Here is a 54,495-nt window from a genome sequence, read left to right as displayed (position 1 = left end):
GGCCCCCCATCGGCCGCACGCTGGTCTACCTCGCGTGGGTCGTGACGATGGCGTTCTTCTTCGCCAACGCCGAGATCCAGATCGAAGGCGGCGCCGGCTGGGCCACCTCGCTGCCCACCTGGCGCATCGAGAACAACGTCTGGCTCGACCTGTTCTGGGGCGGCCGCGCGATGACGGGGTACCACGCCTGGGTGTTCACCTTCATGATGCTCGTGTTCTTCTCGCCGCTGGCCTTCCAGGGACGCTGGACCTTGCGCGACTGGGGGTTGGCGCTCGCGGGGCTGATCGTGTTCTGGGTCTGCGAAGACTTTTTGTGGTTTCTCATCAACCCGGCCTTCGGCTTCGAGAACTTCAACCCCGTGAAGGCCTTCTGGCACAAGCACTGGCTGTGGGGCGCGCCGGTCGACTACTGGGGCGGGCTCGCGGTGGCGCTGCTGATCCTGGTGCGTCGCCACTGGCCTCGTCGCGCACGATGAAGCAAGACACCGCCGACCTGCGCCCCGATCACTGGGCCGATCCGCTCGACGCCCTGCAGGTCGAGAACCTGCACCGCATCACGCCCACGCTGTACCGCAGCGCGCAGCCGCGCCGCGCCAACGTGGCGGCGCTGCAGTCGCTGGGTATCCGCACCGTCGTGAGCCTGCGTTCCTTCAACGACGACCGGAAGGTGTTTGCCGGCAGCGGCATCCGGCTGGTGCGCGTGCCGATCAACACCTGGTCGATCGACGATGCCAAGGTGCTGCGCGCGCTGATCGCGATGCGCGAGGCCGAAAAGCAGGGGCCGGTGCTCATCCACTGCATGCACGGCGCCGACCGCACGGGCGTGGTGGCGGCCGTCTACCGCATGGCCGTGCAGGACTGGGACAAGGACAGCGCGCGCCAGGAGATGCTGCGCGGCGGCTATGGGTACCACACGCTGTGGCGCAACATTCCGCGCTACATCGAGCGGCTCGATCCGCTGCGGATGCGCCACGCGCTGGCCCATGCCCCGGTGATCCCCATGGTGTCTTGAAGGCGCCAGCAGGCGCGCGCACCCGCTCCTATACTGGCCGCCCCGTGGCCGATGGCCATCTCCGAACGACCTTTCACAGGGGCTTTCCCATGGCACTCCAACTGCGCTCCCTCGTCCGTTCCAACGGCGAACTCGAACTCTCCCTGCACGACGACCCGATGCCCGAACCGCAGGCCCACGAGGTGGTGATCCGCGTCGAGGCCTCGCCGATGAACCCGTCGGACCTTGGCCTGCTCTTCGGCGCCGCCGACATGAGCACGGCCGTGGCCTCCGGCACGGCCGATCGCCCCGTCGTCACGGCCACGGTGCCCGAACGCGCGCGCGCCTCGATGGCAGCGCGGCTCGACCAGTCGATGCCGGTGGGCAACGAAGGCGCGGGCGTGGTGGTCAAGGCCGGTTCGTCGCCGGCTGCGCAGGCGCTGCTGGGCAAGACCGTGGCGGCCATCGGCGGCGCGATGTACTCGCAGTACCGCGCGGTGCCCGTGGCGATGTGCCTCGAGCTGCCGGCGGGCACCACGCCGGCCGAGGGCGCGTCGTGCTTCGTGAACCCGCTGACCTCGCTGGGCATGGTCGAGACCATGAAGCGCGAAGGCCACAAGGCGCTGGTGCACACCGCAGCCGCGTCCAACCTGGGCCAGATGCTCAACAAGATCTGCCAGAAGGACGGCATCGACCTCGTCAACATCGTGCGCAAGCCCGAGCAGGAAGCGCTGCTGCGCAGCATCGGCGCGAAGTACGTGTGCAACGCCAGCTCGCCGGACTTCCTCGAACAACTGACCGACGCGCTGGTCGCCACCGGCGCCACGCTGGCCTTCGACGCCACGGGCGGCGGCAAGCTGGCCGGCCAGATCCTCGGCTGCATGGAAGCGGCACTGAACCGCACCGCCAAGGAATACAGCCGCTACGGCTCGACCACGCACAAGCAGGTCTACATCTACGGCGGCCTGGACCGCAGCCCGACCGAGTTCGTGCGCAACTTCGGCATGGCCTGGGGCATGGGCGGCTGGCTGCTGTTCCCGTTCCTGCAGAAGCTGGGCGATGAAGGCACGCAACGGCTGCGTTCGCGCGTCGTGGCTGAGTTGAAGACGACGTTTGCGAGCCACTACACGCGGGAGGTGTCGCTGGTCGAGGCGCTGCAACTGGATGCGATCGGGGTGTATGGGAAGCAGGCGACGGGAGAGAAGTTCCTGCTGAATCCAAACAAGGGGCTGGCGGGCTGACACCTGCCTGGGCGCAAGCCCATCGGCCCGGCCCGCAACCCGGCGTTCGACTCGATTCAGCCGGCGTGGCGCCTCACCTCGGCCGCGAATTGCGGCTGCGGGCCCCCTGCCATGCGTCGGGGTCTTGCGCGAAGCTTTGAACAATCATCGTCGACAGCTCTTTTTGCACCGCGCGCAAATCGACCGTCGATTCTTTCAACAGCGCCTGCAGCATCACGCCACGCAGCGCCCCCAGCACGATGACGGCGGCGGTGGCGGGATCGACGCCCTTTCGCATTTCGCCTGCAGCGATGGCGGCCCGGAAGTGCAACGCCAGAAAGTCGATCACGCTCTGGTTGTAGCGCCCCAGGCTTTCGCCGGTTTCGGAATCGTCGGTGGTGGCCTCGGCCATCAGCACCAGCAAGGCGCGGGTGTTGGTCCATCCGCCATCGGCGCGTCCCAGGTACACGTCCACGAAGGAAAGCAACGATGCCATGCCCTCGTCGGCCGGTGGGCTGCGCTCGAGCTCGTGCATGAAGTTCTGGTTGATGTAGGCAGCCAGCGCACGCAGCAGCGCAGGCTTGCTTCCGAAATGATGCGCCGCCAGGCCCCGGCTGTAGCCGGCCGCCTCGCCCACTTCGGCGAGCGTCATCCCGACCCACCCCTTGCGCGACACGATCTCGCGGGCCGCTTCCAGCAGGCGTGCCTCAGCCGCTGCGCGGCGCTCCATCTGCGTTCGGCGAGGGAGCGTGGTGTTCGGCGATTTGGCGGCAGTCCTCATGGGCCCGAAGTCTAACGACGCGATGCGGCATCCTTCACCACGCCGGCGCTGAGCAACCGGTCGATCCGGTCGCCGGCATAGCCCAACTCCCCGAGGATCTCGTTCGAGTGCTGCCCGAGCAGCGGCGCACCGCTGCGGATCTGCGCCGGCGTGGCGCCGAACAGCGTGGCCGGCCGCGTGGTCTGCAGGGCGCCTTCCGAGGGATGGTCCATCGGCTGGAACATGCCGACCGCTTTCAGGTGCGGGTGCTCGGGCAGGTCGTCGATGCGCCAGATCTGCGTGGCGGGAATGTCGAGCTCTTCGCAGATCGCGACCCACTCGGCGGTGCTGCGCGTCGGTGTCAGGCTGTGGAGCTCGCGATAGAGCTCGCGAACGCTCGCGTTGAGCTTGTGCCGGTCCGACAGGTCGTAGGCACCCGCCAGGTCTTCCCGTCCCACGCGGCGGAACAGCGCGAGCCACTGCTGCGGGCTGTACGGCAGCATGGCGATGTAGCCGTCCGACGTCGGTGCCGGCTTGCGCCCGCCGCTCACCACGCGCCCGTAGCCGGCGGGTGCAGTCGGCGGATCGAAGGCGAGCCCGCCCATGTGCTCCACCATGGTGAACTCGACCATCGTCTCGAGCATGGGCACTTCGACGTACTGGCCGTTTCCGGTGCGCTCGCGATGGAACAGTGCCGCAAGCACCGCATTGACGACCACGATGCCGGTGGTCTTGTCGGCCATCAGCGTGGGCACGTAGTCGGCCGTTCCCGTGGACTGCCACATCAGCCCCGCGACACCGCTGGCGGCCTGAATGATGTCGTCGAACGCCGGCTTGGCATGGTCCGGGCCGTCCTGGCCGAAGCCGGTGGCCGCGCAGTAGACGATGTCGGGGCGTACCGCCCGCAGCGCGTCGTAGCCCAGGCCCAGGCGTTCGATGGCGGGAACGCGCATGTTGTGCACGAAGACATCGGCGTCCGCCGCGAGTTCGAGCAGGATCTGCCGGCCTTCGGCGCTCTTGAGGTCGACCGCCAGGGAGCGCTTGTTGCGATTGATGGCCAGGAAGATCGAACTCATGCCGGCGTGGCGCGACACACCGTTGGCGCGCATCAGATCGCCTTCGATCGGCTCGACCTTGATGACGTCGGCGCCATAGTCGCCCAGGATCTGCGTGGCAACGGGTCCGAGCACGACCGAGGTCAGGTCGAGCACGCGAACGCCCTTGAGCGGTCCGCTCGCCGCTGGTGTCGTGGGGGGCCGTTTTTCCATGAAGGTTCTCTGCTGATGTGGTGAGGGTCATCTTATCAACTTGCTTGTCGATCAACAAGTAACTTCATAGAATCCGGCCTCCACCACAGGAGACACGTTCATGACCCCTTTGTCGAAGATGCTGCGCGCCGCGGCGTTCACGGCCGCGCTGGCATCCGCCGCGGCACCGTTCGCGCAGGCCCAGTCACAACAGGCCGCCGCGACCTATCCGTCCAAGCCGATCCATTTCGTCGTACCGTTTCCGCCCGGCTCCGGCACCGACGTCGGCGCACGCTTCTTCGCGCGAAAGCTGGGCGAGCTGGCAGGACAGCCGGTGATCGTCGAGAACCGCGCGGGCGCCAACGGTTTCATCGCCGTGAAGGCCGTGACCTCCGCGCCTGCCGACGGCTACACCCTGCTGATGGGCAGCAACTCGACGCTGGCCACCAACGTGGCGCTGTTCAAGCAACTGCCGTACGACCCGGTGAAGGACCTGGCCCCGGTCTCGACGCTCATGCGCTCGCCCATCGTGCTCATCGTGCCGGCCAACTCGCCCTACAAGACACTCAAGGACCTGATCGATGCGGCGCGCGCCAAGCCCGGGCAGCGCACCTATGCATCGGGGTCGGCCGCCTACCAGCTCATGGGCGAACTGTTCGCCGACAAGGCCGGCATCCAGCTGCTCAACGTGCCCTACAAGGGCGCGCCCGATGCAGTCAACGCCACGCTCTCCGGGCAGACCGATCTGGGCTTTTCCGACATCACCGCTACCATGGAATTGCTGCGCGGCGGCAAGATCCGCGCACTCGCCATTGCGGCCGACCAGCGCCTTGCCGGCCTGCCCGATGTGCCCACCGCGCAGGAACAGGGCATCGGCGGCTTCAGCGCCGACACGTGGACGGGCGTCGCCGTGGCGGCCAACACGCCGAAGCCGGTGGTCGACAAGCTGTCGGACATGTTCGTGAAGATCCTCGCCATGCCCGAGACGAGAGAGTTCTACGCCAGGCAGAACGTGATCACGATGAAAGGCGGCCAGGACGAACTGCGCGACTTCCAGCGCGAACAGATCGCCGTCTGGAAGCGCATCGCGGCGGCCGCAAGGATTGAACTCCAATGACCGATTCGCCCTCCATTTCCCAAAGCCGCGACGCCCATGTCGTCACGCTGACCCTGCGGCGCGGCCCGCACAACTTTGTCGATGCCGCCACGATGCGCGACCTGGCCGACCGCCTGGCCGCACTCGACGACGATGCGGACTGCCGCGCCATCGTGCTCGCGGCCGAAGGCAAGTCGTTCTGTGCCGGCGCCGACTTCTCGGGCGTTCCCTCGGGCGGCCAGGCCGTCGACCCCGCCGACTTCTACACCCACGCCATGCGGCTTTTCGACGCTCGAAAGCCGTTGGTCGCAGCGGTGCAAGGCTCGGCGGTGGGCGCGGGCGTCGGGCTTGCGCTGGTGGCCGACTTTCGCGTGAGCTGTGCGCAGGCGCGGTTCAGCGTCAACTTCAACCGGCTGGGCTTTCACCCCGGCTTCGGTCTGAGCCACACATTGCCTCGCCTGATCGGCATGCAGCGGGCCTCGATGCTGTTCTACACGGGCCGCCGCATCGACGGCACCGAAGCGCTGGCCATCGGCCTGGTCGACGAACTGGTGACGACGGACGAGGTGCTGGCCCGCGCCCAGGCGCTCGCCCAGGAAATCGCCGTGTCGGCGCCGCTCGCGGTCCAGAGCACGCGCGCCACCTTGCGCGCCGGCTGCGCGCAGGACGTGCGCGCAATCAACCAACGGGAGCTGGCCGAGCAACAGGTGCAATTCCTGAGCGAAGACTTCCGTGAAGGCGTCAAGGCCATGGCCGAACGCCGCACGCCGCGCTTCACCGGTCGCTGAGCGACCACTCGATCAGCTTTGCACAGACAACGACGGAGTACCTGAATGAATTTCGAACTCGACCCCGAACACCAGACGCTCAAGGAGCTCGTCGCCAGCTTCGTGCGCGAAGACCTGCTGCCGCTGGAACCGGCCCTGCTGAAGCGGGAGGCCGCCGGTGAACCCTGGGAGCTGTCGGCCGACGAGCACGCGCGGCTGGACACCGTGTCGAAGGCCCGTGGCCTGTGGGGCCTCGATGCACCCGCCGAAATGGAGGGCCTCGACCTGCCGGTGGTGGCGATGGTCGGGGTGAACGAAGAATTCGGCAAGACCATCACGCCCTACGAGCTGCCCCCCGACTCGCCCAACCTGCGGATGCTGCTGACCGCCGCCAACGACGCGCAGCGCGCCGCCTACCTGGCCCCTTACGCACGCGGAGAGACGGTTTCGGCCATCGCCATTTCGGAGCCTGGCGCAGGCGCCGACCCTTCGGCCATGTCGACGCGTGCCGTGCGCGACGGCGACGACTGGGTTCTCAACGGCCGCAAGATCTGGATCAGCCGCGCCGCACGCGCGGACTGGACCATCGTCATGGCCGTCACGGACAAGACCAAGCCGGGCCGTCCAGGCATCTCGGCGTTCATCGTCGATCGCCAGACCCCGGGCTTTCGCGTCGAGCGTCGCATCCCCATGATCGGCGGCGTCTCGACCTACGAGGTGCTGCTCGAAGACTGTCGCGTGCCGCATGCACGCCTGCTCGGCCAGGAAGGCCAGGGGTTCGCGCCGATGCAGGCGCGCCTGTCGAGCCGGCGCCTGCAAATGGCCGCATGGTGCGTGGGCCGCGCCCAGCGCGCGCTCGACATGATGTGCGAGTACGCGCCGCAGCGCAGCACCTTCGGTGCCGCGCTCGCCGAACGCCAGACGGTGCAATGGTGGATTGCCGACGCGGCCACGCGCATTCACGCCTGCCGACTCATGACCTACGAAGCAGCCGCGCGCATCGATCGTGGCGACGAGGCGCGCAGCCAGGTCTCCATGGTCAAGGTGTTCGCCACGGAGATGGCGGGGAAAGTGATCGACCACGCGATGCAGATGTTCGGCGCCATGGGCATGACCAAGGAAATGCCACTGCATCAGATGGCCAACGAAGCGCGCCTGATGCGGATCTACGAAGGTCCGAGCGAAGTGCACCGCTGGGTGGTTGCACGCGAGCTGCTCGGCCTGAGGCGCTGACGGGAGGCCGGCACTCGCCGGCCATGCCTAGACGACGAGTCGGTACCCCACCGCCGTCTCCGTCAACAGATGCTTCGGCTGCGCCGGATCGGCCTCCAGTTTCTGTCGCAGATGTCCCATGTAGATGCGCAGGTAGTGGCTCTGGTCCGTGTGCGACGGGCCCCACACCTCGCGCAGCAGTTGCCGCTGCGTCAGCACGCGGCCGGCGTTGGCCACCAGCACCGACAGCAGCCGGTACTCGGTCGGCGTGAGGTGCACCTCGGCGCCGGCGCGGCGCACGATGCGTGCGGCGCGGTCCAGTTCGATCTCGCCGAAGCGGAACACGGCCTCGGCGGCCGGTTCGTCGCCGTTGCCGCCCGCGGCGCGTGGGCGGCGCAGGTTGGCGCGCACGCGGGCGAGCAACTCACCCGTGCCGAAGGGCTTGGTGAGGTAGTCGTCGGCGCCGGCGTCGAGTGCGGCGATCTTGTCGGCTTCGTCGGTGCGGGCCGAGAGCACGATGATCGGCACCTGCGACCAGCCGCGCACATCGCGGATCAACGATACGCCGTCGCCGTCGGGCAGGCCCAGGTCGAGCACCAGCAGGTCGGGCTGGCGCGTGCCGGCGGCCGCCAGGCCGTCGCGCAGCGTGCCGGCCTCGTGCACCTGCCAGCCTTCGGCCTCGAGCGCGCCGCGCACGAAGCGGCGGATCTGCGGCTCGTCTTCGATCACGATGGCGGTGGGGGATGGCATGGCGGATTTCAGAGCTGGGCTTCAGCGGGTTCGGGTGGCTCGCGGCGCGGCAAGGTGACGGTGAATTCTGCACCGCCGTCGCGCGCATTCGCCGCGCTGATCTCGCCGCCGTGTGCGCTCACCACGGCGCGGCAGATGGCCAGGCCGAGGCCGACGCCGGGCGTGGCGGATTCCGCTTCGCCGCGGGTGAACTTGTCGAACAGGGTCTGCTCGCGGCCGTGCAGCGCGGCCGGCAGGCCGGGGCCGTGGTCGCGCACGGTGAGCACCAGCGTGCCGGCCTCCGCGCGCGCACCCACCTCGATGGGTGCGGCGCCGTACTTGGCGGCGTTCTCCAGCAGGTTGACGAGCACGCGCTCGATGAGCACGGCGTCGAACTCGACCAGCGGCAGCTCGGGGTCCCACGCGGTCTGCACCACCATGCCGCGCAGCGCGGGGCGCGCGGCGCGGATCGCGGCGCCCACCACCTCTTCGACCGACTGCCAGTCGCGCCGCAGGTTCACGGTGCCGCCGGCCACGCCGCTTTCGAGGCGCGCCATGTCGAGCAGGTTGCTGACCAGCGCATGCAGGGCATGGGCCTGCGCGACGATGGCGCGCGCGGCCTCGCCGTGTTCTTCGGGCGGCAGGGTCTGCAGCGACTCGGCCAATGCGATGAGCGCGGTGAGCGGCGTGCGCACGTCGTGCGAGATGGCGCCGAGCAGCGCGTTGCGCAGGCGCTCCGATTCCATCTCCACCACGGCGCGTTGCGCGACTTCGACGTAGTGCACGCGCTCCAGCGCGATGGCGATCTGGCGTGCCAGCGTGTCCAGCTGCTGCGCCTGCTCGGGAATCAGCAGCCAGCGCGGACGGGCCGGGCACAGCGCGAGCACGCCGCGCACGCGCATGGGCGCGCGCAGCGGCACGTAGTGCCAAGGCTGCGCGGCGAGCGTGGCGGTGGCCAGGCCGGCGGGCTGGCCGTGGCGGAAGGCCCAGTCGGCCACCTGCGCGTCGAAGCCGGGCGGCGGGTCGGCGGGGGGCACGAGCTGGTCGGCCGCGTCGGTGACCAGCACGCGCGCATGGCCGCCGAAATGGGCCTGCACGGCGGCGGCGCCGAGCGCGACGACCTGGGTGCTTTCGAGCGCGGCCGAGAGTTCGCGCGTGAGCTCGAACAGCGAGCGCGCGCGACGCTCGCGGCTGGTCGACACGCCGGCCGCGAAGCGCAGCCCGGCCGTGAGCTGGCCCACCAGCAGGCCCACGCCGAGCATGACGGCAAAGGTCAGCAGGTACTGCACGTCGCTGACCGCGAAGGACAGGCGCGGCGCGACGAAGAAGTAGTCGAAGGCGGCCACGTTGAGCATGGCCGCCAGCGCCGAAGGCCCGCGCCCGAAGCGCATCGCCACGCCCACCACGCCGAGCAGGAACAGCATGACGATGTTGGACAGCTCCAGCACGCCCGTGAGCGGCGTGCACAGCAGCGTGAGCGCGATGCTGGTGGCCGCGGCCCAGGCGTAGCCGGGCCAGCGCGACTGCGCGCGTTCGTCGTCGTCGTCGGCCTGCGTGGCAACCAGCGTCGCCTGCGACAGGCGGCGCGCGCTGTCGGCGCGGCCCACTTCGAGGATGTCGAGCGCCGGTGCCCGCTGCGCCAGCGCGCGGGCCAGCGGCACGGCCGACGCGCCCCACCAGCGCCGCCAGCCGCGCACGGGCTCCGCGCGCCCGATGACCAGCGTCGCGCAGTTCAGGCGCCGCGCCTGCTCGGACAGTTGCTCCGCCACATCCGCACCGGTGAGCACGGCCGTGGCCGCGCCCAGTTCCTCCGCCAGTTTGAGCACGGCGAGGATGCGGTCGCGCTGCGCGGCATCGAGGCGCTGCAGCCGCGGCGTCTCGACGTACGCGGCATGCCAGCGCACGTTGAGCTGGCCGGCGAGCCGCGCGGCGGTGCGCACGGTCTGCGCCGCGCCCTCGTGCGGGCCGACGCAGGCCAGGATCGCACCCGAGGTGTTCCAGGCCTGCAGCGCCGCACCGCCCTGCCCGTTGCCGCCGGGGCCCGACTGTTCGACGCGCCAGCCGCGCACGTCGTCTTCGACATGCTCGGCGGTGCGGCGCAGGGCGATCTCGCGCAGCGCGATCAGGTTGCCCTTGCGGAAGAAATTCTGTGCGGCGCGCTCGGCCTGTTGCGGCAGGTAGACCTTGCCGGCCGCGAGCCGCGCCGTGAGTTCGTCGGGCGTGACGTCGACCAGCACCACCTCGTCGGCCTCGTCGAGCACGGTGTCGGGCACGGTCTCGTGCACGCGCACGCCGGTGATGGCGCCGACGGTGCCGTTGAGGCTTTCCAGGTGCTGCACGTTGAGCGCCGACCACACCTCGATGCCGGCGGCCAGCAGCTCCTGCACGTCCTGCCAGCGCTTGGCGTGGCGCGAGCCGGGCGCGTTGGTGTGGGCGAGTTCGTCGACCAGCAGCACGGCGGGCTTGCGCGCGAGGGCGGCGTCGAGGTCGAACTCGGCGAGCGTGCGGCCGCGGTAGGGCAGCTCGCGCAGCGGCAGCGTGTCGAGCCCCGTGAGCAGCGCGGCGGTCTCGCTGCGGCCGTGCGTTTCGACCACGCCGATGAGCACGTCGCGCCCGGCCTCGCGCTCGCGCCGGGCGGCGCTGAGCATGGCCCAGGTCTTGCCCACGCCCGCGCTGGCACCGAAGTAGATGCGCAGCTTGCCGCGCAGCGCGCGCGCCTCGTCGCTGCGCAGTTGCGCGAGCAGGGCGTCGGGGTCGGGGCGGGTCTCGGGCATGGGGGAGTGCAGATTAGCGCATCGGCCCGTTCTTGCGCCGCCGTTCATGCCGGCGTGCGGTGCGCGACAGCACCCACCAGGCGAAGCCCAGCGGCACGAACAGCGCAGCCATGGCCAGCAGCGCGTGCAACAGGTCAGTGACCATGGCGCAGGCCGCAACGCGCGAGGTGATCGCGCCAGCTCATGAGCCGGCCGATCTCGCCCGACGGCACGCACTCGATGAGGCGGTGCAGCACCTCGGCATAGCGCGCGGTCGGGAAACGGATCATCAGGCGCACGCAGGGCGCATCGCTCTCCTGCGAGCTGCAGGCATGCAGCAGCGGCTCGCAGCGCACCACGCCGGCCTCGGCGCAGGCGGCAATGCTGCGGCGCACGCGCAACGCGTCGGCGCAGCAGACGGTGACGTCGAGCACATGGAACTGCGTCGTGCGCGGCGCGATCGGACTTCGCACGACGGCGACAGGATGTTCACGGTAGGCGGCATAGGCCATGGTTGTTTTCTCCTCAACGCACCGCCGAAGAAGCATCGAGCGCCAGGTTCAGCGCCAGCACGTTGACGCGCGATTCGCCCAGCACGCCCCACAGCGGCTTCTGGGTGTTTTGCACGATCAACGCGTTCACCTGATCGATCGGCACGCCACGTTCGCGCGCCACGCGGGCGGCCTGGTAGTGCGCGGCGGCGGGGCTGATGTCGGGGTCGAGCCCGCTGGCCGAGGCCGTGACGAGGTCCACCGGCACCGGCGCGGTGTTGCCCGGATCGGCCGTGCGCAGCGCTTCGACGCGTGCCTTCACTGCATCGGCCAGCGCGGGGTTCAGCGGGCCCTGGTTGGAGCCGCCCGAAGCACTGGCGTTGTAGGGCTGCGGCGCGGTGGCCGACGGGCGGCCCCAGAAGTGCTTCGGGTCGCTGAAGTTCTGGCCGATGAGCGCGGAGCCGACCGGCTTGCCGTCGCGCATCACCAGGCTGCCCGCCGCCTGCGCGGGGAACAGCGCCTGCGCGGCGCCGGTGACGGCCGCCGGGTAGAGCAGGCCGGTGAATGCGCTCAGCAGTGCGAAGAGCACGAGCGCGGGGCGGACGATGCCGCCGTTGTTGTTGTGGCTTGTCATGATGAAGAACTCCTCAGACCAGATGGACTGCAACCAGCAGCCAGTCGATCAACTTGATGCCGATGAAGGGAACGAGCAAACCGCCCAGGCCGTAGATGGCGAGGTTGCGGCGCAGCAGCGCGGCGGCGCCCACCGGCCGGTAGCGCACGCCCTTGAGCGCCAGCGGAATCAGGAACACGATGACGAGCGCGTTGAAGATCACCGCCGACAAAATGGCCGACGACGGGCTGGCCAGGCGCATCACGTTGAGCGCACCGAGCTGCGGGTAGGTCGACACGAAGATCGCCGGAATGATCGCGAAGTACTTCGCCACGTCGTTCGCGATCGAGAAGGTGGTGAGCGAGCCGCGCGTCATGAGCAGCGCCTTGCCGGTTTCCACCACCTCGAGCAGCTTGGTCGGGTTGGAGTCGAGGTCGACCATGTTGCCGGCCTCCTTCGCGGCCTGCGTGCCGCTGCCCATGGCCACGGCCACGTCGGCCTGCGCGAGCGCGGGGGCGTCGTTGGTGCCGTCGCCGGTCATCGCGACCAGGCGGCCTTCGGCCTGGTACTTGCGGATGAGCGCGAGCTTGTCCTCGGGCGTGGCTTCGGCCAGGAAGTCGTCCACGCCGGCCTCGGCCGCAATGGCGGCGGCCGTGAGCTTGTTGTCGCCCGTGATCATCACGGTCTTGATGCCCATGCGGCGCAGCTCGGCAAAGCGGTCGCGGATGCCGGTCTTGACGATGTCCTTGAGCTCGACCACGCCGAGCACGCGGTTGCCTTCGGCCACGGCCAGCGGCGTGCTGCCGCGGCGTGCCGTTTCTTCGGCGGCGCGCAGCATCTCGGCCGGCATGGTGCCGCCGAACGATTCGACATGGCGGCGCACCGCATCGACCGCGCCCTTGCGCAGCACGATGGCATCGGTGTCCAGGCTGTTGGGCGCGGCCGGCAGGTCGACGCCGCTCATGCGGGTCTGTGCGGTGAAGGGCACATAGCGCAGCACGTCGACGGAGGCGGCCTCCAGGCCGTCGCGGCGTGCGAGCTCGACGATGCTGCGGCCTTCGGGCGTTTCGTCGGCCAGCGAGGCGAGCATGGCGGCGCGTGCGAGGCGGCCCTTGGGCACGCCGGGCGCGGGCAGGAAGGCGCTGGCCTGGCGGTTGCCGTGCGTGATGGTGCCGGTCTTGTCGAGCAGCAGCACGTCGACGTCGCCGGCGGCTTCCACCGCGCGGCCCGAGGTGGCGATCACGTTGGCCTGCATCATGCGGCTCATGCCGGCCACGCCCACGGCCGAGAGCAGGCCGCCGATGGTGGTCGGGATCAGGCACACGAGCAGCGCGACCAGCGCGGTGAGCGACACCACGGTGCCCGCGCCCGCGGCCTCGACGCTGAACACCGAGAACGGCAGCAGCGTGACGGTGACCATGAGGAACACGATGGTGAGCGCCACCAGCAGGATGGTCAGCGCGATCTCGTTCGGCGTCTTGTGGCGCTTGGCCGCCTCGACCATGCCGATCATGCGGTCCAGGAACGACTCGCCGGGATTCACCGAGATGCGCACCACCAGCCAGTCGGACAGCACGCGCGTGCCGCCGGTGACGGCCGAGAAGTCGCCGCCCGACTCGCGCACCACGGGCGCCGATTCGCCGGTGATGGCGCTTTCGTCGACCGAGGCCACGCCTTCGATCACCTCGCCGTCGAGCGGGATCACGTCGCCGGCTTCGACCAGCACGACGTCGCCCTTGCGCAGGTTGGGCGCCTGCTCGGGCAGCCACGGCGCACCGTGGTGCGGCTGCTGCTGGTCCTTCAGCTTCTTGGCCCAGGTGTCCTTGCGCAGGCCGCGCAGCGAGGCCGCCTGCGCCTTGCTGCGGCCTTCGGCCAGCGCCTCGGCGAAGTTGGCGAACAGCACGGTGAACCACAGCCACACGGTCACGGCCAGCACGAAGGCGGGCTGCATGCCGGTGTCGCCCGGAAAGCTCAGCGCATGCACCCACAGCAGCGTCGTGAGGATGCTCCCGATGTAGACGATGAACATCACCGGGTTGCGCCACTGGGTGCGCGGGTTCAGCTTGGCGAAGGCGCCCCACAGCGCGGGCTTCACGAGCGCTGCGTCGAACAGCGAAAGAGAGGTTTTGGTTTTGGCAGTCATGGTGCGCTCCTTCTTATTTCCAGAGCACGAGGTGTTCGACGATCGGCCCGAGGGCCAGTGCCGGCACGTAGTTGAGCAGGCCGACCAGCAGCACGGTGCCGATCAGCAGGAAGACGAACAGCGGGCCGTGCGTGGGCAGCGTGCCGCTGGTGACGGGCAGGCGCTTCTTGGCGGCCAGCGCGCCGGCAATGGCGAGCACCGGCACGATCATCGCGAAGCGCCCGAGCCACATCGCCAGGCCGAGCAGGCCGTTGTAGAACGGTGTGTTGGCCGACAGGCCCGCGAAGGCGCTGCCGTTGTTGTTGGCGGCCGAGGTCAGCGCATACAGCACTTCCGAGAAGCCGTGCGCGCCGGGGTTGGCGATGCCGACCTTGCCCGCACCCGCGCTCACCGCCAGCGCCGTGCCCGCCAGCACCAGCACCGGCGTGACCAGGATGGCGATGGAGATCAGCTTCATCTCGCGCACCTCGATCTTCTTGCCGAGGTACTCGGGCGTGCGCCCGATCATCAGGCCCGCGATGAACACCGCGAGCATGGCGAACACCAGCATGCCGTACAGGCCGCTGCCCACGCCGCCGAAGACGACCTCGCCCAGCTGCATCAGCACCATGGGGACCATGCCGCCGATGGGCGTGAGCGAGTCGTGCATGGCGTTCACCGCGCCGCACGAGGCGGCGGTGGTCACGGCGGCGAAGAGGGCCGAGGCGTCGATGCCGAAGCGCACTTCCTTGCCTTCCATGTTGCCGCCGCTTTGCAGCGCGCTGGCCACCTGGTCCACGCCCAGCGGGCCCAGCAGCGGGTTGCCGGCCTGCTCGGCGGGCGTGACGGCCAGCACGGCCACCACGAACAGCACCGTCATCGCCGCGAGCACGGCCCAACCCTGGCGCAGGTCGCCGACCACGCGGCCGAAGGCGAAGCACAGCGCCGCCGGGATCAGGAAGATCGCCAGCATCTCCAGCAGGTTGCTGAACGCCGTCGGGTTCTCGTAGGGATGCGCCGAGTTGGCGTTGAAGAAGCCGCCGCCGTTGGTGCCGAGCATCTTGATCGCTTCCTGCGAAGCGACCGGGCCCATGGCCAGTGTCTGCGTCTGTGTGGTGGCGTCTTCCATCACGGGGGCGCCCTTGTCGTCCTTCAGCGGCTGGCCGTCGGGGCCGTTCTTCGGTTGCTGGAAGGCCGTGGCCTCGATCGTCTGCACGCTCTTGTAGGCGTCGAAGTTCTGGATCACGCCCTGCCCTGCCAGGCACAGCGCGAGCACGAACGAGATCGGCAGCAGCACCCACAGCGTGACGCGTGTCACGTCGGCCCAGAAGTTGCCGACCAGGCCCTTGCCGTCACCGCGGCGCGCGAAGCCGCGCACCAGCGCGAAAGCGACCGCGATGCCAGTGGCGGCGGACAGGAAGTTCTGCACCGCCAGGCCGAGCATCTGCGTGAGGTAGCTCATGGTCGACTCGCCGCCGTAGCCCTGCCAGTTGGTGTTGGCGACGAAGCTCACCGCGGTGTTGAAGGCCGAGTCGGGCGACACCGCGCCCATGCCGGCCGGGTTGAACGGCAGCCCGCCCTGCAGGCGTTGCAAGGCATAGAGAAAGATCGCGCCGATGGCGTTGAACGCGAGCAGCGCCAGCGCGTAGCGCAGCCAGTGCATCGACTGCTCGGGCTGCGTGCCCGCAAGGCGGTACAACGGCGCTTCGATGCGCTGCATCCAGCGCGGCACGCGCTCGGCGCACAGCGCGGCCAGCAGCTTGCCCAACGGCCAGGCCAGCACGAGCAGCGCGCCGAGAAAAAGGGCCAGCAAGACCCAGGCCGAGGTTTCCATGTCAGAACTCCTCGGCGCAGATCAGCGCGAACACCAGGTACGCGAACAGGACCACGGCGACCAGCGCGCCGAAGCCGTACAGGACTTCGAGGCCGATCACGATGCATCCCCCGGCGTGCGTGTCGTATCAACGCCCGCGTGCGGCTTCTGCGGCCCTTCGAGCCGGTTCAGCCCGACGACCATGGCCGCCACCACGACCCACAGCGCCAGCAAGGCGCCCATCCAGACGATGTCCATTCATCACTCCTGCAAACAAGATGAAAGGAGTCTCGGCAGGCGTGCGTAAAACCGGGGGAAAGAGTGAGTGGGGGGCCGTAAAGAAAGCGTAAAAACGCGGGCAACGCAGAGGATGAGGCCCGCCTGGTGCGTCGCGTCGAATGTCTCGGCGAGCTCCAGCAAGGGGCCGGAGCCATTCAAACAGCCAAGACTGTTGCCGATGGCGCGGCCCTGTCAGTCCACCTGCCGGGGATACCCGATCTCGGCGATGTCATTTCCGAGCGACGCCATGTCGAGGTCGGGATTGAATCGTCGGACGAGCGCATCGCTGAGCGGTTGGTGCCGATAGATCGCCTCGACATCGCCCAGGTCGAGGTCGCGTTCGTAGTAGTCAGCCGCGAATTCGACGTACTGCTCGGGCCGGCCGGCGAGGATGCCAAGCAGCTCGGCGGAGCCATCCGGATCTTCACCCGGCGGAAGCTCGACCGGTCCGCAAGTCCAGCGTTCTTCATGGCTCAGGCGCCAGAGACAGAAGGTGCTGTCGCTGGTCGTGAACGCCGGCTCTTCCAGCAGGTTGGCGTGGAACTCCGCCGGCAGCCGTTCGAAGATTCCGGGCCATGGCGTCCCCGGCCGGAATACCGGAGCCTCGTGCGCAAGCCCGTGGAGCGCGACGCCGGCCTGGCAGAAGATGGCAAACCAATGATCGCCCGAACCATTGCGCATCGATGCCATCGCCGCCTCATCCGACCACGCGGCGTTGAACGCGTAGTACCGGTACTCCCACTCCGGCGAGAGCATGGCGTCGAGCATTGCAAGAGACTGGGTCAGTCGCTTCAACGTCGGAATGTCTGGAAGCGCCTTCAGGTTTCTCGTCGAGAGGGTCATGCGGGGGCGAAGTTGGTTGGGGGATGAACGCGCATGCTATCTGCCGATCGGGTCGGGTGCATGTCTGCCGCCCGAACGCTACAGCGCACAGGTTCAGTTCCGCTACACGCCGGACGGAGGCCCTGTCCATGACATCTACTACCCGGTGGTCATGGACGTGGTGCCCTGATTCGGGCGAGCGACAGGCTCAGTGCGCCATCCACCGCCCGTCGTCACGCCGGCTCAGGAAGTAGCCGGCGCGGGCGGCGCGCGGGTCATCGGCTGATTTCTCGTTGACGATGTCCATCTCGGCGCGCGCGATCAGCCAGGTGCCGCCCTGCTTGCCGTTGGACCATTGGAAGCGGTGGAAGCGCGCGTCGGAGCCGATGTAGAAGGTGTGCTGCAGCGGCGACGCGCCGTAGTTGCGGAACGCGGTGACGGGAATCTGCTGCGTCTCGCGGGCGCTGCCACAGCCTGCCGCCGCGAGAAGCGCCGCGACCGCCAGGGCCGCGACGCTGCCGCGCGAAAGAACCCGCGCGGTGCCCATGGCCCGGGTCAGCGGCCGAAGCCGCGGTTGTACGAACCCACGGCGGAGTTGTAGTAGCTCACGATGTTCTTGTACGTCGACGGGAACTTGCTGTCCTTGAACGTGCGCCATTGGCCGATCATGTTCAGCAGGCTGCCGTGCAGCGACTCGTAGTTGTAGTTGGGCGCCTTGCCTGCGTCCCCCTTGGCCTTGGCTGCGGCCTTGGCTTCTTCCAGCGCCTTGGAGAGTTCTTCCAGCGAAGCCTGCAACTCGCTGGCCGCCGCATCGACCTTGGCGACGGCGTTCTTGTTCTTCAGGCCGTCGATCTGGTCGAGGCCGTTGACGAACTTCTTGGCCACCGCCATCGAGGCCAGCGTGTGGTAGTTGAGCATGTCGCCCTCGGCCTTGAGCTTGGCCATGCGTTCGGTGCGCGACGCCTCCTGCACGCGGTCCAGCTCGCCGCCCAGCGTGTCGATGCTGGCCAGCAGGCCCTTGAAGGCGGCGTTCATGTCGGCGTCGGCCGCGCGGCCCTTGACCCACTTGTCTTCGAGAAAGCTCTTGGACCGGTAGTACGGGTCCATCGGCGTCCAGACGGCGACGAGCTTCTCGCCCGTGACCACCACGCCGTCGACGGCCGCGTCGAGCGCCGCGTCGCCCGAACCGTCGGCGCGTGCCTTCTTCAGGTCGTCCACGATGGACTGCACATCGGAAGGGCTGCCATAGAACGAGTTCCCGCTCGGCGACTTGCCGTTCACGTTCATCTGCACGTAGCTCTTGTACTTGGCACCCACGCTGCGGTTGTCGTCGATGAGCCGGTTGTAGCCCTGGCTGTAGGTGGTGCGGGCCGCGGCCTGCACGCGGGCCGGGTCCTTGGCGGGCTGGGTCTTGCCCGATGCGGACGGCGATGGCGAGGCTGCCGCCGGCGTCGGCTTGTTGTCTTCCTTGCAGGCCGCGAGCACGGCACAGAAGCAAAGGCTCAAGGCAAACAGGCGCGTGCGCGCCGATCGGTTGTTGTGCGCAGTCATGGCGCTCTCCCTCGGTTGTGGTTGTTCGGTGCCGCGCCCGTCGATGAAGGCCATCGTTCGCAGCGGCATCAGGTACGGAAAATGATAGCCAGCGCCACCGCGCCCGATCGTCGCGAACGCGCGAAAAACGCCCCGCGCACCGAACTAAATTGTGAGGATTCGCTTCAAGGCACGCCCTGAAAAATCAGAGCGTGCGTTCGAGCTGCCAGGCTTGGTACTTCAGGCTTACCACCGCACCGATCACGATGCCCGCGATGGCCGGCAGGCTCGCGATGCTCAGTGTCGACAACGCGCTCAGGCCCTGCCCGATGGTGCAGCCCATGGCCGTGACGCCGCCGATGCCCATGAGCACCGCACCCGTCGCGTGGTGCGCGAGGTCGCCGGTGCCGGCGAAGCCTTCCCAGCGGAATTCGCGCGACCACAGCGCATGCAGCGCCGCGCCCGCCACCACGCCGGCCACCGACACGATGCCCAGCGTGAGGCGCTTGTTGGCATCGCTGTAGAACATGAGCCAGTCGAGCGCATAGGCCACTGGCGTGACGAAGCTCAGCGCCTCGGCGCGGCCGGAGTTGGTGGCGAGGAACACGTGCTCGAGCGTGAGCGGATGCTCCTCGACCACCGCCCAGTGGCCGCTGAGCCACCACGCACCGACGACCAGTGCGCCGATCAGCATGCCGCCGACGAGACTGCGCACGTCGCGCGTCTCGCGGCCCCATGCGGCCCACACGAGCAACGCGCCGCCGAGCACCAGGCCGAGCGCGAGGCGCAGCGACGATGCGTTCAGTTGGAAAGACGCGGCCAGCACATCGGGCAGCGACGCATTCATCGCCAGGTCGATGTGCACCGCGTCGACGGTCGCGACGCGCAGCACCGCGGTGATGCCCTTCAGCGTGGCAAAGGCCGACACGCCCATGAGCACCAGCACCACCAGCGCCTTGAGGTTGCCGCCGCCCAGGCGCACCAGCGTCTTGTTGCCGCAGCCCGAGGACAGCACCATGCCCACGCCGAACAGCAGGCCGCCAACCAGCGCGGCGAGCCAGAGGATCTGGTGCGAGGCATACAGGGTGCGGTCGGCATCGACGAGCCCCGCGGACACGAGCGCCGAGAAGCCGATGAGCGCGACGCCGCCGGCCGCGGCCCATTGCTTCACGCGGGTCCAGTCGCCGAGCGCCACCACGTCGCTGATCGCGCCCATGGTGCAAAAGCGCGTGGCGCGCGCGACGGCGCCGAACACCGCCGACAGCACGAAGGCCGCCACGAGCGCGAGCGTGGTGAGAAGGGAAAGCTGCGCGATGGACATGCCCCGATTCTAGGGAGCGCCCTCGCGCGCGCGGAGGCTCAATTCAGGCCAGTCCGGGGTTCGGCGCGATGTTCTTCAGCACGGGTTCGTCGAGCCGGCGCGTGGTCACCACCTTGCGCGACTTCAGCCACGGCTCGATGACTTCCCACACCGGCTTGTTGCCGGCGGTGCGCGCCTCTTCGCTCACGGGCGCCCAGCCCGCGACCTTGTAGCTGCGATTGGCGTCGATGGGCTTGCCGCCCAGGCGCATGTCCTGGATGCGCTGGCCCATGGCGGCGGTCGGGTCGCAGGTGTATTGCAGCCCGCCCACGCGCACCATGTCGCCGCCCTGCTGGTAGTAGGGGTCGGGGTTGAAGAGGTTGTCGCAGACGTCTTCGAGCACGGTCTTGAGCGTCTCGCCGGTCATCTGCGTCACCGTCGCGTACGAGTACGTGGTGGCCGTCATGTCCATCAGCCACTCGCGCGTGATCGCCTGGCCGGGCAGCAGCGAGGTGCCCCAGCGGAAGCCGGGCGAGAAGGCGATGGGTGCGTCCTGCACTTCCATGAGCGCGTCGAGCAGCAGCTGGTCGCCGGTGCCGTTGAAGTTGCCGCGCCGGTACAACGCGCCGTCGGTGTGCGCAAGGGTTTCGGACAGCTTGGCTTCGTAGGGCGCGCGCACGCGGGTGATGAGCGCATCCATCTCCTTGTCGGCCGGAATCAGGTCGGAGAACACGGGCAGCAGGCGGTAGCGGAAGTCGCTCACCTTCTTGCCCTTGACGTCGAAGTCGATCACGCCGAGGAACTTGCCGTTGGAGCCGCCGTTGACCACGATGGTCTTGCCGCCCGCGTTGCTCACGAGCGTGGGCATGGGCGTGCCGTCGTGCGTGTGGCCGCCCAGGATGGCGTCGATGCCGGTGACGCGGCTGGCCATCTTCAGGTCGACGTCCATGCCGTTGTGCGACAGCACCACCACCACCTGCGCGCCCTTGCCGCGCGCCTCGTTCACCACGCGCTGCAGGTTGTCATCCTGGATGCCGAAGGTCCAGTCGGCCACCATGTAGCGCGGGTTGGCGATGGGCGTGTAGGGGAAGGCCTGGCCGATGATGGCGCAGGGCACGCCGTTGATCTCGCGCATCACGTAGGGCTTGAACACCGGGTCGCCGAAGTCGGCGGTCTTGACGTTCTGCGCGACGAACTCGACCTTGCCGGCAAAGTCTTTCTCGATGATCTGCTGCACCCGCGCCATGCCGTAGGTGAACTCCCAATGCCCGGTCATCACGTCGACGCCGAGCAGCTTGCAGGCGTCGACCATGTCCTGCGCATCGGTCCACAGCGAGGTGGCCGAGCCCTGCCAGGTGTCGCCGCCGTCGAGCAGCAGCGCGCCCGGGCGGCTGGCCTTGAGCTGCTTGACCAGCGTGGCCAGGTGCGCGAAGCCGCCGACCTTGCCGTAGCGCTGCGCGGCCTTGTCGAAGTCGAGGTAGGTGAGCGCGTGCGCCATGCGCGTGCCGGGCTTCACGCCCGCAGCTTTCAGCAGGTGCTCGCCCACGAGGTGCGGCACCTTGCCGCGCATGTTCCCCACGCCGATGTTGACGCCCGGTTCACGGAAGTACAGCGGCTTGAGCTGCGCGTGGCAGTCGGTCATGTGCAGCATCGACACGTTGCCGAAGGCCGGCACGGTGTACATGCCGTCGAGGCCGGCGGCCATGCTGCTGCCGTGGCGGCCCAGGCCCAGGCCGGCGACAGCGCCGGCACCGAGCATCTGGACGAACTCGCGCTTGGAAAGGTTCATGAAGGAAGAAGCCGGGCGTTCAGCGGTTGACGGGAGACTGGGGGTCGAGCAGCAAGCCCATCACGTCGCGGATCTGCTTCTCGTTGAGGATGCCGGAATGGCCGACGCGCGGCATGTTCGAGCAGGCGTTGTAGGCGCGCGCGTTCCACAGCTTGCCCCAGGTGTATTCGAGGATGGGCTTGGACGCAGCGCTGGCCGGGTCGCTCACGCCGCGCAGCTTGCCGTAGTGGTACAGGCTCGGGCCGAGCGTGCCGAAGGAGATTTCTTCCTTCGACATCTGGTGGCAGTTGTAGCAATTGCCGCCGTTGGCGGCGTTGGCCGCGTCGGTCCAGGTGAGGCCGCGGCCGTTCTGCGCGATCTTCTCGCCCTCGCGCCAGTCGCCGACGAACTTGCCATCGGAAGGCCAGCGCACGGTCTTCATGTTGGCGGCCTCGATCTCCTTGGTGCGCTGCTCGTCCAGCGGCTTGCCGCTGGCCTCGGCTTCGCTGCACGCGAGGTTGGCCGGGTCTTGCACGAGGCGGTCGACCTTGGCGATGCCCTGGTCGCGGAAGGAGCGCTGCAGCGCGTCGGCGGTGAGCTTGTCGAGCTCGGCGGCGCTGTCGACGGACGCGCAACCGAACACGGTGAGCGCGCAGGCCACGGCGGCCAGGCCGAAGAAATGATCTGATTTCATGGGCGTGGCTCCTTCAGCGCTTGATGGCCGGTGCGGTGGTCTTGCCGCCCTTGCCGTTGACGCCCATGTACACGGCCAGTGCCACGGTCACGTCGCTGGCGTAGCCCGGGTACGGAAAGCGCTGCTGGCGGAAGCAGTCGTTCAGCCGACGTTGCATGCCCCACAGTTCGCCGGACGACACGCGGTACGCCGGCCAGGCGCCGAAGCCTTCGCCGGCGCCGGGGTTCTTCGTGAGGTTGGGCAGGTCTTGCAAACGGATGCGCTTGCCGTCGGCGCCGTGGCAGGTGGCGCAGGCAAAGTCGTGCGGGCCGGCGCGCAGGAAGAACAGGCGCTTGCCCACTTCGTAGGCGCGGCGTTCGCTGGCGTGCGACTGCGGCAGGTTCAGCGGCAGGCCTTTCGATTCGGCCGAGATCCATGCCACCAGCCCCTCGAGGTTCTTCTGCTCGCCCTGGCCGAACGGCGTCTTGGCGATGGCGGCGGCGTCGAAGCCCTGCAAGGTTTCCATGCAGGTGAGCAGGCGCGACTCCATGTCCTGCACGCGGCCGGTGTCGGGAAAGTAGCGCGGCAGTTCGGCGAACGCGCCCTTCACCACGCCCGGGCCCTTGCCGAGGTCGCACTTCTCCATCGACGCGGCCTTGGGTCCGCGCTTCTGTTTCCAGAGGTCTTCGCCCTTGGCCTCGAACAGTTCGGCGGGGTTGCCGTCCTGCAGCAGCGCGCGGTACTCGGCGATGCCTTCGGCCGTGGTCTTCTGCGCCGCGGCGGGCAGTGCGATGCTGCCGGCCAGCACCAGCAGGCTCAGGCATGTGGTTGTCCTCATGGGGCCGCCTTTTTTTCTCGTGGGGAACACAACACGCGAGCGAGCGCCCGCGTGGGCGAAGAAAGCGTCAGCTGACGGTGGCTTCGTCGGTGCGGGTGTCGCCGCGGTTGTCCTTCCAGGTCACGGCGATCTTGTCGCCGGCCTTCGCGCCCTTCAGCGTGAACTGCATGAAGGGGTTCTTCGACACTGCCGGGCCCCAGTCGGCCGTGAGCACGGTCTTGCCGTTGAGCGAGGCCGTGACCTCCTGGATGAACCAGGCGGGGATGGTCTTGCCGGCGGCGTCCTTGCGCTGGCCGGTTTCCATTTCGTGCGCCATGAGGATGCGCACGGTCGTCTTGTCGCCCGCGGCCTGGGCGCGGATGCGCATGGGATCTGCCATGGTGGTCTCCTTCTTCTCGTCGTGTTCTGTGTGTGAAGCCGTCGCTCAGCCGCCGCAGCCGCCGAGCGTGACCTTGACTTCCTTCTTGGCGAAGAGCGCCTTGCCGTCGTTCATGACCGCGATCGCGTACACGTCGGACGACTGGCCCAGCTTGGCGCGCGTGGTGAAGTTCGACTCGACGAACTCCGAGGTGTTGAAGATCGCGACCACGGCGTTGGGGTTCTTCTCGACCAGCAGCATGAGCTGCTTCACGCCGGGCAAGGCGGTGGCCACGCTGAGCGGCACCACGGCGCCGTTCTCGGCGATGTCGGGGCCGGTGATGGTGACGTCCTTGCTCTCGGTGGGCGCGCCGGTGACGCCGACAGCCTTGAGCGCGTCGGCCACGCTCTTGGCGTCGAAGGCGTCTTTCGAATACGCGAGGGCGGTGGCGGGGAGCCAGCCGGCGGTGGCTGCCAGGCCTGCGAGGGCGGCGGACTGCGTGAGCATCTGTCTGCGGTTTTTCATGGGGTTGTCTCCTGTCGAATCATGGTCCGGCGCTGTCGGCGAGCCAGCGTGCGATGGCCTTGGCATCATCGTCGCCGAGGGTCTGCGGCGGCATCGGGATCGCCCCCCAGACACCGGTGCTGCCTGCCTTGATCTTCTGCAGCAGGTGGTCGGTCTGGCCGGGGTACTTTTTCGCGATGTCCGAGAAGGCGGGGCCGACGAGCTTCTGCGTCATGCCGTGGCAGGCGGTGCAGCTGTTCTTCTCGAGCAGCGCGACGGGTACCTTCGGTGCCGCGGCCGGTGCGCTGGTCTTCATGGCAGCAGCAGCCGGCGCCGCAGTGGCGATGCCGCGCTGTGCGCCCACCAGCCGGTTCTGGTCGGCGAGGTTGCCGTGGCTGCCGCGCGCATGCGGCGGCAACTGCGCGACGGACGACGCCGCCGGCACGCAGTCGCGCATGCAGGCCACGGTCGACACGTCGGGCTTCGTCGCGCGGCCGAACTCGCTGCCGGGCCACATCGCATGCGCGGTGGTGCCGCCGTTGCGGTTGGGCATGCGGGCCTGCACCTCGCGGATGTTCTTGTCGGACAGCGTGAAGTCGTCGGGCACGATGCCACCGAGGTTCAGCATGTAGGCGGTGACGGCATACACGTCGTCGGGCGTCAACGACTTGGGCTGGTTCCACGGCATGGCGCGGTACACGTAGTCCCACACGGTCGACAGGCTCGTAACCTTCATCAGCGTGGTGCGGCCCGGGAAGGCCGGGTCTTTCAGGCGCGCGACGTGGCCGCTCTTGATGTCCTCGGCCGTGGTGCCGCCGACGATGGGGCTGAACACCTGGTTCGATTCGCCGAACACGCCGTGGCACGAGGCGCACTTGCCTTCCCACAGGTCCTGCCCGCGCGTGACGGAGCCCGAGCCGGGCGGCAGGCCCTTGAAGTCGGGGCGCACGTCGATGTCCCACGCGGCCACTTCCTTGGGCGTGGCGTCGCGGCCGATGCCGGCGTAGCCTGCCGTCTTGGGCTGTGCCCATGCAGCCGCGCTGCCAGCGAGGACCAGCAACAGCAGCGCGCGCTTAGGAAAGCTGGACATTCGCCACCTCCCCGTTCGCCTGCACCTGCCACGACTGGATGGCGTTGTTGTGATAGATCGAACGCGTGCCGCGCACCGCGCGCAACTGCTTGTAGCTGGGCTGCACGTAGCCGGTGTCGTCCATCGCGCGGCTCTGGATGATGGCGGGCGTGCCGTCCCACACCCAGTCGATGTTGAAGCGCGTGAGGCACTTCGAGAGCACGGGCGATTCGAGCCGCGCGGTGCGCCAGTTGCGTCCGCCGTCCACGCTCACGTCCACGCGCTTGACCTTGCCGCGGCCCGACCATGCGAGGCCGGTGATGTTGTAGAAGCCCTTGTCGAGCAGCATCTGCCCGCCCGAGGGCGTGGTCACGACGCTCTTGCATTCCTGGATGCTGGTGTACTGGCGGTGCTGGCCGTCGGGCATGAGGTCGACGTAGTGCACGGTCTCGTCCTTGGCGCCGTAGGGCTGGTCGCCGAGTTCGATGCGGCGCAGGTACTTGACCCAGCTCACGCCCTGCACGCCGGGCACCACGAGCCGCAGCGGGTAGCCCTGCTCGGGCCGCAGCATCTCGCCGTTCTGGCCGTAGGCCACGAGCACCTCGCCGGAGCGGATGAGGCTCATGGGAATGGTGCGCGTCATCGACGAACCGTCGGCCCCTTCGGCGAGCACGAAGCGCTCGCCCTTCAGGTCGGCGCCCGCCATCTCGAGCAGCGTGATCAGCGGCACGCCGGTGAACTCGCTGCACGACAGCATGCCGTGCGTGTACTGGGCCGTGGGCACGGCGACGTTGCCCCACTCCATGCCAGTGTTGGCGCCGCACTCGATGAAGTGAAAGCGCGACACCGAGGGCAGCCGCATCAGCTCGTCGAGCGTGAAGACCTTCGGCGTCTTCACCATGCCGTTGACCATCAGGCGGTGCTTGGACGGATCGATGTCCCACCAGCCCTGGTGGTGCCGCTCGAAGTGCAGGCCGCTGGGCGTGACGATGCCGAACAGCGACTGCAGCGGCGCGAACGACACCGAGGCCTGCGCGGTCGGCGTGAGCCCCGGGCTCTGGCGGCGCTGCACGTTGGCTTCGTATTTGGAAGGCTTGCCGTAGCCGTCAGTGACGACCGGCTGGCCGAGGCCCGTGCTGTGCGCGGGCAGGTTCAATATCGCGGGGTCACCGTCGCCCACGGCGGTGCGCGTTTGCGCAAGCGCGGACGACGTGGCCGCCGTGCCTGCAACGGCGGCGGCGAAAGCGTTGCGGATGAAGTCGCGCCGCCCCTTGCCGGCTTCGGCGAAGACGGCGCGCACGCCCTGCGCGTCGAGAAAGTTCTCGGGTGCCTTTCGCACCTGCCCGGTCTGCTGGATGCTGCCGCTCATCGCGTCGCGTCCATGGGCCTTACTTGGCGCCGCCCAACACCCAGGCGGCCAGCGCCTTGGCATCGGCCTCGCTCATCGCAGGCTGCGCGGGCATGGGCACGGCGCCCCACTTGCCGGTGCTGCCCTTCTGGATGCTCGCGGTGAGCGCGGCGAGCGCGTCGGCCTGGCCGGTGTACTTCTTCGCGACGTCGAGGTAGGCCGGGCCGACCAGCTTCTTGTCGACCGCGTGGCAGGCGAGGCAGGCGTTCTTCTGGGCCAGTTCCTTGTTGGCAAGGGCCGGTGTCGACAGCAGCAAGGCGGTGACAGCGACGGCGAGCGACGGCAGTAGCAACTTCAAATCGGTCTCCTCGAAACGCGCCCCGAAGCGGCCGGTTTCATCGTTAAATAAGTAAATCGTTATGTATTGATTTTAGGGACGATCGTGAACAAGGGAAGGGCTTTGCTCTTGGGGGAAACCCGTTCGGTTTCGCCATGCATAACGTCAGCTTCGGACGGCGGTGCGCGCTTGCTGCAGGCGTGCTTCGAGGTAGGCGCCGTAGAAGTCCGAGTCGCCGCCGGTCAGGCGTTCGGCGACCTCGCGGCCGTTGCGGCCGAAGAAGAGCACGGTCGGCGCGACGCTGACGTGCCACGCCTTGATGAGCGCGTCGTGCGTGCGCGTGGTGCCGTCGAAGTCGCGCACGGTGCGCGCGTCGCGAAAGTCGATCTGCACCACGGGCAGGCCCGCGGCGAGTTCGGGCATGAGGTAGTGCTCGCGCACGATCTTGCAGAAGGGACAGCCTTGCAGGCTGGCCATGACGACCAGCGGTTGCGCGCGGGCCAGCGCCGCGGCGAGCGCGCCGGCCAGCGACGCAGGCGCGGGCAACTGCACATCGGCCGCATGCGCGGCCACCGGCGCGACGCACCACGCGGCCAGGCCCGCGGTCAGGCCCGCGAGAAGCTGCCGGCGCGTGCGCTCGCCGCTCATCGCGCCTCCTGCTCCAGCAGCAGGTAGGTGTTGTAGGCGTTCATGCGGTTGGCCACCTTGAACAGTGGCCAGGCCTCGAAGCGTGACCAGTCGGTGGCGGCGTAGGCCTCGTCGAAGGGCGTCATCTCGGTGGCGGCCTTCTGCATCGCGCCGCGCAGGAAGACGAGGTAGTCGCGCGTCTGCCGCAGGTCTTGCGCCGGGTCGTCCGACGCGGGGCCGTGGCCCGGCACGATGGTGCGCGCGTCGAGTGCGAGCAGCGCGTCGAGCGACGTGATCCAGTGCCGGCTGTCGGCCGAGCCCACGTAGGGCGTGCGGTTGCGGAACACGATGTCGCCGGTGAACAGCACCTTCTGCTGCGGCAAAAAGATGGCGAGGTCTTCAGGCGTGTGCGCAGGGCCGGCGGGCTGGATCACGAAGCGCGTGCCGCCGATGGTGAGCTCGGTGCGCCCGTCGATCCACACGTCGGCCGGCACCAGCCGCGTGCGCTCGTCGATCCACGGTGCGAGCTCCTGGCGCGAGGCCTCGAGCCGCAGCCGCGCGGTGTCGGACGTGAGGTAGCTCTTGCCCCGCGCGTGCGCCACGATCTGCGCGCCCAGCGCCTTGAACACCTGCAGGCCGTAGATGTGGTCGGCGTGGTAGTGCGTGAGGATGACGTGGCTGATCGGCTTGGGCGTGAGCTTGCGGATCTCCTCCACCATGCGCTCGGCGACGGCGGGCGAGCCGAGCGCGTCGATCATCACGACGCTGTCGCGCGTGACGACGAAGCCGGCGTTGGAGATGAAGTTCTGGTTCTCCTTCGAGCCCAGCGCGGGGATGCCCTGCACGTAGTAGATGTCGGGCGCCACCGGCAGCGGGCGGATCTCGGGCGCGGCGAACGCGGCACTGGCGCTCAGCCAGAGCGCCGCGCACATCAGCAGCGCCTTCGCGCGAACGGCGGTGGGCCGGCACGGGAACATCGTGGGTCGTCTCCTGCGGGCTGGGCGGCGAGGGCCGCGGGCTTGCCCGGCTGTAAATATAAGCAGAAGATGATATTTTGCGGGCAACGACAACAGCCAGAGGGTTTCCCCATGAGACACGCATTCATCGCTTTCCTGCTCGCCATGGTCGCCACGTTCGCGGGCGCGCAGGAGACCAAGGTGGTCTACCACGTCAATACCGGCGTGGAGAGCAGCGCCGCCATCCTCGCGAACATCACGAACCACCTGAACGCGGACCCGAAGGCGAAGATCGTCGTGGTCACGCACGGCCCCGGCATCGACTTCCTGCTGAGCGACGCCAAGGACAGCAAGGGCCGCGAGTTCAGCGGCCCGGTGAGCGCATTGGCCGGACGCGGCGTGGAGTTCAAGGTGTGCAACAACACGCTCACCACGCGCAACATCGACGCGGGCAAGCTGCTGATGGAAACCAAGGTGGTGCCCTCGGGCGTGGCCGAGGTGGCGCGGCTGCAGGCGAAGGAAGGCTACGTCTACCTGAAGCCCTGAGGCGCAGAAGCCGGCTGACGCCGGCCTTCTTCTCTTCTTATTCCTGTTCGATGGCGATCTGCACGCAGATGCTGCGGCACAGCGCCACCACGGTCTCGTTCGCGATGCTGTAGTAGATGCTCACGCCGTCGCGGCGTCGGGCGAGCACGCCCGCCTGGTAGAGCGTGTTCAGGTGCTGCGACATGTTGGGCTGCGTGGTGTCGATCTGCGCGAGCAGCTCGCTCACGTTCTTCTCGCCGTTGCACAGCAGGCTCACGATCTTCAGCCGCATGGGCGCAGCCATGGCCCGGAACAGGTCGGCGGCCATGTCGAAGACCTCGTCCTCGGTGACAGCCGCGGACTTCTTACGGGGTTTGGTGGCCATGCTGAATAGGTTCATGCGCAGGTCGCAATGTACATCGGCCCTTGGCGGCGCGAGCGATGTCCCGGCGGCCGTACGGCGATTGCACGCGGCCGCCGCGTCACAAAAGCGACGCGCTGCCCGTCTTCGGGGTGCGGGGATGTCCCCGCGCAACCACCCGGAGCACCCACCATGCACGCGACGCCAAAGATAGCCCTGCCCTATCGGGGCCATTGCCACGTCTTTCTCGACAGCGTTCGGACGCGATCTAATAATCAAAGCACTTTCTTTGATAAAAAAGCAGGTTGCGTATGAACAAACAATCCAGGACCTGGCTCGGCGCCGGTCTCACGGTCGCGGTGCTGGGCGCGGCGGGCTACGGGCTCGTGGCGAAATTCCAGCCGGCCCATGCACAGGGCGGCGCCATGCCGCCGGCCAAGGTGGCGGTGGCCCCCGCGCGGCAGACCGAGATGGCGCGCTTTCTCGGCGGCATCGGCACGCTGGAGGCCAACCGGCAGGTCGAGGTGCCGGCCGAGGTGGAGGGACGGGTCGCGAAGATCCTGTTCACGCCGGGCGCGCAGGTGCGCGCCGGCCAGTTGCTGGTGCAGCTGAACGATGCGCCCGAGCAGGGCGACCTCGAACGCTTGCGCGCCCAGCAGGCCAATGCCAGGGCCCTGCTCGAGCGCACGCGCCGCCTGCTGCCGCAGCAGGCCGCCACGCAGGAGCAGATGGAGCAGGCGCAGGCCGCCTTCGACCAGGCCAGCGGCGAGTTGCGGCGCGTGCAGGCGCTCATCGAGCAGAAGCACATCCGGGCGCCGTTCGACGGCGTGCTGGGCATCCGCAAGGTCAACCTCGGCCAGTTCGTGCGCGCCGGCGATGCGCTGGTGTCGCTCACCGATGCGCGCACGCTGTTCGCCAACCTCACGCTGCCCGAGAACGCGCTGCCGGCGCTGCGGCGCAATCAGGCGGTGGCGCTCGCGGTCGACGCCTACCCGGGCCGCGTGTTCCCCGCCAAGCTCAGCGCCATCGAGCCGATGATCGGCAGCGACACGCGCACCGTGCGGCTGCAGGCCACGGTCGACAACGCCGACGGCGCGCTCACGCCCGGCATGTACGTCAACGCCAAGGTGGCGCTGCCCGCGCGCGCCGACGCCATCGCGGTGCCTGAAACCGCCATCACCTACAGCACGCACGGCGACTCGGTGTTCGTGGTGCGCGCCGGCGACAAGGGCGACGGCTTCTCGGTGCAGCAGGTGTTCGTGAAGACCGGCGAGCGGCAAGACGGCCTGGTCGTCGTCGAGCAGGGCCTGAAGGCCGGCGAACAGGTCGTCACCTCGGGCCAGCTGCGCCTGTACAACGGCGCCGCCGTGGCCCCGGCCGCGAAGGACACGCTGGCCCTGCAGGACGCGAAGTCATGAAGTTCACCGACCTCTTCGTGCGCCGGCCCGTGCTGGCGCTGGTGGTGAGCACGCTCATCCTGCTGCTCGGCGCGCGTGCGCTGGGCGACCTGCCGGTGCGCCAGTACCCGCTCACCGAGAGCACCACGCTCACCATCACCACGCAGTACCCCGGCGCCTCGCCGGAGCTGATGCAGGGCTTCGTCACGCAGCCCATCGCGCAGGCGGTGGCGACGATCGAGAACGTCGACTACCTCTCGTCGTCGTCCACGCTGGGCCGCAGCGTGATCAGCGTGCGCATGAAGCTCAACGCCGACGCCAACCAGGCGCTCACGCAGGCCATGGCGCAGGTCAGCCAGGTGAAGTACCGGCTGCCGGCCGAGGCCTTCGACCCGGTGATCCTCAAGTCGTCGGGCGAGGCCACGGCCGTCGCCTACGTGGGCTTCTCGAGCAAGACGATGCCCGTGCCGCAGCTCACCGACTACCTCTCGCGCGTGGTGCAGCCGCAGTTCGCGTCGATCGAGGGCGTCTCGGGCGTCGAGGTGTCGGGCGGGCAGACGCTCGCGATGCGCGTGTGGCTGGACGCCAACCGCATGGCCGCGCGCGGCATCTCGGCCGGCGAGCTGGCCGACGCGCTGCGCCAGAACAACGTGCAGGCCGCACCCGGGCAGGTGAAGGGCCTGTACGTGGTGTCGAACATCCGCGTGAACACCGACCTGGTGAACGTGGCGGAGTTCCGCGACATGGTCATCAAGCGCGACGGCGATGCCATCGTGCGGCTGGGCGACGTGGCCACGGTGGAACTCGGCGCGGCGAGCGCCGACAGCAGCGCCACGATGGACGGCGACAAGGCCATCTACCTCGGCCTGCAGGCCGCGCCCAACGGCAACCCGCTGGTGATCGTGAAGCGCATCCGCGACCTGCTGCCCGGCATCAAGCAGAACCTGCCGCCGGGCGTGGAGGTGCAGCTGCCCTTCGAACTCGCGCGCTTCATCGAGGCCTCGATCGACGAGGTGCAGAAGACGCTGCTCGAAGCCATCGCCATCGTGGTGCTGGTGATCTTCCTGTGCCTGGGCTCGCTGCGCGCGGTGCTCATTCCGGTGGTGACGATTCCGCTGTCGATGCTGGGCGCGGCGGCACTGATGCTGCTGTTCGGCTTCAGCATCAACCTGCTCACGCTGCTGGCGATGGTGCTGGCCATCGGCCTGGTGGTGGACGACGCCATCGTGGTGGTGGAGAACGTGCACCGCCACATCGAGGAAGGCAAGTCGCGCGTGCAGGCCGCGCTGATCGGCGCACGCGAAGTGGCCGGCCCGGTGATCGCGATGACGCTCACGCTGGCCGCGGTGTACGCGCCCATCGGCCTCATGGGCGGGCTCACGGGGTCGCTGTTCAAGGAGTTCGCCTTCACGCTGGCGGGCGCGGTGGTGGTGTCGGGCGTGATCGCGCTCACGCTGTCACCGGTGATGAGCTCGTTCCTGCTGCCGCAAGATGCCACGGCGGGCCGCATGGCGCGCTATGCCGAAGCCTTCTTCCACAAGCTGGCCACGGCCTACGGACGGCTGCTCGACGTGTCGCTGCACCACCGCTGGGTCACGGGCCTGCTGGCGGCGGCCGTGCTCGTGAGCCTGCCCTTTCTGTACAACGCGGCGCAGCGCGAACTGGCGCCCGGCGAAGACCAGGCGATGGTGATGACCGTCATCAAGTCGCCGCAGCACGCCAACATCGACTACGTCGAGAAGTTCGGCCAGAAGTGGGACGAGGTGCTGGCCAAGCTGCCCGAGAACACCGGCCGCTGGCTCATCAACGGCTCGGACGGCGTCTCCAACAGCATCGGCGGCGTGCAGCTGTCCGACTGGAACGCTCGCCAGCGCAACGCCGACCAGATCCAGGGCGACGTGCAGGGCGGCATGAACGAGGTCGAGGGCAGCAGCGTGTTCGCCTTTCAGCTGCCGTCGCTTCCCGGTTCGACCGGCGGGCTTCCGGTGCAGATGGTGATCCGCAGCGCGGGCGACCATCGCAGCGTGTTCGAGGCGATGGAAACGCTGAAGAAGGCGGCGCGCGAGAGCGGCAAGTTCGCCGTGGTCGACAGCGACCTGGAGTTCAACAACCCCGTGACCGAGGTGCGCGTGGACCGCGCCAAGGCCAACAGCATGGGCGTGACCATGAAGGCCATCGGCGACACGCTGGCCGTGCTGGTGGGCGAGAACTACGTCAACCGCTTCGGCATGGACGGGCGCTCGTACGACGTGATTCCGCAGTCGCCGCGCGATCAGCGGCTCACGGCCGAGGCGCTCGCGCGCTACTTCGTGAAGAGCGCGAGCGGCCAGCCTGTGCCGCTGGCCAACCTGGTGCAGCTGTCGACCAGCGTGGGGCCCAACAAGCTCACGCAGTTCAACCAGCTCAACGCCGCGACCTTCCAGGCCATTCCGATGCCGGGCGTGACCATGGGCGACGCCGTGGCGTTCCTCAGCGAAGAGGCCAAGAAGCTGCCGGCCGGCTTCAGCTACGACTGGCAGTCGGACGCGCGCCAGTTCACGCAGGAAGGCTCTGCCCTGGTGATGGCCTTCGTGTTCGCGATCGTGGTGATCTACCTGGTGCTGGCCGCGCAGTACGAGAGCCTGCGCGACCCGCTGATCATCCTGGTCAGCGTGCCGATGTCGATCTGCGGCGCGCTGGTGCCGCTGGCGCTGGGCTTTGCCACCATCAACATCTACACGCAGATCGGACTGGTGACGCTCATCGGGCTCATCAGCAAGCACGGCATCCTGATGGTGGAGTTTGCCAACGAGATCCAGGAGCGCCTGAACCTGGAGCGCCGCGCCGCCATCGAGCAGGCCGCGCGCATCCGGCTGCGCCCGATTTTGATGACCACGGCCGCGATGGTGGTGGGCCTGGTGCCGCTGCTGTTCGCCAGCGGTGCGGGCGCCAACAGCCGCTTCAGCATCGGCCTGGTGATCGTGGTCGGCATGCTGGTGGGCACGCTGTTCACGCTGTTCGTGCTGCCCACCATGTACACGCTGCTGGCGCGCGACCACCGCACGGTGGGCCGCTCGCAGCGCGCCGCCGAACTCGAGGCGCTCGTGGCGCGCGAGCCTGCCGGCGACACCGTCTGAGACACCGGGAGCATGACCATGACGACAAGACTTTTCTCCTACGCCGCGCCGTTCGCCCTCAGCCTGCTGGTGCTGGCGGGTTGCGCGGTCGGGCCGAAGTACGCCGCGCCGAACGATGCGCCGGTGGCCATCGCCGCCCCCGAGCGCGCGCTGTTCGCGCCCGACGCGGTGCAGCGCGACTGGTGGCGCCAGCTCGACGACCCGCAGCTCGACGCGCTCATCGAACGCGCGCTGGCCGGCAACCACGACATCCGCATCGCCCACGCGCGGCTGCTGGAAGCGCGTGCGATGCAGACCGAGGCCGAGCTCGACCGCCTGCCCGTGGTGACGCTGGGCGCCAGCAAGACGCGCAGCATCGCGCAAGGCAACGGCGTGCCGGCCGATGCGCGCACGCTGGCCCAAAGCAGCCGCGCCGGCTTCGACGCCGGCTGGGAGATCGACCTCTTCGGCCGCCTGCAACGGCTGGACGAAGCCGCCACCGCGCGCGCCCAGGCCAGCGCGGCCGACCTCGAACAGGTGCGCATCGTGGCCGTGGCCGAACTGGCGCGCAACTACTACGAGATGCGCGGCGCCGAGCAGCGCCTGGCCGTGACGCAGCGCACCCTCGACAGCCTGCGCCAGAGCCTGCGCGTGACCGAGGCGCAGGTGCGCACCGGGCGCGGCCTTGAAGGCGACCTGGCGAGCGCGCAGGCCAACCTGGCCAGCACCGAGAGCCAGCTGCCCGCGCTCGAGACCACGCGCCGCCAGGCCGCCCACCGCGTCGCCGTGCTGGCGGGCCTGCGCCCGGCCGAGCTGACGCCGATGCTGCAGCCGCACCCGCTGCGCGTGCTCGACAAGCGCCTGCCCATCGGCGACCTGGGCGAACTGCTGCGCCGCCGCCCCGACGTGCTGCGCGCCGAGCGCGGCCTGGCCGCCAGCACCGCCGACGTGGGCGCGGCCACGGCCGAGCTCTACCCGCGTGTCGACATCGGCGGCTTCCTGGGCTTCATCGCACTGCGGGGGGCCGACCTGGGCAGTTCGTCGAGCCGCGCCTTCAGCGTCACGCCCGGCGTGAGCTGGCCTGCGTTGCGGCTGGGCTCGGTCAAGGCCCGCCTGCGCGGCGCCGAGGCCCGTGCCGAGGGCGAGCGCGCCGTCTACGAACAGACCGTGCTGCGCGCCATCGAGGACGTCGAAAGCGCCCTCACCGGCTACGGCCAGAACCAGTTGCGCCTGCAGCGGCTGCTGGAGGCCTCCGCCCGCAGCGGCCGCGCCGCCGAACTGGCCGAAGTGCGCTACCGCGAAGGCGCCGCGCCCTACCTGAGCGTGCTCGACGCGCAGCGCACCCTGCTGCGCGCGCAGGATGCCGTAGCCGAGGCTGAAACGGCTTCTTTCACCAGCCTCGTGGCGCTGTACAAGGCGCTCGGCGGGGGGTGGCAAGCGCCCACGGATGCGAGGGGAGGCCCAACCACCTGACAATGACGCTGTTTTCCTCCCACGACCGAAGCTGCCATGTCCGCCCCCGATGCCACCAAGCCCACCTGGATGCCGCACCAGCCGGCAGACCGCATCCTCTCCACACTGAAGACCCGTGGCGCGCTCGGCATCCCCGACATCGCCAAGGTGCTGCACGTGACGGTCGAGGCGGTGCGCCAGCAGATGTCCAAGCTCGAGACCGAAGGGCTGGTGGACGCCGAGAGCCGCTCCAGCGGCCGCGGCCGTCCGACCCAGATCTGGCGGCTCACCGGCGAGGGCCACAAGCGCTTTCCCGACACGCACGCCGAGATGACGGTGCAGATGATCAGCGCCGTGATCAGCGTGTTCGGCGAGAAGGGCATGGACCAGCTCATCGGCGCGCGCGAAGCCACCATGCGCGCCACCTACACCGAGGCCATGCGCGGCGCGCGCAACCTCGAGACGCGGCTCGAACGGCTGGCGGACATCCGCAGCCGCGAGGGCTACATGGCCGAGTACCGGGCCGAGGGCGACGGCTTTCTCTTCATCGAGAACCACTGCCCCATCTGCACCGCGGCGCAGGCCTGCACCGGCTTTTGCCGCAGCGAGCTGCAGCTCTTCGACGAGGTGCTGGGGCCCGAGGCCGACGTGAGCCGTGTCGAGCACGTGCTTGCGGGCGCGCGGCGCTGTGCCTACCGCATCGTGCCCAAGGCCCGCGCCTGATCCATCCTCTTGTTTTTATTCACCAACTAGAAAGAAAGACTCCACCATGGAACACACCCTTCCCCCGCTGCCGTACGCCATCGACGCTCTGGCCCCCGAGTATTCGCAGGAAACGCTCGAGTTCCACCACGGCAAGCACCACAACGCCTACGTGGTGAACCTGAACAACCTGCAAAAGGGCACCGAGTTCGAAGCGATGACGCTCGAAGAGATCGTCAAGAAGTCCAGCGGCGGCATCTACAACAACGCCGCGCAGATCTGGAACCACACCTTCTTCTGGAACTGCATGAAGCCCCAAGGCGGCGGCGCACCGACCGGCGCGCTGGCCAAGGCCATCGACGCCAAGTGGGGCAGCTACGACGCCTTCAAGGAAGCCTTCGTGAAGTCGGCCGTGGGCAACTTCGGCTCGGGCTGGACCTGGCTGGTGAAGAAGGCCGACGGTTCGGTGGACATCGTGAACACCGGCGCCGCCGGCACGCCGCTGACCACCGCCGACACCGCCCTGCTGACGGTGGACGTGTGGGAGCACGCGTACTACATCGACTACCGCAACCTGCGCCCGAAGTTCGTCGAGACCTTCCTGGCCAAGCTGGCCAACTGGGACTTCGCGGCGAAGAACTTCGGCTGAAGCCCGCGCTGTCGGCATGAAGAAAAAGCCGGCCTGCGGGCCGGCTTTTTCATGGGCGCGCCGTCACCATCCAGTCGATCCAGCGCGCCACGTGCGCCTGGTCGAGGTCGAAATAGTGGGTGTGGGCGCCCAGGCCGAGGCAGGCCTCGTGCTCGGCCGCGACGCACCAGGCCGGCGGCGTCGTCACCTGCTCGTAGGGCTTGTCGTCCTCGCCCCAGAGCCAGCGGCCCACGTAGTCGCCCGCCGTGTAGAGGTTGACCCAGCGGGCCACGCCGACCTGGGCCGCGCTCGGCCCGCCGCCGTTCGCGTCTTCCGCCGTCACCCAGCCGTAGAGGTGCGGAAAGCGCGCCGCATACAGCTGGCGCAGCGGGCAGCCGGCGGTGAGCAGCAGGAGGCGGCTCCTGTTGAGCGCCGCCCAGAGGTCGGTCACCCGCGCATCGACCTGCTGCGCCGCGCGGAACTGCAGGTAGCGCAGCAGCTCGGTCGAGATCACCGTGCCCTGGCTGTGGGCCACGATCACGATGCGGTCGTAGCCCTGCGCCGCCACGTGCTCCAGCAGCGACACGTAGCGCGAGAAGATGCGCGCGCGCGGAATGGCGCGGCGCGGGAACTCGCGGAAGTGGCCGTCGACGTCCAGCGCCACGTCGAGCGGCATGCGCAGGCCCGGCACGGTGCGCGTGAGAAAGCCGCCGAGCAGCGAGACGGAGGCGGCCAGCGTGGCGGCGGTGAAGATCAGCGGCTTGAGCCCGCTTTGCGACAGCGCCGACACCCAGATCACCGCATCGTCGATCCACCCGCCGACCGAGACGTTGCACTGCTTGAGCACCAGCAACAGCGCCACCGCGAAGGCGACCACCACGCTGGCGCTGGTCAGCACGGCGACGAAGCGGTCCAGTCGCCGGTAGCCCGCGCCGAGCCAGCGGCCCAGGCCCTGCGAGGTGCCGAAGGCCACCTTGAGCTCGGCAAACAGGCTGGGCACCAGCACCGCCACCAGGTAGGCCAGCAGCGACAGCGTGAGGCCGGCCGTCAAGGCGAAGGCCTGCGTGCTCTTCTCGTAGCGGCTGTGCAGGAAGTTCGCGCCGTCGGCCCAGTAGACGTCCTTGCCGAACCAGAACGGCGCGTAGTCGACGTCCTTCGCGCCGAGCTCCACGAGGTTCGTCAGCACGGCCCACGACACCATCGACAGCGCCACGAACGCCGCCACCGACACGAACAGCCCCAGCCGCCCCGTGGCGATGCTGGCGCGCGCGGCGGCGCCGCGGTCGGGCACCGTCTCCCCGGCGAGCAGCCAGGCGATGAGCAGCACGCCGGCCACGCCCCACCAGGCCACGACGCCCAGCAGCAGGTACTCGACCACCCGCATGCCGGCGCGCACCCAGTGGCGCAGGTCGTCCGTGGCGCCCGCGGCCGAGGCGTCGATCGCCACATGCACCAGCAGCGCCGCCGCGGTCAGCGCCATCAGCCCCAGCCCCCAGGTGCGCGCCGCCGGAAAGCGGTCGCGCGCGATGCGCAGAGCGCGGTCGGCCAACGCGGCGAGCAGCGCCAGCCAGGCCACGCCGACCACCCAGTGCGCGGGCACCAACGCCCACAGGAACCCGCCCGACAAGAGCGCGTACAGGCCCACCACGATCCGCGAGGAAGCCTGAGTGCGCGCCTGGTAGCAGTACCACCAGATCGCCAGCACCGGCACCGCCACGGCCAGCACCCGGCGCAGCAGTTCGGTGAGCGACAACGCATGGGGCGCGGGCTCGACCCGCGCCAGTCCGCCAAGCCCCGCGATCACCAGCCCGACCAGCAGCAGCTGCAGGAAGAGGTTCGCCAGCAGGTTGGCAAAGGCCCAGTCGAGCGCGGTCTGCAGCTTCGCCAGGCAGGCCCAGCGCCGCGCGCCCGGAGGCCTGGGCTTCCTGTTCACGCCAGCCGCCTCGGCGGCGCGGTCCACCGCGTCGCGGCCCAGCTGCGAGAGGCGGAACACGATGGTGAAAAGCTCGGCGACGATGCGCGCCACCGAACCCGGCAGGCGCGACAGGTCGGCCCAGTACATCTCGTGCACGTCGATGCGCTGCTGCACCGGCTGCCCGTGGGCATCGGTGGCGTCGCGTGTCATGCGCACGCGCGTGGCCTCGTAGGCCTCGTGGTCGGGCTCGGCGCGCTGCGACTTGAACAGCAGGTAGTCGCTGAAGGCGATGTCGGGGTTGCTCTTCTTCAGCTCGCGCGGCGTGAGCGGCCCGCGTCCCTTGGCGGCGCGCACCACGCCCGCGTCGTCGGCCTCGGCGGTCGAGATCCAGTCGTCGGCGCTGAAGTCCGAGGTCTTCGACTGCCGCATCGCCTTGCGCACGGGCGGCACGTAGGCCTTCTGCGCGGCGCCGCCTTCCGTGGCGGCCTTCTCGGTCTTGTCCTGATGCCCCGTGCGCTGCTGCACCATCGAGGTCAGCGGCGGCACCGGCAGGAGGTGGCTGTCGCAGTCGGCCTGGCGGTAGGTCGCGCCGGGGCCGGGGTGGTTGAGCATCAGCGAGGCGATGGCGCGGGCCGTGTCGCCGGCCTTCTGGTCGGCCACGCCGTGGATGGCGATGACCGCGACGCGCTCGGGGCGCGCGGGTGGTTCAGGCGTTGGCTGCTCGGGCGGCGGTGCGCTCATGTGGGAACTCCTCCATGCCAGGCCGGTGCATGGCAGGAGGAATTGTCCGCAGCGCGTCGCCCTTGGCTTCCCCCAAACGGGGGATGCCGGATGGACAGGGGTTGCTCAGACGTTGATGAGGTTCAGGATGTTCCCGTCCGGGTCCTTGAACCACGCGACCTTCATGTCGCCCATGACGTGGATGTCGCCCGCGAGCGTGGTGTCGGGCATGTCGTAGTGCTCGAAGCGCACGCCCTTGGCCTTGAGCGCGGCCACGAGGCGCTCGATGTCGCCGTCGACCGACCAGGTCACGGCCGTGGCCTGGTTGGTGCCCGCGAAGGCCGAGCGGTAGACGTTGAGCCGCGTGTTGCCGCTGCGGTAGACGATGACCTCGTCGCCTTCGGCATCGACCTGCGCCAGGCCGAGCGTGTCTTCGTAGAAGCGTCGGGCCACGGCGAGGTCTTTCACCGCCAGGTTGGCCACTGCATCGATGTGTCCGAGCATGGGTGCCTCCCGCAAAGAGGAAGGGCGCCCGGAAGCCGCCGAGCGCCGGGCGAGCCAGAAATACTCAACCATTTGGTGGAGTATTCGACGCGCGATGGGCGGTGTCAAGGCGTCCGAAAGTACGCACCGCCCCGCGTTCTGCCCCCGCCAGCCGAGACGAGGGCCATCGCGAACCGCGAAAACCCTGCGCCGGCACTTCCGGCAGACTGCATCCCCCCTGCCCCCAGAACGAGACAATGCCCCCCATGACCCCATCGAACTTCCTCCGTCCGCTGGCCTTCGCGCTGGCCTTCACCGCCGTGGCGGCCACCGCCCCGGCCCACGCCCAGACCGCCGCCTACCCCGCCAAGCCCATCCGCATGGTCGTGCCCTTCCCGCCCGGCGGCGGCACCGACATCCTGGCGCGCCTGGTCGCGCAGAAGCTCACCGAGGCCAACCACTGGACCGTGGTGCCCGACAACCGCGCGGGCGCCGGCGGCACCATCGGCATCGCCGAGGCCGCGCGCGCCACGCCCACGGGCTACGACATCGTGATGGGCCAGAAGGACAACATGGTCGTCGCGCCCTGGCTCTACAAGAGCCTGAGCTACAACCCGGTGAAGGACCTCACGGCCGTGGCCCACGTGGCCTACACGCCCGTGGTGATCGTCACGCAGGCCAATTCGAAGTTCAAGACGCTGGACGACGTGGTGAAGGCCGCGCGCGCCGCGCCCGACACCATCACCTACGGCTCGCCGGGCAACGGCACCACCATCCACCTGGCCGGCGAGATCTTCAACGGCGCCGCCAAGATCAAGATGCGCCACGTGCCCTACAAGGGCTCCAACGCGGCCATGATGGACGTGCTCGCGGGCAACGTCGACCTGATGGTGTCGTCGGTGCCTTCGGCCATGGCGCAGATCAAGGCCGGCAAGCTGCGCCCGCTGGCCGTCACCTCCGCCAAGCGCAGCACCTCGCTGCCCGACACGCCCACCGTGGCCGAGCTGGGCTACAAGGACTTCGACGTGAGCACCTGGTACGGCGTCTTCGTGCCGGCCGGCACGCCCAAGGACATCGTCACCACGCTGAATGCGGCAGTCAACAAGCTGCTGGCCACGCCTGAAATGAAGGCGGCCATCATTGCCCAGGGCGCGGAGCCGCAGAGCATGACGCCGGAGCAGTTCGCCGCGCTGCTGAAGACCGACTACGAGAAGTGGAAGGGGATCGTGCAGGCCTCGGGCGCGACGATCGAGTAAGAGGGGTTTTCATACCAGGAACACCGCGGAACCGGCTTTGCCGGGCCGCTGGTGTTGCCCCCGGCAGGGGGTTGGCGAAGCGACACGAAGTGCGCGAAGCCTGGGGGCGAGCTCAATCAGGCACGAACTTCGCGTTGAAGATCTCCACGTCCGCCGCGTCCTCGAACGTCGCCACCTGCCCCATCTTGCCGTCGCTCATGCGGCAGGCCGAGAACAGGCTGTAGCGGCCCTTGAAATAGAACTCGTCCATCACGATCAGCGCGTACGGGTACGGCACGAACACCTGGTGCTCGAAGACGATGCGGTGCACGTTCCTCGGCGACGGGAAGAGCTTGTATTCGACGGTGTCGATGGACTTTGCGGTGGCCATGATGCTGTCGCCGCGTTCAGGCCGGGTCGCGCACGTCGGCCACGGGGTTGCTGCCGAAGTCCGCGCGCGCCAGGTAGGCGAGCACCTTGGTCGCCGCGCTCTGGGGGCTGTCGAGCCGGCCTTCTTCCTTCATGCTCACGAAGCGCGTGCGGTCCGGGAACTGTTCGGCCGAAGCGCCGCGCAGCTGCACCTGCATGTCGGTGTCGATGATGCCGGGCGCCAACGACACGATGCGCGCGCCGTTCGGCGCATGCACCTCTTCGAGCGCCACGGCGCGCGAGAAATGGTCCATGCCGGCCTTGGCCGCGCAGTACGGCGCCTGGCTGCCCAGGGCGTTGCGGCCCAGGCCCGACGAGATGTTCAGCACCTTGCGCGCGCCGCGCCATTCGCGCGTGCCGCCCAGGAAAGCGGCCGTGAGCAGCATCGGCGCCTCGAGGCCGATGCGCAGCGCCTGCGCCAGCTCGGCCGGCACGGCGCGCGACAGCGGCGCGGGGTTGCCGACGGTGCCGGCGTTGTTGATGAGCGTGACGCTGTCGAAGCGCTGGCCGTCCAGCGTGCGCAGCCAGTCCGACAGGCGCGCCGCGGCGGCCACCGGGTCGGACAGGTCCTGCTCCCATTGCATCAGTTCAGCGCCGGTCGCCTTGGGGGCTTCGGCCAGTTCGGGCGAGGGCTTGCGCGCGATGCCGAGCACCGTGTGGCCGGCCTGCAGCAGCTGTTCGGCCATGGCACGGCCCAGGCCGCGCGAGGCGCCGGTGATGACGGTGAGGTGGGAAGAGGCGGAGGTGGTCATGGTGGTGTGGGAGCAGGAGAAGGCCGCAAGGCTAAGGGATATCGAAAGGCCGCGCGCGTCAGCCGGTACGGAACTGGGCGCGCAGGAAGTTGCGGTGGCGGGCGATGTGCTGCAGCTGCGCGGGTGCGATGGAGCCGCCGAGGTCGACCTCGTCCGCGCCGTTGAGCACCGCGTTGGCGTTCGCCATGGCGCGGGCCACGACCTCTTCCTCGCTCACGCCGAGCTGCGCCGCCAGGTCGAGCGCGACGCGGCGCATGGCGCGCTGCGACAGCATCCACATCGCGCCGAAGCGGTCCCAGGCCAGCGCGGCCTCTTCCGACTTCTCGCGGTCGGCCAGGATGTCCTTGAGCGGTCGCGCCAGGATCTCGTTGAGCGCGTCGATCTGTTCGCCCAAGGCCTCGGCGCGGTCGATGGCTTCTTCGAGCGTCGGGCCGTCGTCTTCCTCGTTGCGGGCCTGCGTGGCCTGTTGCTGCTGCGGCGGAAGAAAGCTCGCCTGTGCGTCGGCGGGCACGATCTGCAGGTGGTCGGAGAGGGCCATGTTTTTTTCTTTCAGTTCGAGGTGCTGTTGTTCTTGCGGCTGGACATCGCGGTGGCGCGCAGGCCCGGCAGGTCGAGCACGCGCAGGCCACCGTACTCCACGCGGATCAGCCCCTGCGCCGACAGCGCATTGAGCGCCTCGTTCACGCGCTGGCGCGACAGGCCGACAAGGTACGCCAGTTCCTGCTGCGTGATGCGCAAGACCTCGCCCACGCCGGGGTACAGCACCGGGTTGAACAGCGACACCAGGTTGCGCGCCACGCGCGCGTCGGGGTTGTTGAGGCGGTCGATCTCCAGCGCCGCGATGAACTGGCCCAGCCGCTCGTTGAGCTGGTTCATCACGAAGCGGTTGAAGCCGATGGAGTGGTCCAGCAGCCAGTGGAAGCTCTCGATCGGCAGCCCCGCCACGAGGCTGCGGCGCAGCGCCTGGATGTTGTAGCGGTAAGGCTCGCGCTTCATCACCGTGCCCTCGCCGAACCAGCCGCCGGGCGGCACGCCGGTGTAGGTGACCGAGCCGCCGTCGGCGTTGTCGTTGCTCATCTTCAGCAACCCCTCGACCACGCCGAACCAGTAGGTGGGCGAACGCCCGACGCGGCACACCAGGTCGCCGGGCTCGGCCTCGCCCACCACGAGCGTGGCCTCGGCGCGGCGGCGCTCGGCGGGCGTGAGCGTGGGCAGCCACGGAATGCCGTCGAGTTCAGCGGCATTGGCGGGGCGCACGCGGTCCTTGATGGAACCGCCGAGCACGTTCTGTGGGTTGAGGTTGCCAGGAGGCATCGGGAAACTCCGGGGAGTAGTGTCCCTAGGATTGTCGTTGGAACGACAACCGGGCGTCAAAGTGGGACCTACGATCCGGCCACTGTGCAAACCACCGCCCCCACCTTCCCCCGTCTGCTGCTCGCGCATGCCGAGGCCCGTCCCGAGGCTCCCGCCGTGCGCGAAAAAGACCTTGGCATCTGGCAAACCTGGACCTGGAACGCCGTGGCGCAGGAAGTGCGCGAGATGGCCTGCGGTCTGGCAAGCCTTGGCTTCAAGGCCTTCGACAACCTCGCGATCGTCGGCGCCAACCGACCGCACCTGTACATGGCCGTGCTCGCCGCGCAAAGCCTGCGCGGCGTGCCCGTGCCGCTGTACCAGGACGCGGTCGCCAGCGAGATGGTCTTCATGCTGAACGACGCGAGCATCGAGTTCGTCATCGTCGAAGACCAGGAGCAGGTCGACAAGCTGCTCGAATGCCGCGAGCTGCAGCAAGGCCAGGAGGGCCAGCAGCAGGGCATCCGCCACATCATCTACGACGACCCCAAGGGCCTGCGCCACTACGAGCAGCCGGGGCTCATGAGCTACGAGCAGCTGCGCGAGCTGGGCCGGGCCTTCGACAAGGCCAACGCCGGCTACTACGACCGCGCCGTGGCCAGCGGCGAGGCCAGCGACGTCGGCGTGATCCTCTACACCTCGGGCACCACCGGCCGCCCCAAGGGCGTGTGCCAGACGCACGCCAGCTTCATCGCGGCGGGCCGCGGCGGCGTCGAGACCGACAAGCTCGGCCCCGGCGACAACATCATGAGCTACCTGCCGATGGCGTGGGTGGGCGACCACCTGTTCTCGGTGGCGCAGTGGCTGGTGGGCGGCTTCACGCTCAACTGCCCCGAGTCGGCCGAGACGGTGATGAACGACATGCGCGAGATCGGCCCGAGCTACTACTTCGGCCCGCCGCGCACTTTCGAGGGCTTGCTCACGGCCGTGTCGATCCGCATGGAAGACGCGGCCGCGCCCAAGCGCTGGCTGTATGCGAAGTTCATGGCGCTGGCACAGCGCGTGGGCGCCGACATCCTGAACGGCGCACCGGTGAGCACCGGCGACCGCTTCATGTACAGCCTGGGCAACCTGCTCATCTACGGCCCGCTGCGCAACGTGCTGGGCATGAGCCGCATCCGCGTGGCCTACACGGCCGGCGCGGCCATCGGGCCCGACCTGTTCCGCTTCTACCGCTCCATCGGCGTGAACTTGAAGCAGTTCTACGGCCAGACCGAGACCTGCGCCTACGTGTGCCTGCAGCAGGACGGCAAGGTCAAGCTGCAGACCGTGGGCACGGCGGCGCCGGGCATCGAGCTGAAGATCGCCGACGACGGCGAGGTGCTGGTGCGCGGCGTGTCGGTGCTCAAGGAGTACTACAAGCGCCCCGACGCCACGGCCGAAGTGCTCGACGCCAACGGCTACTTCCACACCGGCGACGCGGGCGTGCTCGACAGCGAAGGCCACCTGCGCATCATCGACCGCGCCAAGGACGTGGGCCGGCTCGTGGGCGGCGCGATCTTTGCGCCCAACTACATCGAGAACAAGCTCAAGTTCTTCCCGCAGATCAAGGAAGCCGTGTGCTTCGGCAACGGCCGCGACGAGGTCTGCGCCTTCATCAACATCGACTTCGAGGCGGTCGGCAACTGGGCCGAGCGCCGCGGCCTGGCCTACGGCGGCTATGTGGACTTGGCCGGCAAGCCCGAGGTGCTGACGCTGGTGGCCGAGTGCATCGCCAAGGTCAACGCCGACCTCGCGGCCGAGGACGGCATGGGCGAGACGCAGATCGCGCGCTTCCTCGTGCTGCACAAGGAACTCGACCCCGACGACGACGAGCTGACCCGCACGCGCAAGGTGCGCCGCGGCTTCATCGCCGAGAAATACGCCGTGCTGGTCGATGCGCTGTACGGCGGCAAGACCGCCCAGTACATCGAGACCCAGGTCAAGTTCGAGGACGGACGCACGGGGGTTGTCAGCGCCACGCTGAAGATCAACGACGCCAAGACCTTCCCCATCGTGAAGGCCGCCGCATGAGCAACCGAAAGATTGGCGACGTCATCCTCGACGTCCAGAACATCAGCCTGAGCTTCGGCGGCGTGAAGGCGCTGACCGACATCAGCTTCAACGTGCGCGAGCACGAGGTGCGGGCCATCATCGGTCCCAACGGCGCGGGCAAGAGCTCGATGCTGAACTGCATCAACGGCGTGTACTGGCCGCAGCAGGGCTCCATCACCTTCCGTGGCCAGACCTTCAAGCACATGAACTCGCGCCAGGTGGCCGAGATGGGCGTGGCGCGCACCTTCCAGAACCTGGCGCTGTTCAAGGGCATGAGCGTGCTCGACAACATCATGACCGGGCGCAACCTCAAGATGAAGAGCGGCCTGTTCGCACAGGCGCTGCGCTGGGGCCCGGCCGAACGCGAAGAGCTGCAGCACCGCGAGTTCGTCGAGCACATCATCGACTTCCTGGAAATCCAGGCGCACCGCAAGACGCCGGTGGGCCGCCTGCCCTACGGCCTGCAAAAGCGCGTCGACCTCGGCCGCGCGCTGGCGATGGAGCCGCAGGTGCTGCTGCTGGACGAACCCATGGCCGGCATGAACGTCGAAGAGAAGCAGGACATGAGCCGCTTCATCCTCGACGTGAACGACGAGTTCGGCGCGACCATCGTGCTCATCGAGCACGACATGGGCGTGGTGATGGACATCTCCGACCGCGTGGTGGTGCTGGACTACGGCAAGAAGATCGGCGACGGCACGCCGGATGAAGTTCGGAACAACGAAGACGTGATCCGGGCGTACCTCGGCGTGGAGCATTGACCATGGGATTTTTCCTCGAAACCCTTTTCGGCGGCCTCATGGTCGGCATGCTGTATTCGCTGATCGCGATCGGCTTCGTGCTGATCTACAAGGCCTCGGGCGTCTTCAACTTCGCACAGGGCGCGATGGTGCTGTTCGCGGCGCTGGCCATGGCGCGCTTCGCCGAATGGTTCCCGCAGTGGTTCGGCTTCCAGAGCCAGATCCTCGCGAACATCCTGGCCTTCATCGCGGCCATGGCCGTGATGATCGTGGTGGCCTGGCTCATCGAACGGCTGGCGCTGAGCAAGCTGGTGAACCAAGAAGGCATCACGCTCCTGATGGCCACGCTGGGCATCGCCTACTTTCTGGACGGCGTGGGTCAGACGATCTTCGGCAACGACATCTACAAGATCGACGTGGGCATGCCCAAGGAACCGCTGATGGTGCTCGAAGGCACCTTCCAGGGCGGCCTGCTGCTGAGCCAGGAAGACCTGATCGCCGCGCTGGTGTCCGCCGCGCTGGTGGTGGTGCTGGCGATCTTCTTCCAGAAGACGGCCACGGGCCGTGCGCTGCGCGCGGTGGCCGACGACCACCAGGCCGCGCAATCGATCGGCATTCCGCTGTCGCGCATCTGGGTGATCGTGTGGTCGGTGGCCGGTTTCTCGGCGCTGGTGGCCGGGATCATCTGGGGCTCCAAGCTCGGCGTGCAGTTCTCGCTCTCGCTGGTGGCGCTGAAGGCGCTGCCGGTGGTGATCCTCGGCGGGCTGACCTCGATCCCCGGCGCCATCATCGGCGGCCTGCTGATCGGTGTCGGCGAGAAGCTGTCTGAAATCTATCTCGGCCCCATGCTCGGTGGCGGCATCGAGATCTGGTTTGCCTACGTGCTGGCACTGGTCTTCTTGCTGGTTCGCCCGCAAGGCCTGTTCGGCGAAAAAATCATCGATCGGGTCTGAGCACATGTTCTACAGAGAAAACGGCCAGTTCAAGTCGAGCTACCGCGCCGACCAACAGATCTTCCCGATCGCGCAGGACCGCCTGGCGATCCTGGTGCTGCTGCTCGTGGCGTTCGTCGTGGTGCCGATGGGCGTGTCCGACTACTGGATGCGCGCCATCCTCACGCCCTTTTTGATCCTGTCGCTGGCAGCGCTGGGCCTGAACATCCTGGTCGGCTACTGCGGCCAGATCTCGCTGGGCACCGGCGCCTTCATGGCGGTGGGCGCGTATGCGGCCTACAACTTCCAGGTGCGCATCGACGGCATGCCGCTCATTGCCTCGCTGCTGCTGGGCGGCCTGTGCGCCACGGTGATCGGCGTGCTGTTCGGCATTCCGAGCCTGCGCATCAAGGGCCTGTACCTGGCGGTGGCCACGCTGGCCGCGCAGTTCTTCACCGACTGGGCGTTCCTGCGCATCCAGTGGTTCACCAACAACTCGTCGTCGGGCTCGGTGAGCGTGGCGGGGCTGAACGTGTTCGGCGTGCCGATCGAGTCGCCGGTGCAGAAGTATCTGTTCTGCCTGATCTTCGTGGTGGTGTTCGCACTGCTCGCCAAGAACCTGGTGCGCAGCGCCATCGGCCGCGAATGGATGGCGATGCGTGACATGGACGTGGCTGCCGCGGTGATCGGCATCCGCCCGGTGTACGCCAAGCTCACGGCCTTCGCGGTGAGCAGCTTCATCGTCGGCGTGGCCGGCGCGCTGTGGGGCTTCATTCACCTGGGTGCATGGGAGCCGGCGGCGTTCAGCATCGACCGCTCGTTCCAGCTGCTGTTCATGGTGATCATCGGCGGGCTCGGCTCGATCATGGGCAGCTTCTTCGGCGCCGCCTTCATCGTGCTGCTGCCGCTCTTCCTGAACCAGCTGCCGGGGTGGCTGGGCTTCTCGATCTCGACCGCATTGGCCTCGCACCTGGAGACCATGATCTTCGGCGCGCTGATCGTGTTCTTCCTGATCGTGGAGCCGCACGGCCTGGCGCGGCTGTGGTCCACGGCCAAGGAAAAGCTGCGGCTGTGGCCCTTCCCGCACTGACAGGTTCTTGTTTGTTGTTGTTCGTTCGTAAAAACCCGGCACCGAGGTGCCCACAAAAGGAGACAGGCATGACACTGAAATCGCTCGCTCTGACCGCCGCCCTGGTGGCCAGCACCCTCGGCGCGGCCTTCGCGCCTTCGCTCGCGCAAGCCCAGGCCAAGGAACAGTTCTTCCCGCTGCTGGTGTACCGCACCGGCCCCTACGCGCCCAACGGCACGCCCTGGGCCAACGGCAAGCAGGACTACATCAAGTACATCAACGCCACCGGCGGCATCAACGGCGTGAAGATCACGTACGAGGAATGCGAAACCGGCTACGCCACCGACAAGGGCGTGGAATGCTACGAGCGCCTGAAGGGCCGCCCGGGCGTGACGCTGTTCGACCCGCAGGCCACCGGCATCACCTTCGCGCTGACCGACAAGGTGCCCACCGACAAGATCCCGCTCATCACGCTGGGCTACGGCCTGTCGGCCTCGCAGGACGGCGGCGTGTTCAAGTGGAACTTCCCGCTCATGGGCTCCTACTGGACCGCGGCCGACATCCTGATCCAGCACATCGGCAAAAAAGAAGGCGGCATGGACAAGCTCAAGGGCAAGAAGATCGCCCTCGTGTACCACGACTCGCCGTTCGGCAAGGAGCCGATCCCGCTGCTGCAGGAGCGCGCCAAGCAGAACGGCTTCGAGCTGTCGCTCATTCCCGTGACCGCACCGGGCGTGGAACAGAAGTCGGCCTGGCTGCAGGTGCGCCAGTCGCGTCCTGACTTCGTGCTGCTGTGGGGCTGGGGCGTGATGAACTCCACCGCCCTGAAGGAAGCCGTGGCCACGGGCTACCCGCGCGAGAAGATGTACGGCGTGTGGTGGGCCGGCGCCGAACCCGACGTGAAGGACGTGGGCGCCAACGCCAAGGGCTACAACGCGCTGGCGCTGAACACCTCGGGCACGCAGCCGAAGGTGATCCAGGACATCCTCAAGCAGGTGCACGACAAGGGCCAGGGCACGGGCCCGAAGGACGAAGTGGGCTCGGTGCTCTACACGCGCGGCGTGATCATCCAGATGCTGACCATCGAGGCCGTGCGGCGTGCGCAGGAGCGCTTCGGCAAGGGCAAGGTCATGACCGGCGAGCAGGTGCGCTGGGGCATGGAAAACCTCGCGCTCGACCAGAAGAAGCTGGACGCGCTGGGCTTCTCGGGCGTGATGCGTCCGGTGAGCACCTCGTGCCAGGACCACATGGGCTCGACCTGGGCGCGCGTCCATACCTGGGACGGCGCCAAGTGGGGCGGCATGTCCGACTGGTACGAGGCCGACAGCCAGATCATCAAGCCGATGGTGAAGGCGGCCGCCGACAAGTACGCGGGCGAAAAGAAGCTCACCCGCCGCGAAGCAGCCGACTGCCAATCCTGATGCACTGAGTGCCGTGGCGGCTCGCAAGAGCCGCCATTCGCAAGGACGGCGATGTGCCGTTCTTGCGAATGCTTCGGACCACACCATGAGCGAACCCAAGATCCTTCTCAACGTCAACGGCATCGAGGTCATCTACAACCACGTGATCCTCGTGCTCAAGGGCGTGTCGCTGACCGTGCCCGAAAGCGGCATCGTCGCGCTGCTCGGCGGCAACGGCGCCGGCAAGACGACCACGCTGCGCGCCGTGAGCAACCTGCTCGCGGGCGAACGCGGCGCCGTGACCAAGGGCACCATCGAGCTGCGCGGCGAGCGCATCGAGGCGCTGTCGCCGGCCGAGCTGGTCAAGCGCGGGCTGATCCAAGTGATGGAAGGCCGCCACTGCTTCGCCCACCTGACCATCGAAGAGAACCTGATGACCGGCGCCTACACGCGCACCGATGGCAAGGCCTCGGTGCAGGAGACGCTGGAGAAGGTCTACGCGTATTTCCCGCGCCTGAAGACGCGCCGCACCTCGCAGGCGGCCTACACCTCGGGTGGCGAACAGCAGATGTGCGCCATCGGCCGCGCGCTGATGGCCAACCCGACCATGGTGCTGCTGGACGAGCCCTCGATGGGCCTGGCGCCGCAGATCGTGGAAGAGGTGTTCGAGATCGTCAAAGACCTGAACACCAAGGAAAAAGTGACCTTCCTGCTGGCCGAGCAGAACACCAACATGGCGCTGCGCTACGCCGACTACGGCTACATCCTGGAGAACGGCCGCATCGTGATGGACGGCGAGGCCAAGAGCCTGCGCGAGAACGAGGACGTGAAGGAGTTCTACCTCGGCGTGGGCGGCGCAGACCGCAAGAGCTTCCGTGACGTCAAGAGCTACAAGCGCCGCAAGCGTTGGCTGGCCTGAAGTACCCACCCCAGAGCGACCGAATCGATAGACGAAGGGTACGGACATGAACGACCACTACGACCAACTGGAAATCCGCGACCCCGCCGAACGCGAACGTGACCTGCTGGCCGCGCTGCCCAAGCAGATCGCCCAGGCGCAGACTGCAACGTCCGCCTTCACGAAGATCCTCGACGGCGTGAAGCCCGCCGACGTCACCTCGCGCGAAGCGCTCGCGAAGCTGCCCGTCACCCGCAAGTCGGAACTGCTCGAGCTGCAGAAGGCGCGCCGCGCCGACGACCCCTTCGGCGGCTTTGCGTCGATCGTGCGCGGGCCGCGCATGCCGCGCATCTTCGCGAGCCCCGGCACCATCTACGAACCCGAGGGCGAGGCGCGCGACTACTGGCGCACCGCGCGGGCGCTGCATGCGGCGGGCTTTCGCAGCGGCGAGCTGATCCACAACAGCTTCAGCTACCACATGACGCCGGCCGGCTCGATCATGGAAAGCGGCGCGCACGCCATGGGCTGCACCATCTTCGCGGGCGGCACGGGCCAGACCGAGCAGCAGCTCGAAGCCATCGTCGACCTCAAGCCCGACGGCTACGCGGGCACGCCGAGCTTCCTGAAGATCCTGCTGGAGAAGGCCGAAGAGAAGGGTCAGAAGCTGCCGTGGTTCACCAAGGCGCTGGTGTCCGGCGAGGCCTTTCCGCCCAGCCTGCACGACTGGATCGCCGCGCACGGCGTGCAGGGCATCCAGTGCTACGCGACCGCCGACCTGGGCCTCATCGCCTACGAAACCAGCGCGCGCCAGGGCCTGGTGATCGACGAAGGCGTGCTGGTCGAGATCGTGCGCCCCGGCACCGGCGACCCCGTGCCCGACGGCGAGGTGGGCGAGATCGTCGTCACCACCTTCAACCCCGACTACCCGCTGGTGCGCTTCGGCACCGGCGATCTCTCGGCCGTGCTCGCGGGCACCTGCCCCACGGGCCGCACCAACAAGCGCGTCAAGGGCTGGCTCGGCCGCGCCGACCAGACCACCAAGGTGCGCGGCATGTTCGTGCACCCCTCGCAGGTCGCCGAGGTCGTGCGGCGCTTTCCCGAGATCGTGCGCGCGCGGCTCGTGGTGTCGGGCGAGATGGGCGACGACCAGATGACCTTCAAGCTCGAATGCGCCGGCGCTCCGGCCGGGCTCGACGCGCGCATTGCCGATGCGGTGCGCGAAGTGACCAAGCTGCGCGGCACCATCGAGCTGGTGGCGCCGGGCACTTTGCCGAACGACGGCAAGGTGATCGAAGACGCGCGCAGCTACAAGTAGGGGCGGTACAGACGGCGGGTGACGGTGCGTGTGAGCAGCACGGTCAGTGCGAAGTAGAGCGGCACGAGGGCGGCGGCCAGCACGATCAGGCCGCCGAGGCCGGCCATGCTGCTCGACGACGGCACGAGCACCAGCGCCAGCCCCACCAGGAAGATGGCCGCGCAGCTCGCCACCACCAGCACCAGGGCGAGCACCGACGCCGCCACGGCCCGGAAGGGCCGGATGCGTGCGGGAACGGGTCCGGGGCCGAGGCCCAGCCACCCGCCCCAGAACGCCAGCGCAAAGAGCACCAGCGGCGGCGCGATCCAGCCCAGGAAGGGCAGCACGCGATTCAAGGTCCTTTCGACCTCGTTCCACGGGTCCACGGCCATCACGCACCACACCTGGATCGACGCGGACACGGCAGCGATCAACAGCGCCACCGTGGCCCGGCCCGGCGATGCGCCCGGGGGCGCCTCGGCGTCGGCGTCGGCATCGAACGACGACGCGGCCGGTGCCCGGGCGCCCTGCCTCAGCGCAAGCCAGGTTGCCAGCCACACGCTCAGCACCAGCATCGCCAGTTGCACCAGCCGACCGCCCGGCATGTAGAGCAACCCCAGCCCGTAGAGCCACGGGCTCAGCACGAAGTAGTCCAGCACCCGCACGATGAGATAAGCGCCGGCGTGGCGCACACGCGGGCCGCGCAACTGCGCCAGGCGCGCGCCGCCGCGCACCTCCAGTGCCTGGCGGGCATGGCTCCAGGCCAGCGACGCTGCCAGCACCCAGGCCATCGCGAGGTTGGCCGCCATGCCTGCCCACACGTCCAGGTCATAGCCTTCGTGCCCCGAGCCAGGCCACAGCTGCCTGCCGAAGTGAACCCACACAATGGCCGCTTCGACCGCCACGGTGATGAGCGCGAAGTCGCGCGGCAGGCGCCACGCGTGTGCGATGGAAGCGGGAGACGTCATCAAGGCCAATGCCCGGCTACTTCTTGCAGCTCGCCGGCAACGCCTTGTCCTTCAACCCCTCACCCGCGCTGCAATGCCACGCAATGCCCCGGTCGGTCGACGACGGCTCCATGCGCAGCGTGCCCTTGGTCGTGGCCACCTCCACCACCATGCTGTCGGGGTCGAGCGTGAGGGTCGCGCCGTTGGGCAGGTTCTCCGGCAGGCCGACGGCGGCCAGGGTGTCGGGGATCTCGGCCTTTTCTTCATAGTGGCGCGTGAGCGCGTTGCGCACCGGTGCGCCCTCGGACCAGGCCTGCGCGACGACGGCGCGGGTCTGGTACTCCTGGTAGGCCGGGATGGCTGCAGCCGCCATGACGCCGATGACAGCCACCACGATCAGCACACCCGCCGCGCCGCCGCCGGCCCGGCCGGCATACGGCACGAAGAGCGCGAGCAGGTACGCCACCGGGTTGCGCTCGGGCAGCTTGGCGCCCGGGTCGATGGCGCGCGCGACGCGCTTGGTGAGCCAGGGGTAGCCGCCGATGAGTTCGTGGAACGAGCCCCAGAAGCCGCGGTTGCCGGCCGACTGGGCGGCGTAGCGCTGCAGGTTCACGTTGCGCCACTGCTGCGCGCCGGCGGCCAACGCCACCAGCGCGCGCGGCGCGGAGTCGACCTCGCGGCAGCAGGCGGCGCCGTGCAGGTCGCAGGTGTATTCCTTGGCGCGCGCATAGGCCGCGCCCAACAGCGGCAGCCAGAGCACGGGCGCGCGCCAGATGTGGCCCGTGAGGTGGCCGCGGCGGATGTGGCCCAGCTCGTGGCCCATGTAGAAGTGGATGCCGTCGGGCTGCGCCTCCATGGCGTCGACCACGTCGGACAGCAGCACCACGAAGTTGCGGCCGAAAAAGCGCGTGGCGAAGGCGTTGAACATGCCGTCGCCGTGCAGCAGGTAGGCCTCGGGCGGCTGCGCGATGCCCAGGCGGGTGCAGCAGTCGACGAAGCGCGCGTGCAGCTCGGGCAGCTGCTGGGGCGACAGCTTCACGCCCGTGCCCTTGATCCAGGCGATGACCGCCGACTGCGCGAACACGTAGCCGATGAAGCCCAGCAGCACGTACAGCAGCGCAATGCCCAGCGTGCCGACGACGATCAGCGTCCAGGCCAGCAGGCCCAGAACGAGCGTGAGTTTGCCGAGCCAACGCTCGCGCGGATAGACCCAGGGATCCATTGGTTTCTTCTCCTCGATGCCGCCCGTCGGGCTGGCCTGTTTGTGGTTGTGGTCACCCCGGCGCGGGTGCGCGGGACGGGCGTGATCATGCCCCAGCATGGGGCGAAAACGGTGACATTCCTAAGGGCTATTCGGTATGGGTCAGCCCCCGGTCAGCCGATAAGATCGCGACCCTTTCCATTTAAAAACTCCGTCGGAGACATCATGAAGAAACTGTTTGCCCTCGCGGCGATTGCCGCGGCCGCCGTCGGCGCACACGCCCAGGATTTCCCCGCAGGCAAGCCCGTGACGCTGGTGGTGCCTTTCTCGGCCGGCGGCCCGACCGACCGCGTGGCCCGCGACCTGGCCGAATCGCTGCAGAAGACGCTGGGCACGACGATCATCGTGGACAACACCGCCGGCGCCGGCAGCTCGATCGGCACCGCCAAGGTGGCCCGTGCCAACCCCGACGGCTACACGCTGCTGCTGAACCACATCGGCATGTCGACGATGCCGGCGCTGTACCGCAAGCTGCCGTTCAACGTCGAGAACGACTTTGAATACCTCGGCATGGTCAATGAAGTGCCGATGACGCTCATCGGCAAGCCCGGCCTGCCCGCCAACAACTACAAGGAACTGACGACCTGGATCAATGCCAACAAGGGCAAGATCAACCTGGGCAACGCCGGCCTGGGCGCCGCCTCGCACCTGTG

Annotated in this window: 55 protein-coding genes (2 of these 55 running past the window's edge); 21 read left to right on the top strand and 34 right to left on the bottom strand. The window is 68.5% G+C overall.

Going from position 1 to position 54,495, the window contains the following annotated elements; all coding sequences use genetic code 11:
* From AC1RLW_RS22975 to AC1RLW_RS22965, 3 genes are all read left to right on the top strand, one after another.
* Positions 1-476, top strand: partial view of a hypothetical protein gene (locus AC1RLW_RS22975; protein WP_493195237.1) — the 3' portion only. It extends 25 nt beyond the left edge of the window; the window shows 476 of its 501 coding nt (coding positions 26-501); its start codon lies off the left edge, out of view; its stop codon occupies positions 474-476.
* A complete protein-coding gene (locus tag AC1RLW_RS22970) occupies positions 473-1,012 on the top strand; it encodes a dual specificity protein phosphatase family protein (RefSeq protein ID WP_493195235.1) in 540 nt (179 codons plus the stop codon). The genes AC1RLW_RS22975 and AC1RLW_RS22970 overlap by 4 nt, the downstream gene beginning before the upstream one ends.
* A gap of 89 nt (positions 1,013-1,101) precedes the next feature.
* Entirely contained in the window at positions 1,102-2,232 is a 1,131-nt protein-coding gene (locus tag AC1RLW_RS22965; protein WP_492730510.1) for a zinc-binding dehydrogenase, read from the top strand.
* A gap of 73 nt (positions 2,233-2,305) precedes the next feature.
* Here AC1RLW_RS22965 and AC1RLW_RS22960 read toward each other — a convergent pair whose 3' ends face one another.
* Together AC1RLW_RS22960 and AC1RLW_RS22955 are read right to left on the bottom strand one after the other, a co-directional pair.
* Positions 2,306-2,992: a TetR/AcrR family transcriptional regulator gene (locus tag AC1RLW_RS22960; RefSeq protein ID WP_159279552.1), complete on the bottom strand. Its 687-nt coding sequence runs from the start codon at positions 2,990-2,992 to the stop codon at positions 2,306-2,308.
* 11 nt (positions 2,993-3,003) lie between these two features.
* On the bottom strand, positions 3,004-4,239 hold the full coding sequence (locus tag AC1RLW_RS22955) for a CaiB/BaiF CoA transferase family protein (RefSeq protein WP_493195233.1): 1,236 nt from the start codon (positions 4,237-4,239) through the stop codon (positions 3,004-3,006).
* Positions 4,240-4,339: 100 nt separating this feature from the next.
* On the opposite strand from AC1RLW_RS22955, the gene AC1RLW_RS22950 reads away from it, so the two are divergent.
* From AC1RLW_RS22950 to AC1RLW_RS22940, 3 genes are read left to right on the top strand one after another with little or no spacing between them, the layout of a single operon-like run.
* Positions 4,340-5,335 carry a Bug family tripartite tricarboxylate transporter substrate binding protein gene (locus AC1RLW_RS22950; RefSeq protein WP_493195232.1) on the top strand — a complete coding sequence of 332 codons (996 nt, stop codon included), beginning with the start codon at positions 4,340-4,342 and terminating at the stop codon, positions 5,333-5,335.
* Entirely contained in the window at positions 5,332-6,102 is a 771-nt protein-coding gene (locus tag AC1RLW_RS22945; protein ID WP_493195230.1) for an enoyl-CoA hydratase/isomerase family protein, read from the top strand. The genes AC1RLW_RS22950 and AC1RLW_RS22945 overlap by 4 nt, the downstream gene beginning before the upstream one ends.
* 45 nt (positions 6,103-6,147) lie before the next feature.
* Complete coding sequence (locus tag AC1RLW_RS22940) at positions 6,148-7,314, top strand: acyl-CoA dehydrogenase family protein (protein ID WP_493195228.1); 1,167 nt, start codon at positions 6,148-6,150, stop codon at positions 7,312-7,314.
* 27 nt (positions 7,315-7,341) lie between these two features.
* On the opposite strand, the gene kdpE is transcribed toward AC1RLW_RS22940, so the two are convergent.
* The 23 genes from kdpE to AC1RLW_RS22825 form a co-directional block, all read right to left on the bottom strand.
* Positions 7,342-8,043, bottom strand: a complete 702-nt coding sequence (gene kdpE / locus AC1RLW_RS22935) for a two-component system response regulator KdpE (RefSeq protein WP_062480698.1) — start codon at positions 8,041-8,043, stop codon at positions 7,342-7,344.
* A gap of 8 nt (positions 8,044-8,051) precedes the next feature.
* Positions 8,052-10,796 (bottom strand): DUF4118 domain-containing protein, encoded by a 2,745-nt coding sequence (locus AC1RLW_RS22930; protein ID WP_493195226.1) that lies wholly within the window; start codon positions 10,794-10,796, stop codon positions 8,052-8,054.
* Between the two features lie 13 nt (positions 10,797-10,809).
* Entirely contained in the window at positions 10,810-10,941 is a 132-nt protein-coding gene (locus AC1RLW_RS22925) for a hypothetical protein (protein ID WP_255221096.1), read from the bottom strand.
* Positions 10,931-11,287, bottom strand: a complete 357-nt coding sequence (locus AC1RLW_RS22920; RefSeq protein WP_062473825.1) for a hypothetical protein — start codon at positions 11,285-11,287, stop codon at positions 10,931-10,933. Before AC1RLW_RS22920 ends, AC1RLW_RS22925 begins: the two co-directional genes overlap by 11 nt.
* Positions 11,288-11,300: 13 nt before the next feature.
* Complete coding sequence (gene kdpC / locus AC1RLW_RS22915) at positions 11,301-11,900, bottom strand: potassium-transporting ATPase subunit KdpC (RefSeq protein ID WP_493195224.1); 600 nt, start codon at positions 11,898-11,900, stop codon at positions 11,301-11,303.
* Positions 11,901-11,913: 13 nt separating this feature from the next.
* Entirely contained in the window at positions 11,914-14,022 is a 2,109-nt protein-coding gene (gene kdpB / locus AC1RLW_RS22910) for a potassium-transporting ATPase subunit KdpB (protein ID WP_493195222.1), read from the bottom strand.
* A gap of 13 nt (positions 14,023-14,035) precedes the next feature.
* The gene (gene kdpA, locus AC1RLW_RS22905; RefSeq protein WP_493195220.1) at positions 14,036-15,835 is read right to left on the bottom strand and encodes a potassium-transporting ATPase subunit KdpA; all 1,800 of its coding nucleotides are present in this window, start codon (positions 15,833-15,835) and stop codon (positions 14,036-14,038) included.
* Position 15,836: 1 nt separating this feature from the next.
* Positions 15,837-15,935: a K(+)-transporting ATPase subunit F gene (gene kdpF, locus AC1RLW_RS22900; protein WP_056576794.1), complete on the bottom strand. Its 99-nt coding sequence runs from the start codon at positions 15,933-15,935 to the stop codon at positions 15,837-15,839.
* Positions 15,932-16,072 carry a hypothetical protein gene (locus tag AC1RLW_RS22895; protein WP_172438440.1) on the bottom strand — a complete coding sequence of 47 codons (141 nt, stop codon included), beginning with the start codon at positions 16,070-16,072 and terminating at the stop codon, positions 15,932-15,934. Before AC1RLW_RS22895 ends, kdpF begins: the two co-directional genes overlap by 4 nt.
* 213 nt (positions 16,073-16,285) lie before the next feature.
* On the bottom strand, positions 16,286-16,936 hold the full coding sequence (locus AC1RLW_RS22890; protein WP_493195218.1) for a hypothetical protein: 651 nt from the start codon (positions 16,934-16,936) through the stop codon (positions 16,286-16,288).
* A 187-nt stretch (positions 16,937-17,123) separates the two neighbouring features.
* Positions 17,124-17,462: a hypothetical protein gene (locus AC1RLW_RS22885; protein WP_369645511.1), complete on the bottom strand. Its 339-nt coding sequence runs from the start codon at positions 17,460-17,462 to the stop codon at positions 17,124-17,126.
* Positions 17,463-17,470: 8 nt separating this feature from the next.
* Positions 17,471-18,466 carry a DUF3829 domain-containing protein gene (locus tag AC1RLW_RS22880; protein WP_493195216.1) on the bottom strand — a complete coding sequence of 332 codons (996 nt, stop codon included), beginning with the start codon at positions 18,464-18,466 and terminating at the stop codon, positions 17,471-17,473.
* 184 nt (positions 18,467-18,650) lie between these two features.
* Positions 18,651-19,766, bottom strand: a complete 1,116-nt coding sequence (locus AC1RLW_RS22875; RefSeq protein WP_493195214.1) for a YeeE/YedE family protein — start codon at positions 19,764-19,766, stop codon at positions 18,651-18,653.
* Positions 19,767-19,809: 43 nt separating this feature from the next.
* Positions 19,810-21,534 (bottom strand): thiosulfohydrolase SoxB, encoded by a 1,725-nt coding sequence (gene soxB, locus AC1RLW_RS22870; RefSeq protein WP_095747115.1) that lies wholly within the window; start codon positions 21,532-21,534, stop codon positions 19,810-19,812.
* Positions 21,535-21,553: 19 nt separating this feature from the next.
* Positions 21,554-22,207 (bottom strand): sulfur oxidation c-type cytochrome SoxX, encoded by a 654-nt coding sequence (gene soxX, locus AC1RLW_RS22865; RefSeq protein ID WP_493195212.1) that lies wholly within the window; start codon positions 22,205-22,207, stop codon positions 21,554-21,556.
* A gap of 13 nt (positions 22,208-22,220) precedes the next feature.
* Positions 22,221-23,024: a sulfur oxidation c-type cytochrome SoxA gene (gene soxA / locus AC1RLW_RS22860; RefSeq protein WP_062473848.1), complete on the bottom strand. Its 804-nt coding sequence runs from the start codon at positions 23,022-23,024 to the stop codon at positions 22,221-22,223.
* Positions 23,025-23,091: 67 nt separating this feature from the next.
* The gene (soxZ, locus tag AC1RLW_RS22855) at positions 23,092-23,403 is read right to left on the bottom strand and encodes a thiosulfate oxidation carrier complex protein SoxZ (RefSeq protein WP_172438442.1); all 312 of its coding nucleotides are present in this window, start codon (positions 23,401-23,403) and stop codon (positions 23,092-23,094) included.
* Between the two features lie 45 nt (positions 23,404-23,448).
* Positions 23,449-23,907, bottom strand: a complete 459-nt coding sequence (gene soxY, locus AC1RLW_RS22850; RefSeq protein ID WP_056576806.1) for a thiosulfate oxidation carrier protein SoxY — start codon at positions 23,905-23,907, stop codon at positions 23,449-23,451.
* Between the two features lie 19 nt (positions 23,908-23,926).
* Positions 23,927-24,976 (bottom strand): c-type cytochrome, encoded by a 1,050-nt coding sequence (locus AC1RLW_RS22845; protein WP_493195210.1) that lies wholly within the window; start codon positions 24,974-24,976, stop codon positions 23,927-23,929.
* Positions 24,960-26,324, bottom strand: coding sequence for a sulfite dehydrogenase (gene soxC, locus AC1RLW_RS22840; protein WP_095747119.1), 1,365 nt, complete (start codon positions 26,322-26,324; stop codon positions 24,960-24,962). The genes AC1RLW_RS22845 and soxC overlap by 17 nt, the downstream gene beginning before the upstream one ends.
* Positions 26,325-26,343: 19 nt before the next feature.
* Positions 26,344-26,661 (bottom strand): c-type cytochrome, encoded by a 318-nt coding sequence (locus AC1RLW_RS22835; protein WP_062473853.1) that lies wholly within the window; start codon positions 26,659-26,661, stop codon positions 26,344-26,346.
* Between the two features lie 144 nt (positions 26,662-26,805).
* A complete protein-coding gene (locus AC1RLW_RS22830; protein ID WP_493195209.1) occupies positions 26,806-27,288 on the bottom strand; it encodes a thioredoxin fold domain-containing protein in 483 nt (160 codons plus the stop codon).
* Positions 27,285-28,244, bottom strand: a complete 960-nt coding sequence (locus AC1RLW_RS22825; protein WP_492737231.1) for an MBL fold metallo-hydrolase — start codon at positions 28,242-28,244, stop codon at positions 27,285-27,287. Before AC1RLW_RS22825 ends, AC1RLW_RS22830 begins: the two co-directional genes overlap by 4 nt.
* Before the next feature lie 111 nt (positions 28,245-28,355).
* Between AC1RLW_RS22825 and AC1RLW_RS22820 the strand changes: the two genes are divergently transcribed.
* Positions 28,356-28,769, top strand: coding sequence for a DsrE family protein (locus AC1RLW_RS22820; RefSeq protein WP_493195207.1), 414 nt, complete (start codon positions 28,356-28,358; stop codon positions 28,767-28,769).
* 37 nt (positions 28,770-28,806) lie between these two features.
* Here AC1RLW_RS22820 and AC1RLW_RS22815 read toward each other — a convergent pair whose 3' ends face one another.
* The gene (locus AC1RLW_RS22815) at positions 28,807-29,133 is read right to left on the bottom strand and encodes an ArsR/SmtB family transcription factor (RefSeq protein WP_062473861.1); all 327 of its coding nucleotides are present in this window, start codon (positions 29,131-29,133) and stop codon (positions 28,807-28,809) included.
* A gap of 287 nt (positions 29,134-29,420) precedes the next feature.
* On the opposite strand from AC1RLW_RS22815, the gene AC1RLW_RS22810 reads away from it, so the two are divergent.
* Genes AC1RLW_RS22810 through AC1RLW_RS22790 form a run of 5 tightly spaced genes read left to right on the top strand, consistent with a single transcriptional unit; the run spans position 29,421 to position 36,404 of the window.
* Positions 29,421-30,527 carry an efflux RND transporter periplasmic adaptor subunit gene (locus AC1RLW_RS22810; RefSeq protein ID WP_369630538.1) on the top strand — a complete coding sequence of 369 codons (1,107 nt, stop codon included), beginning with the start codon at positions 29,421-29,423 and terminating at the stop codon, positions 30,525-30,527.
* Entirely contained in the window at positions 30,524-33,622 is a 3,099-nt protein-coding gene (locus AC1RLW_RS22805; protein WP_492686919.1) for a MexW/MexI family multidrug efflux RND transporter permease subunit, read from the top strand. Before AC1RLW_RS22810 ends, AC1RLW_RS22805 begins: the two co-directional genes overlap by 4 nt.
* Before the next feature lie 12 nt (positions 33,623-33,634).
* On the top strand, positions 33,635-35,074 hold the full coding sequence (locus AC1RLW_RS22800) for an efflux transporter outer membrane subunit (protein WP_493195204.1): 1,440 nt from the start codon (positions 33,635-33,637) through the stop codon (positions 35,072-35,074).
* Between the two features lie 36 nt (positions 35,075-35,110).
* Positions 35,111-35,776, top strand: coding sequence for a helix-turn-helix transcriptional regulator (locus tag AC1RLW_RS22795; protein ID WP_492686917.1), 666 nt, complete (start codon positions 35,111-35,113; stop codon positions 35,774-35,776).
* Positions 35,777-35,822: 46 nt separating this feature from the next.
* Complete coding sequence (locus AC1RLW_RS22790; RefSeq protein ID WP_487847486.1) at positions 35,823-36,404, top strand: superoxide dismutase; 582 nt, start codon at positions 35,823-35,825, stop codon at positions 36,402-36,404.
* A gap of 49 nt (positions 36,405-36,453) precedes the next feature.
* On the opposite strand, the gene AC1RLW_RS22785 is transcribed toward AC1RLW_RS22790, so the two are convergent.
* Together AC1RLW_RS22785 and AC1RLW_RS22780 are read right to left on the bottom strand one after the other, a co-directional pair.
* Positions 36,454-39,039 carry a hypothetical protein gene (locus AC1RLW_RS22785; RefSeq protein ID WP_493195201.1) on the bottom strand — a complete coding sequence of 862 codons (2,586 nt, stop codon included), beginning with the start codon at positions 39,037-39,039 and terminating at the stop codon, positions 36,454-36,456.
* A 105-nt stretch (positions 39,040-39,144) separates the two neighbouring features.
* The gene (locus AC1RLW_RS22780; RefSeq protein ID WP_493195200.1) at positions 39,145-39,522 is read right to left on the bottom strand and encodes a VOC family protein; all 378 of its coding nucleotides are present in this window, start codon (positions 39,520-39,522) and stop codon (positions 39,145-39,147) included.
* 245 nt (positions 39,523-39,767) lie between these two features.
* Between AC1RLW_RS22780 and AC1RLW_RS22775 the strand changes: the two genes are divergently transcribed.
* A complete protein-coding gene (locus AC1RLW_RS22775; protein WP_487847488.1) occupies positions 39,768-40,757 on the top strand; it encodes a Bug family tripartite tricarboxylate transporter substrate binding protein in 990 nt (329 codons plus the stop codon).
* 112 nt (positions 40,758-40,869) lie between these two features.
* On the opposite strand, the gene AC1RLW_RS22770 is transcribed toward AC1RLW_RS22775, so the two are convergent.
* From AC1RLW_RS22770 to AC1RLW_RS22755, 4 genes are read right to left on the bottom strand one after another with little or no spacing between them, the layout of a single operon-like run.
* Positions 40,870-41,127 carry a hypothetical protein gene (locus AC1RLW_RS22770; protein ID WP_062473877.1) on the bottom strand — a complete coding sequence of 86 codons (258 nt, stop codon included), beginning with the start codon at positions 41,125-41,127 and terminating at the stop codon, positions 40,870-40,872.
* A gap of 16 nt (positions 41,128-41,143) precedes the next feature.
* Positions 41,144-41,917 carry an SDR family NAD(P)-dependent oxidoreductase gene (locus AC1RLW_RS22765; RefSeq protein ID WP_493195197.1) on the bottom strand — a complete coding sequence of 258 codons (774 nt, stop codon included), beginning with the start codon at positions 41,915-41,917 and terminating at the stop codon, positions 41,144-41,146.
* A gap of 58 nt (positions 41,918-41,975) precedes the next feature.
* Positions 41,976-42,455, bottom strand: a complete 480-nt coding sequence (locus tag AC1RLW_RS22760; protein WP_062473882.1) for a hypothetical protein — start codon at positions 42,453-42,455, stop codon at positions 41,976-41,978.
* A gap of 11 nt (positions 42,456-42,466) precedes the next feature.
* Complete coding sequence (locus AC1RLW_RS22755) at positions 42,467-43,231, bottom strand: Crp/Fnr family transcriptional regulator (RefSeq protein ID WP_062473884.1); 765 nt, start codon at positions 43,229-43,231, stop codon at positions 42,467-42,469.
* 84 nt (positions 43,232-43,315) lie between these two features.
* Here AC1RLW_RS22755 and AC1RLW_RS22750 point away from each other — a divergent pair, with 84 nt between their 5' ends.
* The 7 genes from AC1RLW_RS22750 (at position 43,316) to AC1RLW_RS22720 (ending at position 51,655) form a co-directional block, all read left to right on the top strand.
* The gene (locus tag AC1RLW_RS22750; RefSeq protein ID WP_139700548.1) at positions 43,316-45,280 is read left to right on the top strand and encodes an AMP-dependent synthetase/ligase; all 1,965 of its coding nucleotides are present in this window, start codon (positions 43,316-43,318) and stop codon (positions 45,278-45,280) included.
* The gene (locus AC1RLW_RS22745; RefSeq protein ID WP_062473888.1) at positions 45,277-46,062 is read left to right on the top strand and encodes an ABC transporter ATP-binding protein; all 786 of its coding nucleotides are present in this window, start codon (positions 45,277-45,279) and stop codon (positions 46,060-46,062) included. Before AC1RLW_RS22750 ends, AC1RLW_RS22745 begins: the two co-directional genes overlap by 4 nt.
* A gap of 2 nt (positions 46,063-46,064) precedes the next feature.
* Positions 46,065-46,994, top strand: coding sequence for a branched-chain amino acid ABC transporter permease (locus AC1RLW_RS22740; RefSeq protein WP_070062998.1), 930 nt, complete (start codon positions 46,065-46,067; stop codon positions 46,992-46,994).
* A gap of 4 nt (positions 46,995-46,998) precedes the next feature.
* Positions 46,999-48,063, top strand: a complete 1,065-nt coding sequence (locus tag AC1RLW_RS22735) for a branched-chain amino acid ABC transporter permease (RefSeq protein ID WP_062473892.1) — start codon at positions 46,999-47,001, stop codon at positions 48,061-48,063.
* A gap of 68 nt (positions 48,064-48,131) precedes the next feature.
* On the top strand, positions 48,132-49,463 hold the full coding sequence (locus AC1RLW_RS22730; RefSeq protein WP_062473894.1) for an ABC transporter substrate-binding protein: 1,332 nt from the start codon (positions 48,132-48,134) through the stop codon (positions 49,461-49,463).
* Between the two features lie 85 nt (positions 49,464-49,548).
* Positions 49,549-50,361, top strand: a complete 813-nt coding sequence (locus tag AC1RLW_RS22725; RefSeq protein ID WP_062473897.1) for an ABC transporter ATP-binding protein — start codon at positions 49,549-49,551, stop codon at positions 50,359-50,361.
* A gap of 46 nt (positions 50,362-50,407) precedes the next feature.
* Positions 50,408-51,655 (top strand): phenylacetate--CoA ligase family protein, encoded by a 1,248-nt coding sequence (locus AC1RLW_RS22720; RefSeq protein WP_493195193.1) that lies wholly within the window; start codon positions 50,408-50,410, stop codon positions 51,653-51,655.
* Here the strand turns inward: AC1RLW_RS22720 and AC1RLW_RS22715 are convergent.
* Both AC1RLW_RS22715 and AC1RLW_RS22710 read right to left on the bottom strand, forming a co-directional pair.
* A complete protein-coding gene (locus tag AC1RLW_RS22715) occupies positions 51,646-52,602 on the bottom strand; it encodes a hypothetical protein (protein WP_493195191.1) in 957 nt (318 codons plus the stop codon). The genes AC1RLW_RS22720 and AC1RLW_RS22715 overlap by 10 nt on opposite strands.
* Positions 52,603-52,618: 16 nt before the next feature.
* Entirely contained in the window at positions 52,619-53,803 is a 1,185-nt protein-coding gene (locus AC1RLW_RS22710; RefSeq protein WP_070062995.1) for a M48 family metalloprotease, read from the bottom strand.
* A gap of 204 nt (positions 53,804-54,007) precedes the next feature.
* On the opposite strand from AC1RLW_RS22710, the gene AC1RLW_RS22705 reads away from it, so the two are divergent.
* A protein-coding gene (locus AC1RLW_RS22705) for a tripartite tricarboxylate transporter substrate-binding protein (protein WP_139700556.1) crosses the window boundary here: on the top strand, positions 54,008-54,495 show its 5' portion. The gene runs 487 nt beyond the window's last position; 488 of the gene's 975 nt are visible here — the first part of the coding sequence; the start codon lies at positions 54,008-54,010; its stop codon lies off the right edge, out of view.

Source organism: Variovorax sp. GW822-FHT04A09 (assembly GCF_058801005.1).
This window is presented reverse-complemented; position numbering and strand designations above follow the sequence as displayed.

What these genes read in the sequence shown, in the direction of transcription:
- AC1RLW_RS22970 (WP_493195235.1), top strand. Translation starts at nt 473, where the DNA reads ATGAAGCAAGACACCGCCGACCTGCGCCCCGATCACTGGGCCGATCCG.
- AC1RLW_RS22845 (WP_493195210.1), bottom strand. Translation starts at nt 24,976, where the DNA reads ATGTCCAGCTTTCCTAAGCGCGCGCTGCTGTTGCTGGTCCTCGCTGGC.
- AC1RLW_RS22820 (WP_493195207.1), top strand. Translation starts at nt 28,356, where the DNA reads ATGAGACACGCATTCATCGCTTTCCTGCTCGCCATGGTCGCCACGTTC.
- soxC (WP_095747119.1), bottom strand. Translation starts at nt 26,324, where the DNA reads ATGAGCGGCAGCATCCAGCAGACCGGGCAGGTGCGAAAGGCACCCGAG.
- AC1RLW_RS22790 (WP_487847486.1), top strand. Translation starts at nt 35,823, where the DNA reads ATGGAACACACCCTTCCCCCGCTGCCGTACGCCATCGACGCTCTGGCC.
- AC1RLW_RS22770 (WP_062473877.1), bottom strand. Translation starts at nt 41,127, where the DNA reads ATGGCCACCGCAAAGTCCATCGACACCGTCGAATACAAGCTCTTCCCG.
- AC1RLW_RS22720 (WP_493195193.1), top strand. Translation starts at nt 50,408, where the DNA reads ATGAACGACCACTACGACCAACTGGAAATCCGCGACCCCGCCGAACGC.
- AC1RLW_RS22740 (WP_070062998.1), top strand. Translation starts at nt 46,065, where the DNA reads ATGGGATTTTTCCTCGAAACCCTTTTCGGCGGCCTCATGGTCGGCATG.
- AC1RLW_RS22795 (WP_492686917.1), top strand. Translation starts at nt 35,111, where the DNA reads ATGTCCGCCCCCGATGCCACCAAGCCCACCTGGATGCCGCACCAGCCG.
- AC1RLW_RS22735 (WP_062473892.1), top strand. Translation starts at nt 46,999, where the DNA reads ATGTTCTACAGAGAAAACGGCCAGTTCAAGTCGAGCTACCGCGCCGAC.
- AC1RLW_RS22875 (WP_493195214.1), bottom strand. Translation starts at nt 19,766, where the DNA reads ATGTCCATCGCGCAGCTTTCCCTTCTCACCACGCTCGCGCTCGTGGCG.
- AC1RLW_RS22755 (WP_062473884.1), bottom strand. Translation starts at nt 43,231, where the DNA reads ATGCCTCCTGGCAACCTCAACCCACAGAACGTGCTCGGCGGTTCCATC.
- AC1RLW_RS22960 (WP_159279552.1), bottom strand. Translation starts at nt 2,992, where the DNA reads ATGAGGACTGCCGCCAAATCGCCGAACACCACGCTCCCTCGCCGAACG.
- AC1RLW_RS22890 (WP_493195218.1), bottom strand. Translation starts at nt 16,936, where the DNA reads ATGACCCTCTCGACGAGAAACCTGAAGGCGCTTCCAGACATTCCGACG.
- kdpE (WP_062480698.1), bottom strand. Translation starts at nt 8,043, where the DNA reads ATGCCATCCCCCACCGCCATCGTGATCGAAGACGAGCCGCAGATCCGC.
- AC1RLW_RS22945 (WP_493195230.1), top strand. Translation starts at nt 5,332, where the DNA reads ATGACCGATTCGCCCTCCATTTCCCAAAGCCGCGACGCCCATGTCGTC.
- AC1RLW_RS22765 (WP_493195197.1), bottom strand. Translation starts at nt 41,917, where the DNA reads ATGACCACCTCCGCCTCTTCCCACCTCACCGTCATCACCGGCGCCTCG.
- AC1RLW_RS22730 (WP_062473894.1), top strand. Translation starts at nt 48,132, where the DNA reads ATGACACTGAAATCGCTCGCTCTGACCGCCGCCCTGGTGGCCAGCACC.
- AC1RLW_RS22965 (WP_492730510.1), top strand. Translation starts at nt 1,102, where the DNA reads ATGGCACTCCAACTGCGCTCCCTCGTCCGTTCCAACGGCGAACTCGAA.
- AC1RLW_RS22780 (WP_493195200.1), bottom strand. Translation starts at nt 39,522, where the DNA reads ATGCTCGGACACATCGATGCAGTGGCCAACCTGGCGGTGAAAGACCTC.
- AC1RLW_RS22775 (WP_487847488.1), top strand. Translation starts at nt 39,768, where the DNA reads ATGACCCCATCGAACTTCCTCCGTCCGCTGGCCTTCGCGCTGGCCTTC.
- AC1RLW_RS22760 (WP_062473882.1), bottom strand. Translation starts at nt 42,455, where the DNA reads ATGGCCCTCTCCGACCACCTGCAGATCGTGCCCGCCGACGCACAGGCG.
- AC1RLW_RS22880 (WP_493195216.1), bottom strand. Translation starts at nt 18,466, where the DNA reads ATGACTGCGCACAACAACCGATCGGCGCGCACGCGCCTGTTTGCCTTG.
- AC1RLW_RS22815 (WP_062473861.1), bottom strand. Translation starts at nt 29,133, where the DNA reads ATGGCCACCAAACCCCGTAAGAAGTCCGCGGCTGTCACCGAGGACGAG.
- AC1RLW_RS22830 (WP_493195209.1), bottom strand. Translation starts at nt 27,288, where the DNA reads ATGAGCGGCGAGCGCACGCGCCGGCAGCTTCTCGCGGGCCTGACCGCG.
- AC1RLW_RS22925 (WP_255221096.1), bottom strand. Translation starts at nt 10,941, where the DNA reads ATGGTCACTGACCTGTTGCACGCGCTGCTGGCCATGGCTGCGCTGTTC.
- AC1RLW_RS22825 (WP_492737231.1), bottom strand. Translation starts at nt 28,244, where the DNA reads ATGTTCCCGTGCCGGCCCACCGCCGTTCGCGCGAAGGCGCTGCTGATG.
- AC1RLW_RS22950 (WP_493195232.1), top strand. Translation starts at nt 4,340, where the DNA reads ATGACCCCTTTGTCGAAGATGCTGCGCGCCGCGGCGTTCACGGCCGCG.
- soxX (WP_493195212.1), bottom strand. Translation starts at nt 22,207, where the DNA reads ATGAAATCAGATCATTTCTTCGGCCTGGCCGCCGTGGCCTGCGCGCTC.
- kdpB (WP_493195222.1), bottom strand. Translation starts at nt 14,022, where the DNA reads ATGACTGCCAAAACCAAAACCTCTCTTTCGCTGTTCGACGCAGCGCTC.
- kdpC (WP_493195224.1), bottom strand. Translation starts at nt 11,900, where the DNA reads ATGACAAGCCACAACAACAACGGCGGCATCGTCCGCCCCGCGCTCGTG.
- AC1RLW_RS22955 (WP_493195233.1), bottom strand. Translation starts at nt 4,239, where the DNA reads ATGGAAAAACGGCCCCCCACGACACCAGCGGCGAGCGGACCGCTCAAG.
- AC1RLW_RS22940 (WP_493195228.1), top strand. Translation starts at nt 6,148, where the DNA reads ATGAATTTCGAACTCGACCCCGAACACCAGACGCTCAAGGAGCTCGTC.
- soxY (WP_056576806.1), bottom strand. Translation starts at nt 23,907, where the DNA reads ATGAAAAACCGCAGACAGATGCTCACGCAGTCCGCCGCCCTCGCAGGC.
- AC1RLW_RS22805 (WP_492686919.1), top strand. Translation starts at nt 30,524, where the DNA reads ATGAAGTTCACCGACCTCTTCGTGCGCCGGCCCGTGCTGGCGCTGGTG.
- AC1RLW_RS22725 (WP_062473897.1), top strand. Translation starts at nt 49,549, where the DNA reads ATGAGCGAACCCAAGATCCTTCTCAACGTCAACGGCATCGAGGTCATC.
- soxB (WP_095747115.1), bottom strand. Translation starts at nt 21,534, where the DNA reads ATGAACCTTTCCAAGCGCGAGTTCGTCCAGATGCTCGGTGCCGGCGCT.
- AC1RLW_RS22710 (WP_070062995.1), bottom strand. Translation starts at nt 53,803, where the DNA reads ATGGATCCCTGGGTCTATCCGCGCGAGCGTTGGCTCGGCAAACTCACG.
- AC1RLW_RS22715 (WP_493195191.1), bottom strand. Translation starts at nt 52,602, where the DNA reads ATGACGTCTCCCGCTTCCATCGCACACGCGTGGCGCCTGCCGCGCGAC.
- kdpA (WP_493195220.1), bottom strand. Translation starts at nt 15,835, where the DNA reads ATGGAAACCTCGGCCTGGGTCTTGCTGGCCCTTTTTCTCGGCGCGCTG.
- AC1RLW_RS22930 (WP_493195226.1), bottom strand. Translation starts at nt 10,796, where the DNA reads ATGCCCGAGACCCGCCCCGACCCCGACGCCCTGCTCGCGCAACTGCGC.
- AC1RLW_RS22800 (WP_493195204.1), top strand. Translation starts at nt 33,635, where the DNA reads ATGACCATGACGACAAGACTTTTCTCCTACGCCGCGCCGTTCGCCCTC.
- soxA (WP_062473848.1), bottom strand. Translation starts at nt 23,024, where the DNA reads ATGAGGACAACCACATGCCTGAGCCTGCTGGTGCTGGCCGGCAGCATC.
- soxZ (WP_172438442.1), bottom strand. Translation starts at nt 23,403, where the DNA reads ATGGCAGATCCCATGCGCATCCGCGCCCAGGCCGCGGGCGACAAGACG.
- AC1RLW_RS22745 (WP_062473888.1), top strand. Translation starts at nt 45,277, where the DNA reads ATGAGCAACCGAAAGATTGGCGACGTCATCCTCGACGTCCAGAACATC.
- AC1RLW_RS22885 (WP_369645511.1), bottom strand. Translation starts at nt 17,462, where the DNA reads ATGGGCACCGCGCGGGTTCTTTCGCGCGGCAGCGTCGCGGCCCTGGCG.
- AC1RLW_RS22920 (WP_062473825.1), bottom strand. Translation starts at nt 11,287, where the DNA reads ATGGCCTATGCCGCCTACCGTGAACATCCTGTCGCCGTCGTGCGAAGT.
- AC1RLW_RS22785 (WP_493195201.1), bottom strand. Translation starts at nt 39,039, where the DNA reads ATGAGCGCACCGCCGCCCGAGCAGCCAACGCCTGAACCACCCGCGCGC.
- AC1RLW_RS22810 (WP_369630538.1), top strand. Translation starts at nt 29,421, where the DNA reads ATGAACAAACAATCCAGGACCTGGCTCGGCGCCGGTCTCACGGTCGCG.
- AC1RLW_RS22895 (WP_172438440.1), bottom strand. Translation starts at nt 16,072, where the DNA reads ATGGACATCGTCTGGATGGGCGCCTTGCTGGCGCTGTGGGTCGTGGTG.